The organism is Saccharopolyspora thermophila (assembly GCF_014646075.1).
GTDB lineage: Bacteria > Actinomycetota > Actinomycetes > Mycobacteriales > Pseudonocardiaceae > Saccharopolyspora > Saccharopolyspora thermophila.
In genome coordinates this window covers 1-42,579 of record NZ_BMMT01000026.1, presented here as the reverse complement: position 1 = coordinate 42,579, position 42,579 = coordinate 1, and the positions used below count along the sequence as shown (strand labels likewise).

Genomic DNA, 42,579 nt, shown 5'->3' with positions numbered 1-42,579 from the left:
AACCATCATCAAACAACTCTATCGCCGCCGCACGCTGCTCCGCGGTCAACGAACTACGCCCAGCCAAACCACCGCTCCCCGATGATCGGAACTGAATTCCACAGTCCAACCACCGGGGACCAGTTCAACCTGACTGGGTGGAAGGTGCCGTTCCCACCGGATCAGGGGTGGAAGTCGGCGGGCAGGGCCGCGGCCCAGTCGGCGGCCAGGTCACGCGTGGTCATGCCGGTCTCCTCGCGCAGGATGGCGTCCACTTCACCGGGGTCCCGGGTGAGCGCGACGCGGCGGTAGAGATGCACCAGGCGGGGTTCGCCGAGACGCTCGGCCAGGTGCCGGACCACCGACCAGGACTGCTGGTAGGCCAGGTCGAGGCGGCGGCCGCCCTGGTGGAAGTCGCCATCGTCGGGCAGGTCGTGCGGCGGGCCGTCCTCCCGCAGCCGCCGCACCAGCTCCGGGGCGATGTCGGGCGGTGCCACGCCGCTCTCGCGGTACCCGACGTAGTCGGCGAAGCCCTCCAGCATCCACCTCGGAGCGCCTTCGACGGTGTCCGCGCGGGCCGCGATGTGCGTGATCTCGTGCCGCAGCACCACGCCCAGCGCGGCATCGGAGAGCTGTTCGGCCGCCCTCGGAGTCAGCACCACGCGCGGCCCTTCCACACGCCGCGCGGCCGTGTCCACCCGGTCGGCCACCGCGACCGCCGCGATGCCCTCCACGGCGAACTCGGGGCCGACAAGGGCGCGCAGTTCCTCCGCGGTCTCCGCCAGCACTACGCCGACCCGCTGCGACCAACCGGTGCCCCACACCTCGGTCACGTCGGCGACCGCGGCCCCCAGCAGCCGGGCCACCCGCTCCACCGCGGCCGCCCGGTGGCCGATGACCAGGCCGGACGGGGGGCGCGCGACGTGGCACGGGCCGAAATCCCAGGGACCGCGCCAACCCCGCGACGAGCCGTTGCCGCGGTCGTCGGCGACGTACCACGAGCCGCCGCGGCGGGCGAAGACGTAGCCGAGCGGGCGTCGCGTCGGCACGCTGTCCACATTGGCCAGCGCGTATTGGAACCGAACCGGCGGAACCCATGTGTCGGTGGCGAGGCCGGGCTCCGCCGTGCTGTCCAGTTCGAAGGACAGCTGCGCGAACGGTATCGCCGCGAGGTTGCGGAACAGCGCGAGCTGGTGCTGCTGGAAGTCCGCGGGCGCGAGCGGGTCCACTGTGGCCGAGAACGCCGCTTCGTCCCTGCGGAGCACCGCATCGGCCCGCCGCTCCAGCAACGCCCGCACCGCTGATCCCGGGGCGAGCCCGGACCGCCCGGCCACGGGCGCCGGTGCCGCGGGCTGCGACTCGGGCAGGGAAACACCGCTCACCCCGACCAGCACCGCGGCGGCAGCCACCGCGGCAAGCCATCCGCGAAACTTCCCCGAGCCAGGCACAGGGCGCATGGTAAGCGGGATCACACGGACCGGTTCGAGCGCCCCCGGACGCGGCGGGGCTGGCACCCGCTGGTACCGGCCCCGCGCAACGGCTTTCGCTCAGTGCCTGGCTGCGGCTGTTCAGCCCACGATGCGGCGGATCGCCGTCACCGGGCCGATGTTGCGGTAGTTGGTCACCTTGACGACGTCACCCGTGGTCGGGGCGTGCACCGCCTTGCCGTTGCCGATGTACATGGCCACGTGGCTGACCGGGCTGTAGTAGAAGATCAGGTCGCCCGGCTTGAGCTGGCTGGCCGACACGGCGCGGCCCTGCGTGACCTGGGTCTTGGTGGAGCCGCCAATGGTCACCCCGGCCTGCTTGTAGGCCCAGTAGGTCAGACCCGAGCAGTCGAAGGTGGACGGGCCCTTGGCACCCCACACGTAGGCGGAGCCCTGCTTGCTCAGCGCGGCGTTGACCGCCGCGATCGCGGCGCCGGAACCAGCGACCGAGCCGACACCGGTCTCACCATCGGTGATCAGGGACGCGCGGTCGGCGTCGGTCAGCTCGGCGAGCCGCTCCTTGAGCCTGTCGATCTGCTCGTCGACCTCCCTGGACTTCTGTTCCAGTTCGGCGGCGATGCGGGCGGCGTCCGCCTCGGCCTGCGCGGCGCGGTTGCGGGCGTCCTGTGCGGTCCGCTCGGCGGTCTCGGCCTGCTCGGTGGCCGAGGCAAGCGCGCGGATCGCGTCGTTGTTGTCCTTGGCCAGCACTTCCAGCGCGGACGCACGGTCCAGGAAGTCATCCGGGGTTTCGCTCACCAGCAGGGCGGAGAGCTTGTTCAGCCGCGCACCCTGGTAGGAGGCGTGGGTGAGCTTGTCGACCTGGCCGCGGAACCGCTCTTCCTCGGCCCGGGCCTGATTGGCGACCTGTTCGGCCTGGAAGGCTTCCGCGTTGGCGCGGTCGAGTTCGGCCTTCTTGGCCTCGTGGTCGTCCTCTGCCTTCTTCTTTTCTTCGACGAGCTGCTCGGCCTGGTGCTGGAGCTCCCGCACCTGCTTGGCAGCGTCCGATGCGTTGTCGGGAAGTTGCGGGTCTGCGAGAGCCGGCCCGGAGGTCATGCCGACGACGGCTGCGACCGCCGTTGCGGCGAGGGCGCCTCGCAGAGAACGCTTCAGTCCGTGCGACGCCACGTCGCGCACTGCTCCTCACTGCTTCTCTGCCCGCCTACCGGTGCGGATGCCCCCGTATCCGTCCGGTTCGACTCCCCGACAAGCCGATTCGGCGGTGCCTCGCGCGCCGCCCTGTCTGGCAGCTGATCGCCACGAGGTCCCGGTTAGGTTACGAAAGGTGAGGCGCAAGGTCCAGAAGCGGGGCCAAAAATTTGTGCAACAGCGCACAAGACCTCTAACGGAGGAGAGTCCTTCGCTCACCGTGACTGCATATTCGGCCCCGTCTACCTGGAATTGTGATGATTGCCGTCACTCCGTGGGACGATCGAGGGGGGCGCGGTGAGCGACTATGAGATCGACCACGCACCCGCGGATCGGCGAGCGGTCGCTCGGTGTCGCCGAACGACTAGAACCGCCGCAGCCGGGCCAGCAGCAGCGCCGACGGCACCGCGTACGCGCCGCGCCGCCGCACCGAGGCCACCACCGCCCGATCCGAGGTGGCCACGACGACCTGCCGGCCCTTCGGCTCCGCGGAGACGAGGTCGCGGATCACGTCGTCGGCCTGCACCCCGGGTTCGCTGAACAGCACCCGCACCCCGCGCGGCCCCGTGCTGGGCACCGCCAGCACGTCGGCCCCGTCGAACACCACGGTGACCTCCGCACCGGTCCGCGCGGCGAGCGCGGCCAGCTGGTGCGAGAGCCGGTCGCGCTGGTCGGACAGCGGCAGTTCCGGGTAACCGGTCTTGGTCACGTTGTAGCCGTCGACGATCAGGTGCACCGCGGGCAACGCCAGCAACCGGTCCAGGGCGGCGATGTCCGGCACCTCGCCGGTGGCCCCGGAATGCGCCCGCACGCGCTGCACGACGTCCGCGGGCCGCGGCCCGGTCCCGCTCGCCCCGAGCTCGCGCCGCAGGCCGCCCACGGCGCCCTCCAACGTCTCCAGCAGCAGCGCCAGCCGTACCTCGTCGCCCTGCCGGGCTTCTCGGGCGGCCTGCCGCGCCACCTCGACCTCGGCGCTCGCGCGATCCGCGCGGCGGCGCTCCTCCTGCGCTCGCGCGCGCTCCCGATCGCGCTCCGCGGTGATCTCCGCCACCGCGGCGTCGCGCTCCGCGCGCACCACCTCCAGCTCGCTCCGCGCCTGCTCCGCGGCGTCCTTCGCTTCCTTCAACCGGACTCCCTGCTCGCGCAGGCGCTTGCGGAGCCGGTCGGCCTCGGCGCTGTTCTCGCCGCCGATGCGTTCGGCGGCCTGCTTCGCCTCGGTGAGTTCGGTGCGCAGCCGCTGCACCTCGGCCGCAAGGCGCTCGGCGCGGGCTGCCGCCGAGTCGCGCTCGCCGCGCAGCCGGCCCTGTTCGCTGCGGAACGCGATCAGTTCCGCGTAGTGGGGCGCGGTCGGCGAGCCCTGCAGCGCTGCGGCGGCGGCGACCACGAGGGGGTCGGGGTCGTCGAGGGACAGCGCTGCGGGCTGGTGGGTGCGGCACCAGTCGACGACCGCGGTACGGAACACCCCGGAGTCGCGAAGGGCCGCGAGGAGCGCGGACTGGCCGAGCTTGGCGCGCTTGGCCGGGGTGAAGCGGACCACCGGTCGCAGTTGCGCGGGGACGTCCGACGGGCGCATCTCGCCCAGGGCTCCGGCGGCCAGTTCGGCCAGCCGCTGCCGCAGTGGCCCGGCGAGTGCGTCCCAGTCGAGCACAACACCACCGGTCTGCTGTGCACTGTCCACAGCAGACTGGTCCGGGGTGGGGGCGTCGTCCGCCCCCGAGGTCGGTGGTGCCACCCTCATAGGCTAATGGCTGCGGCTGCGGTTCCCGCATCCACCGGCCCTGTCGGTAGCGGGACGTACGGTGATCACCGATGTCCGCGCACCCACAACTGTCCTTCGACGAGCTCGCCGGTACCGAGGAAGTCCCGCTGCACGAGGTCACGTTCGTGATCGTCGACCTGGAGACCACCGGCGGTGACCGCGCCCGGGACGCCGTCACCGAGATCGGCGCGGTGAAGGTCCGCGGCGGCGAGGTGCTCGGCGAGTTCGCCACCCTGGTCAACCCGGAGCGCGGCATCCCGCCCTCGATCGTGGCGATCACCGGCATCACCGAGGCGATGGTCGTCGACGCGCCGCGACTGGACAGCGTGCTTCCGGCGTTTCTGGAGTTCTGCCGCGGCAGCGTGCTGGTGGCGCACAACGCCCCGTTCGACATCGGGTTCCTGCGCGCCGGGTGCGAGCGGCTCGGCCTGCGGTGGCCCAAGCCGCAGGTGGTGGACACCGTGCGGCTGGCCCGGCGGGTGCTGACCCGCGACGAGACGCCCAACTACAAGCTGGGCACGCTGGCCCGCGTGCTCAACGCCCGCACCGAGCCGGTGCACCGCGCGCTGGACGACGCCCGGGCGACCGTGGACGTGCTGCACTCGCTGCTGGAGCGGGTCGGCTCGCTCGGGGTGCGGACCCTGGAGGACCTGCTCGAGCACCTGCCGGACGTCACGCCCCACCAGCGCCGCAAGCGCGGTCTCGCCGACGGCCTCCCCCACGCACCGGGCGTCTACCTGTTCCGCGGCCCCGGCGACGAGGTGCTGTACGTGGGGACGGCGACCGACCTGCGGCGGCGGGTCCGGCAGTACTTCACCGCCGGGGAGCGGCGCAGCCGGATCAAGGAGATGGTCGCCCTCGCGCACCGGGTGGACCACGTGACCTGCGCGCACCCGCTCGAGGCCGAGGTCCGCGAGCTGCGGCTGCTGTCCGCGCACCAGCCGCGCTACAACCGGCGCTCGAAGTTCCCGCAGCGCGCCTGGTGGATTGTGCTCACCGACGAGCCGTTCCCCAGGCTGTCGATCGTGCGCACCCCGAAGCAAGACGCCCTCGGGCCCTTCGTGTCGCGGCAGGCGGCGGCTGAAGCCGTGGAAGCGCTCCAGGCCGCCACCTCCGTGCGGCGCTGCACCGAACGGATCCCGGCCCGCGATCCCCGGGGCCGCCCGTGCGCCCTGTACGAGTTGGGGCGCTGCGGGGCGCCCTGCGCGGGACGGCAGAGCGTCGCCGAGTACGAGCCCGCGGTGGTCTCCATCCGGGAGGTCATCCAGGGCCGCAGCGACGCCGTCCTGGACCGCCTGCGGGGTGAGCTGGACCGCCTGTCGGACGCGCAGCGCTTCGAGGACGCCGCGGTGCACCGCGACCAGCTGGCGGCGCTGGTGCGCTCCCTGGACCGGGGGCAGCGGCTGGCGGCGTTGACCGCCGTCCCCGAACTCGTCGCCGCCCGACCGGACGGCCGCGGCGGCTGGCACCTGTCGGTGATCCGGCACGGCCGGCTCGCCGCCGCGGGCACCGCGCGTCGCGGTGTCCCACCGATGCCGGTGGTGGACCTGCTGCAGGCGTCGGCGGAGACGGTGCTGCCTGGCGCCGGGCCGCTGCACGGCACGACCGTCGACGAGGCGCGCGTCGTCTACCGCTGGCTGACCACGGGCGGCACCCGCCTGGTGCGCACCGCGGTGCCGTGGACCGAGCCGGCGGGGTGCGCGGGCTCGTGGCGCAACTGGCTGGACAAGGCGATCACGGGCCACACCCCCTACGCCGCCATCGACTGACCCGGCGCCCCCGCCCCAGCACGAAAGCCCCCGTGCCCACGCGCCGGGCCACCCGCGGATGGCTGAACAGGGATTTCCGAATTCAGGCAAACAAACCTGGAACTGGGCAAACTTGGGAATAAGGCGCGGTTGGCGGAACGAGGAAAGGGCACCTTCGACCGGGTGGTCGAAGGTGCCCTTCGCTCTGTGACTTCGGCTGGGCCGGGGTCCGGGTGCGGGCCCCGGGGGTTGCTCACTCGGTGGGCTGCTGCGGCTTGCCCGCGGTCAGCTCCTCGCGCTCCTGCAGCTCGCGGACCTCGTCCTCGCGGCGGGCCCGCTCCAGCGCCCGGCTCTCCTCCACCGGGTCCGGCCGCAGCAGGCTGCCCGGGACCGGGTGACCGGCCGCGCCCAGCTTGTTCATCTTCTTCGGCACCGGAGCGCCCTGGTAGGGCAGCGGCTCCGGGTGGCCGTGCTCGTCCACCGGACCCAGTGGCTGGTGGACCTCGATGAACTCACCGTGCGGCAGGCGCTTGATGATGCCGGTCTCGACACCGTGCTCCAGCACCTCCCGGTCGCTGCGCTGCAGGCCCAGGCACAGCCGGTACGTGAGGTAGTACGCCAGCGGCGGCAGCACCAGCAGGCCGATGCGGCCCGCCCACGTCATCGCGTTCAGCGAGATGTTGAACTGGAACGCGATGATGTCGTTGACACCCGAGATCATCAGCACGCCGAAGAACGTCAGCGCCATGACGCCCAGCGAGGTGCGGACCGGCACGTCACGCGGCCGCTGCAGCAGGTTGTGGTGCGCGTCGTCCTTGGTCAGCTTCCGCTCGATCGCCGGGTAGAAGATCGCGACCGTGAAGATCAGGCCCATGAACAGCACCGTCGGGAAGAACACCGCCGGGATGGTGAACGGCCCGAGGTAGACCTCCCAGGCGGGCCACAACCGGCTCGAACCGTCGGTCCAGATCATGTACCAGTCCGGCTGCGAGGCCGCCGAGATCTGCGAGGCGATGTACGGGCCGAGGTTCCAGATCGGGTTGATCTGGAAGACACCCGCCATGATCGCGCAGACGCCGACCACCATGGCGAAGAAGCCACCGGCCTTGACCGCGAACACCGGCATGATCCGCACGCCGACGACGTTGCCCTCGGTGCGCCGCACACCCGGGAACTGGGTGTGCTTCTGGTACCAGACCAGCGCCAGGTGCGCCGCGACCAGACCCAGGATCAGGCCCGGCAGCAGGAACACGTGGAACAGGTAGAACCGCGGGATCAGGTCGGTGCCGGGGAACTCCGAACCGAACAGGATCCAGTGGATCCAGGTGCCCACCACCGGGATCGACATCACGATGCCGGAGGCGATACGGACACCGGTGCCGGACAGCAGGTCGTCCGGCAGCGAGTAGCCGGTGAAGCCCTCGAACATGCCGAGGATGAACAGCGTGACGCCGATCATCCAGTTCGTCTCACGCGGCCGCCGGAACGCGCCGGTGAAGAAGATGCGCAGCATGTGCGCCACCATCGACGCCATGAACAGCAGCGCCGCCCAGTGGTGCAGCTGGCGGGCGAACAGACCGCCGCGGACCTCGAAGGAGATGTTCAGCGCGCTCTCGAACGCCCGCGACATCTCCACGCCGCGCAGGTTGGTGAACACGCCCTGGTACTCGACCTCCTGCATCGAGGGGTCGAAGAAGAACGCCAGGTAGGTGCCCGTGACCAGCAGCAGGATGAACGTGTAGAGCGCGATCTCGCCGAGCAGGAACGACCAGTGCGTCGGGAAGACCTTGTTCAGCTGCCGCCGCAGGCCGGGAGCCAGGCGGTACCGCGAGTCCAGCTCGTCGGCCGCCTGCGCGGCCTTGCGGTACAGCCTGCTCTCTCCCTTCGTGGGCGTGGTGATCGAACTCATGACTTACGCTCCCAGTACGCCGGACCGACGGGCTCGATGAAGTCGCCTTTCGCCACGAAGTAGCCGTCCTCGTCCACCGTGATCGGCAGCTGGGGCAGCGCACGGGTGGCCGGGCCGAACACCGGCTTGGCATAGGTGTTGACCACGTCGAACTGCGACTGGTGGCACGGGCAGAGCAGGCGCCCGGTCTGCTGCTCGAACAGCGAGGTCGGGCAGCCCAGGTGCGTGCAGATCTTCGAGTAGGCGTAGTAGTCGCCGTAGTTGAAGTCCTCCTGCCCCTTGCGCTTGATCGGCTTGCTGCCGGGGCGGAGCCGGATCAGCATGACCGGCGCGTCGCCCTTGCGCATCGAGGAGACGAGCTCGTGCTCGTTGTGCCGCATGGACTCCCGGAACGGGAAGACCGTCTCGAAGCCGCCGGCGTCGATGTCCTCCGGGCGCACCAGCGAGACCTCGTGCGGGTCGCCGGTGTCGCGGCGCAGGTAGGTCTTCTCGCCGGTCTCCGACAGCCAGCCGGTGTGCAGCAGGGACGCCTGTCCCTGCTCGGCCCACGGGTTGCGGACCAGGCCGCCGAGGGCGAAGACCCCGGCGCCGACGCCGAACGCCCCGATACCGAAACCGGCGGTGCGCTTGATCATCGACCGGCGGGCGATGCCGCTGCGCTCGCCCGCGTCGGCCAGCAGCGCGGCCGTGGTCTGCCGGTCCACCTCGCTGGAGCCGTGGCCGTCGTGACGCTGCTGCACGGCGACCTCGTGCGGGATGAACTTCTTCTGGTACTGCACCACGCCGATGCCCACGGCCAGGATCGCCAGGCCGAAGAAGAAACCGATCAGCGGGTTGTACAGCGAATAGATGAAGTGCGCGGTCGGGTCCGACGGTGGCTGGTAGCCCCACGGCCAGAAGACGAAGACCGCGATGAACGCCAGTGCCGACAGACCGGCGAGCGCGAACCAGGCGGCAACCGAGCGCTCCGCCCGGCGCTCCGCGCGGGTGCCCTTGACGGGCCAGTTGTCCCGGTACTCGACGAGTTCGACGTCGTCGAGGGCCAGGCCGAGCCGGACCTTCTCTTCACGGCTCATCTCGGCCAGTTCGGCCTCGGTGTAATCCTTCTTCTGCTCACTCATGCCCTGGCTCCGATCCACAGGGTGAGGCCGATCAGCGCGCCGAGCCCGACGACCCACGCGATCACCGTCTCCGGCCCCGGCCCGTAGCCGCCGAGGTCGTTACCACCGGGGTTGTTGTTCCCGTTGGTCACCGACTTGATGTAGGCGATGATGTCCTTCTTCTCCTCCGGCGTGAGCTGCCGGTCCGAGAACTTCGGCATGTTCTGCGGGCCGGTGAGCATCGCCTCGTAGATGTCCTGCTCGGTGGCCTGGTGCAGGTTCGGCGCGAACTTGCCGGAGGACATCGCGATGCCCCGGCCGGTGAAGTTGTGGCAGGACGCGCAGTTGAGCCGGTAGAGCTCACCACCGCGGGCGGGGTCATCGCCCTGCAGCGCCTTGCCGGTCTCCTTTGGCGACTCCGGGCCACCGCCGTAGGTCTGCACGTAGGCGGCCAGCGCGTCGATCTCCTCCGGGGAGAACTTCGGTGGCTTGCGCATCGCCTGCGCCTCCTGGCGCACCATCGGCATCCGGCCGGTGGAGACCTGGAAGTGCACAGCCGCCTCGCCGACGCCAACCAGGCTCGGCCCGCGGTCCTGGACGCCCTGCAGGTTGGCGCCGTGGCAGGTGATGCAGGCGTTGTTGTAGAGCTGCTCGCCCTGCCTCACCAAAGCCGGGTCCGCGGCGGCGTGCGCGGTCTGCGGCTCGGGAGTCACGACGGTGTACAGCCCACCGGCACCCACCAGCGCGATGCCCAGCGCCAGTACACCGGAGATCCGCCGCTTAAGCTTCGAGCCCGCGCGGTTCCGTTTCTTGTTGGTGGTCATGAGTGCGGCAACCCTTGCTGTCCGGTTGGGGGTGTTCGGTTTCGACCTCGCGTTGAGAAGCCGATCATCAATGCGACATGGCTCCAGCCATCAGGGGACGAGGTAGATGACGGCGAACAGGCCGATCCACACGATGTCCACGAAGTGCCAGTAGTACGACACCACGATGGCGGCGATCGCCTGTGCGGGCGTGAACTTGCTGAGCTTCGTCCGGATGATCAGGAAGACGAAGGCGATCAGCCCGCCGATGACGTGCAGCCCGTGGAAGCCGGTCGTCATGTAGAAGACGGTCCCGTAGGCCGACGACGCGATCGTGGTCGCGTGCTCGGTGATCAGCTGGTAGTACTCACCGGCCTGCCCGAGCACGAAGACCGTGCCCATGATCAGCGTGATCACGTACCACCGGCGGAGACCGAAGACGTCACCCCGCTCCGCCGCGAACACGCCCCACTGGCAGGTGAACGAGGACGCCACCAGGATGATCGTGAACGGGAGGGCGTACGGGAGGTTCAGGTGAGTGGGCGGTGGTGGCCACTCGCCCTCGTTCTGCGCCTTCACCGTGAAGAACATGGCGAAGAGCCCAGCGAAGAACATCAGCTCGCTGGCCAACCAAACGATGGTGCCCACGCTGACCATGTTCGGCCGGTTCAGCGAGTGCACGCGTTGACTGATTGAGGGCGCTGCCGTTGTCACGCGACGCATTATGTCTTGCACGTTTTCCCCTCGCGCCTTCGGGTCCGGAGGTCTGCCGCAGGGTGATCGGATTGCGACCCGGAGGTGACGCACCGTGAAAGGAATCCGCGCGCGCTGGACGGCACTGCGAGCCGCCCGGCGGGCCCGCCGCAAGCCTCTGATCAGCGCAGACGACCCCGACCTGCGAGTGGTGGCGATCGCCTACGACGAGACCGAGGCAGCCTCGGCCGCACTCGCCCGGGCAACCGACTGGTAACCCGATCTACCTGCGGTGTTGCGTCACCACCTGGCCCTGCCGGCGGGATCGGTACCGGACGCCCGCGCCCTGCTGGCCGCCGACGGCTGGGAGCTGCGGCCCGGCGGGCGGGGCACGGAGTGCGCGGCGCCGGAGCTGACCCCGCTGGTCGCTCTCCGTGTTCAGGAACTCGACGCGTTACATTGCTCACAGGAGAGCTCGCGGATGGCCGGGCTGGCCCAGCGGCACGGCGGTCAGTCCTTCGGCTGGGACGCACTGCAACCGGCGGCGCGGTAGATCACTTCGGCCGGGCGGCTACTGTTCGCCCCGGTCGGGTCGATAGCATGCGGGAATATTCGGCGGTACGTCCGCCGGCCCTGCGCCGACCAGCTAGGAGCTGTCGATGAGCACACAGACAACGAACGTCCTCGTGTTCAGCCATCGCCCCGAGGTCCGGGAGGCGATCATCACAGCGGTCGGGCACCGGCCCGCTCCCGACCTGGGACGGCTGCGCTACATCGAGGCCGGCACGGTGGCCGATGTGCTCAGCGAGGTCGACGCGGGCAACGCGGACCTGGTGATCCTGGACGGCGAGGCGCAGCCGACCGGCGGCATGGGCGTGTCCCGGCAGCTCAAGAACGAGATCGCGCAGTGCCCGCCGGTGATCGTCGCGGTGCGCCGCAAGGACGACCGGTGGCTGGCGACCTGGTCGCTGGCGGATGCCGTCCTCGTGCACCCGCTCGACCCGCTCGCGGCGGCCGAGACGGTGGCCGAGGTGCTGCGCACGCAGGGCAAGCCGGTACCGGCGTGAGGCGGCCTTCGCGGCCGGAACGACTCTGAAGGAAGATCGTGGGGACCATGGCGGGGAACTGGGCAGGACTGCTGAGCAGCCTGGTCGCGGGTGAGGACCTCTCCGCGGAGGACACCGCCTGGGCGATGGACCTGATCATGACGGGTGAGGCGACCCCGGCGCGGGTCGCGGCCTTCGTGGTCGCACTGCGCGCCAAGGGCGAAACGCCCGCCGAGGTCCGCGGCATGGCCGACGCGATGCTCAGGCACGCCCGGCCGCTGGAGATCACCCGACGCGCGGTGGACGTCGTCGGCACCGGCGGTGACCGCTCGGGCAGTGTGAACATTTCCACCATGGCCTCGATCGTGCTGGCCGCCTCCGGCATCACCGTGGTCAAGCACGGCAACCGCGCCGCGTCGTCGAAGTGCGGCACCGCGGACGTGCTGGAGGAGCTGGGGGTGGCCATCGACCTGCCGCCGGAGGGCGTGCGGCGTTGCGTCGACGAGGTCGGCATCGGCTTCTGCTTCGCGCCGGTGTTCCACCCGGCGATGAAGCACGCCGCCGGGCCGCGCCGCGAGATCGGCATCCCGACCGCGTTCAACGTGCTGGGGCCGCTGACCAATCCGGCCCGTCCGGCGGCCGGGCTGATCGGCTGCGCGGATGTGCGGATGGCGCCGGTAATGGCGGAGGTCTTCGCCGCGCGCGGTAACTCCGCGCTGCTGGTGCGCGGCGACGACGGCATGGACGAGATCACCACCACGGCGGGCAGCTCGGTGTGGGTGGTGCACGACGGAGCGGTCTGGGAGGAGCGGATCGATCCGCGGGAGTTCGGCATCGCCTACAGCCAGCCGGAGGACCTGCGGGGCGGCGACGCGACGGTGAACGCCAAGGTGGTCCACGAGCTGCTGGCGGGTGCCCCAGGTCCGGTGCGCGACGCCGTGCTGATCAACGCCGCGGGCGCGGTGGTCGCCTACGAAGGCCCCGGCGCGGACCTGAGCGCCCAGCTCGGCGCCGGCCTGGAGCGAGCGGCCCGCGCGATCGACTCGGGAGCCGCGGCGGAACTCCTGGACCGCTGGGCGACCCGCTCCACAGCCCTCCGCGCCGAACTCGGCGCCTGAGCCGGCTGTGCACTGGCCTGCTCCGGACGCAGACCCACCTGATCCCGTCAGGCAAGCGGTGTTAGCCGCTGAACCACCCGCGGGTTCTCAGACGCCGTCTCGCACGGAATGCGGTGATACGCGATGCCCGCGGTCCCGCGGCGAGACGGCGTCTGAGGCTCCGCCAAGCGGCCACCTGCGTAGCCCGGGATGAGACTCACTCCTCGAGGCCGATGGAGAAGGTGGCCTCGGTGTCCTTGCGGGAGTAGGAGCGAAAGGCGATGTGGGTGTCCGTGCCCAGGACGCCCGGCACCTTGTTGATGCGCCCAGGCACGATGTCGGCCAGGTCCTCGTGGCGGGAGACCCGCAGGATGGCGATGAGGTCGACGTCACCGGCGCAGGAGTACACCTCGTCCACACCGTCGAGGTCGGCGATCTCCTGGGCCGCCTCGGTGAGGCGGTCGGCGGTGGTCTGGATCAGCACGATCGCGGTGATCACGGTGGTGAACCTCCTGTTCAGCGGTGAACTGCGAAGATCCTAGAACGCCGCAGGCCCCCGGTCCGACCTGGACACGGGGGCCTGCGCGCGGCTGCTTGTCAGTGGTGGTTCGGACCGGTGTGGTACTCGAACACCAGCCCGGCGACCATGATCAGCACGAAGCCGACCGCGATCACGATCATCCACACGTGGAAGAACGCCACGGCGATTCCGGCGAAGGCGGCGGCGGCGGCCAGACCCACCGGCCAGTAACTGCCGGGGCTGAAGAAGCCCAGCTCGCCCGCACCGTCGCTGATCTCGGCGTCCGGGTTGTCCTCCGGCCGGGCCTCGATGCGCCGGGCCACGAAGGAGAAGTAGCTGCCGATGATCAGCGCCAGGCCGCCGACCAGGAGCAGCGCCACGGTGCCCACCGGCTCCTTGGCCCAGACCCCGTACACGATCGCGGACAGGAAGAAGAACAATGTGATGACGTTGAAGATCCTGGCTTCGACCTTCATGGAGTCCTCGCTCTCACGCCTCGCGCCCCGTCGAGGGCACCCCTACTTGGTTCCGCTCTGACCGGAGGGGGCTCCGCCGGTGCGGTCGGTGTTGAACGGAACGCCGGTCACCGCGTACGGAGTGCACAGCTCGCCGCAGTTCATCTCGCGCAGCGCCTCCGCGGCGGTGTACGGCTGGCCGGTCTGCGGGTTGATCTGCGTCCGCAGCTGCATGTACCGGTCGAACTTGTCCGGCGACAGCGCGCGGACCTCGAAGTTCATCATCGCGTGGTAGGTGCCGCACAGCTCGGCGCAGCGGCCCACGAACGCGCCCTCGCGATCGATGGTGTTCTGGAAGACGTTGTCCTGGTTGTTCTTCTCCGGGTGCGGGAAGGTGTCCCGCTTGAAGTGGAACTCCGGCACGAAGAACGAGTGGATGACGTCGGTGGAGCTCACGTGGTACTCGATGCGCCTGCCGGTGGGCAGGACCAGCAGCGGGATCTCGCTGCTGCTGCCGACGGTGCGAACCGGCTGGCCGTCCGGCGTCCGGTGCTCGGGGTAGTTGAACTCCCAGTTCCACTGGAACGAGACCACGTTGACCGTCTCGTCCGGCTTGGCCGGTTTGGCCAGCACGTAGTTCTGGTTCACCGCCGTGAAGTAGAACAGCACGACCACCAGCACGAACGGGATCGCCGTGTAGATCAGCTCCAGCGGCAGGTTGTACTGGAACTGGCGGGGCAGCTCGTCGGTCTTCTTGCGGTGGAACGCCACCGTCCAGAAGATCAACCCCCACACGATCACACCCACCGCGAGTGCCGCGATGACCGACCAGGTCCACAGCTGCCGCATCGACTCGGCCTGGGGGGTGACGCCCTGAGGCCAGCCGAACCGCAGGACCTCGTCGGTCGTGCAGCCCGTGGCCGCGACACCAACCAGGCCGATCAGCCCAGTGACTTTGACCAGCCGTGGCACTCGGGTCCCCTCCTTCAGGCCCACTGCGCGACGCCTCCTCGTGCAAAACTCACCGCTGCGGCCGGATGACCCGAGCACCGTCACGCGGACGGGGGACGGATCGGCCGCCGGAATCCTGGGCAGAGCCTAGCCCAGGTGTAGCGGCGATACTGCTCCGGGGGCGTCGATCGCCGTTCCACGTGATCTCGCGGGCCCCGCGCGTGCAGCAACCAGGCGGGCGGACGGCATACTGGGACAGCCTGGGGGGCTGAAGAACACCGCCGACTCGGAGAGGTGCACCAGACGCGTGTGCGGCCTGCTTGGACTCATCTGTCCCACTGAAGAGAACGCCGGTCACGCCGTGAACGCCGTGGCGAATGCGCTGCCGTGTCAACGACACCGCGGACCGGACGAGAGCGACACCTGGCAGGGCGGCGAGGTGGTCTTCGGCTTCAACCGGCTGTCGATCATCGACCTTGAGCACTCCCACCAGCCGTTGACCTGGGGCCCGCCGGAGTCGCCCTGGCGCTACACGATCACGTTCAACGGTGAGATCTACAACTACCTCGAGCTGCGCGCCGAGCTGATCGAGCGCTTCGGGGCCCGGTTCGGCACCGACGGCGACACCGAGGTCATCGTCGCCGCGTACCACTACCTGGGCACCTCGATGGTCGGTCGGCTGCGCGGCATGTTCGCGTTCCTGATCTGGGACAGCGAACGCCGGGTGCTGTTCGGGGCACGTGACCCGTTCGGCATCAAGCCGCTGTTCTACGCGGCCGGTCCGGGCGGAGTGGCGTTCGCCAGCGAGAAGAAGAGCCTGCTGAGTCTGGCCAACACGCTGCGCATCGCCGAGGAGCTGGACCACAAGGCGCTGCAGCACTACCTGGTGCTCCAGTACGTGCCGGAGCCGGAGACGCTGCACCGGCAGATCCGCCGCATCGAGTCGGGCACGTCGTTCACCGTGTCCCCGGGCGGTCAGCTGGTCACCGAGCGGTACTTCCAGCCGAACTTCAGCCCCCGCCCGGTCCGCACCGACGCGGACGCGCGGCGGCTGCACGACGAGATCGTGAACGTGATGCGCGACTCAGTGGCCAAGCACATGCGCGCGGACGTCACGGTCGGGGCGTTCCTGTCCGGCGGCATCGACTCCACGGCCATCGCGGCGCTGGCCAAGGAGCACAACCCGAACCTGATCACCTTCACCACCGGCTTCGAGCGGCAGGGCTACTCGGAGGTGGACGTGGCCGCCGAGTCGGCGGCGGCGATCGGGGTCAAGCACGTGGTCCGTACCGTCTCCGCCGAGGAGATGATGGAGACGCTGCCGCTGATCGTCTGGTACCTCGACGACCCGGTGGCCGACCCGGCGCTGGTGCCGCTGTGGTTCATCGCCCGGGAGGCCCGCCAGCACGTCAAGGTGGTGCTGTCCGGGGAGGGCGCGGACGAACTGTTCGGCGGCTACACGATCTACCGGGAGCCGCTGTCGCTGGCGCCGTTCGAGAAGGTGCCGGGGGCGCTGCGCAAGGCGATGGGCAAGGTGTCCAGCGCCATCCCGGAGGGCGTGCGCGGCAAGGACCTGCTGCGCCGCGGTGCACTGAGCCTGGAGGAGCGCTACTACGGCAACGCGCGGATCTTCCGCGACGACCAGCTGCGCAGCGTGATGCGCGGGTTCGACCCGGGGGTGTCGCACAAGGACGTCACGGCGGGCCCGTACCGGCAGTCGGTGGGCTGGGACCCGGTGACCCGCATGCAGCACGTGGACCTGTTCACCTGGTTGCGCGGCGACATCCTGGTCAAGGCCGACAAGATGACCATGGCCAACTCACTGGAGCTGCGGGTGCCGTTCCTGGACCCCGAGGTGTTCCGGGTGGCCAGCACCATCCCGCTGGAGCAGAAGATCACCCGCGAGACCACGAAGTACGCGCTGCGCCAGGCGATGTACCAGGTGGTGCCCGCGCACGTGCTCAACCGCCGCAAGCTGGGCTTCCCGGTGCCGATCAGGCACTGGCTGCGGGACGAGATGCACGACTGGGCGCGCAACATCATCCAGCAGTCGCAGACGGACCACCTGCTCGACCGCACGGCGATCCTGCAGCTGCTGGAGGAGCACCGCTCGGGCGTGCTGGACCACAGCCGCCGCCTGTGGGCACTGCTGGTGTTCATGCTCTGGCACGGCATCTTCATCGAGGGCCGGCTCTCCCCGGAGGTTCCCGAACCCCACTACCCGGTCCGCCTCTGACCCGCGGCGAAGGGCCCGGCCCGCCCCACGGCGAGCCGGGCCCTTCGCGTGTCGGCGCGCGGTCAGGCGCAGTGTTCGAAGGGGCTGGTGTAGGACTTGCTGCCGACCGAGCCTCCCCACTTCACGCAGGTCGCGCCCGCCGCCTGGCGGACCGGACCCGCGTAGTAGGTGAAGTTGCCCGTGTCGGTCACCCTCGTCTTGCCCTGCACCTCCAGGAACGCCGACGTCGGGGACGCCGTGCCCAGGGACGTGGCCTTCAGCGTGACCACGCAGTTGTACCGGTTCGACGAGTTGTAGAGCAGGTAGACCGTGCCCGCTCCGGACAGTCCCGCCGAGTCGATCACCTGGTAGCCCGAACCGCAGACCTCCGTCGGCGTGTACGGGTTACCACTGCAGTTGTTCTTGCTGGTGAACGGCGTCTTGCCGTAGTACGGGACCGCAACGCCATCGAGGACAGCCTTGACCACCGTGCCGTTGTGGCGCTGCTCGTAGTGCAGATGCGGGCCGGTGACCCCGCCGGTGGCGCCCGCGGTGCCGATCTTGGCGCCGCGGCTGACCTTCTGCCCCACCTTCACGGTCTGGGTGGACAGGTGGGCGTAGCGGGTCCGCCAGCCGCTACCGTGGTCGAGTTCGACCCAGCGGCCGTAGCTGGTGTTGCCCTCGTTCTCGACGCGCGTCACGGTGCCCGCCGCCGAGGCCAGCACCGGCATCCCGGTGATGCCGTCCTTCTGGAAGTCCACCGAGTTCGGCGGGTTGTGGCCGCTGAAGGTCGCGGCCGTGACGGTCACCCCGCACTTGAACGGGACCTGGAAGTTGGGCGCGGCCGAGGCGGGCGCCTGCCCAAGTCCGACCACGCCCAACGTGGCGAGCGCGAGCGCCGCCACACCGCTTCCGATCCGTCGCAGCATGAACCACCTCCTGTACCAGGGGGCTTCATGCGACCACGACCGAACCGTGAGTAATAGACCTGTTTAGACGATTCTTGGTTAATCTTTGTCGTCGATCGACAGCCACACCGTGGTGGCTCCCGGCAGCACGCCGTCCCAGCCGGCACCGGCGTCGCTGCGGCACAGCAGCTGCCCGGGCACGTCCAGCTCCACCGCCGAGTCTCCGAAGTTCGTGGCGCAGACGAAGCCCGCTCCGCGCCGGAACACCAGCACCCCCTCCGGGGCGTCCAACCACTCCAGACCGCCGTCGCCCAGCGCGGGATGCTGCCTGCGCAGGGCCAGAGCGTCGCGGTACGTGGACAGCACCGAGCCGGGGTCGGCCTCCTGTGCGGACACGGTCAGCCGCGCCCACTCCCCCGGCACCGGGAGCCAGCTGCCGGCCGGGCCGAACCCGAACGGCGGCCGCGCCCCGGACCACGGCAGCGGCACCCGGCATCCGTCGCGCCCGCGCTCGGTGCCCCCGGACCGCTCCCAGATCGGGTCCTGCCGCACACCGTCCGGCAGGTCCAGCACCTCGGGCAGGCCGAGCTCCTCGCCCTGGTAGACGTACACCGAACCGGGCAGGGCGAAGCTGAACAGCGCGGCCGCGCGGGCCCGCCGCAGGCCGAGCTCGCCGCCCCCGTAGCGGGTCACCGGGCGCTGCACGTCGTGGTTGCCGAGCACCCAGGTGGTCGTCGCGCCGACCTGCGCGGTGGTGGCCAGCGAGTCGTCCACCACGGCGCGGAATCCGGCCGCCGACCACCGGGCCTCCAGCAGCGCGAAGTTGAACGCCTGGTGCAGCTCGTCGGACCGGACGTAGCGGGCCAGCCGTTCGCTGGTGGACGCCCATGCCTCCGCCACGCCGATGCGCCCGCCCGGGTAGGAGTCGAACAGCTCGCGCCAGTCGCGGTAGATCTCGTGCACCTCGTCCTGGTCGAAATAGGGCAGCTCGCCCCTGCCGAGCAGGGAGATCTGCTTGTCGAGCCCGGTGTCCGGCAGCTCCGGGTGCTTGATCATGCCGTGCGCGACGTCGATCCGGAACCCGTCCACCCCGCGGTCCAGCCAGAACTTCAGCACCTTGCGGAAGTCCGCGCGCACCTGCGGGTTACGCCAGTTGAGGTCCGGCTGCTGCGGGGCGAACAGGTGCAGGTACCACTGGCCGTCGGGCACCCGGGTCCACGCCGGACCGCCGAAGACCGATTCCCAGTCGTTGGGCGGCAGTTCGCCCTCGGCCCCGCGGCCGTCCCGGAACAGGTACCGGTCGCGCGCCGCGCTGCCCGGTGCCGCGGCCAGCGCCTCGGCGAACCACGCGTGCTGGTCGGAGGTGTGGTTGGGCACCAGGTCCACCAGCACCCGCAGTCCGCGGGAGTGCGCCTCGGCGAGCAGCGCGTCGAAGTCCGCCAGCGTGCCGAACCGGGGGTCCACGTCGCAGTACTCGGCGACGTCGTAGCCGCCGTCGGCCATCGGTGACGGGTAGAACGGCGTCAGCCAGAGCGCGTCCACACCCAGCCGCTGCAGATGCAGCAGCCGCTCCCGCACCCCGGCCAGGTCACCGATCCCGTCGCCGTCGCTGTCGGCGAAGCTGCGGACGTAGATCTGGTACACGACGGCATCACGCCACCAGGCGGACATCTTCGCTCCTTCGCGGGCTCGGTTCCGCAGCGCCGTCAGGCGCCGGGTGCGGCGGTGGACTCGCGGACGATCAGGGTGGGCCGGAACATGCGGCTGAAGCGTGTGGCGGCGCCGGGCTTGTCCGGGTCGAGCTGCCGCGCGAGCTCGTCGACCGCGGCGGCGGCCATGTCGTGGATGGGCTGGGCCAGTGTGGTGAGCGCGGGCTGGCAGTAGGCGGCCAGTGGGATGTCGTCGAACCCGACCACCGAGAGGTCGTCCGGGGTGGCCAGGCCGCGCCGCCTGGCCTCGCGCATCGCGCCGAGCGCCATCACGTCCGACGAGCACAGCACCGCGGTGGGGCGGGGACCGTCGAGCAGTTCGCCCACCGCCTCGGCACCTCCCCTGGCGCCGAACGGTGCGTGCGCGACGAGTGCCGGTTCCGGTTCCACCCCGGCCTCCTCCAGGGCCGCCGCCCACCCGGCCCGCTTCAGCCGGGACGGAAGCGCCCGGGCCGGGCCGCTGACGAACCCGATCCGGCGGTGGCCCAGTTCCAGCAGGTGCCGGGTGGCGGTGTAGCCCGCCAGGTGTTCGTCGACGGTGATGTCCGGGACGTCCAGGGTCGGCGCGCCGCCGTTGACGAAAACCATGCGCACGCCCTCGGCGCGGAGCTTCTCGTAGTAGTTGCGGCTGCGGCGCTCGTCGTTGTCCGGGTTGGCGATCTCCGGGGACACGAAGATCATGCCCTCGACGCCGCGCGCCACGAGCATCTGGACGTGCTCCTTCTCGGTTATGGCGGCGCGTGTGTTGCACAGCAGCGTCGCGTACCCGGCCAGGGACGCGCGGCTCTCCAGCGCCTCGGCGAAGGCCGGGAAGACCGGGTTGGACAGCTCCGGCACCAGCAGGCCGATCACCCCGGTGCGCCGCAGCGCGCCGACGCCGCGCGCGGTGTGCGGCATCTGGTTGACGACCTCGAGGACCCGCTGGCGGGTCTCCTCCTTGATGCCCGGCCGACGGTTGAGCACTCGGCTCACCGTGGACACGCTCACCCCGGCCGCCCGGGCGATCTCGGCCAGACCAGCCACTTCCCGCTCCCGTCACACCGTTGCCAGCTCCTGTCGACATCCTGCACAGAACAGAAAGACTTTGCAATCACTTCCACCCAACCAGCTTCCGCGACGTTTCAATTAATCCCAAAGGACCTTGACTCGCATCACACCCGGGTATGCAATCAAACGCCAGCGGATAGCAAAATCTTGCAAGGAGGTCCGGTCATGAGACCCATGGCCACGGTCGGCGCCGCCCTGGGCCTGGTGGGTGCGCTCGCTCTCTCCGCCTGCGGCGATGCCGGCAACGCCAACCAGGTCGTCTACTGGGACACCAGCGACTCGGCGGAGAGCGCCGTGTTCCGGGAGATCGCGACCGAGTGCGGCCGCACCGGCGGATACGAGGTGCGCGTCGAGACGGTCGCCTTCGACCAGGCGTTGAACAACTACAAGACCGCCGCGCAGGGCGGCCGCGGGCCGGACGTGCTGCGCGCCGACGTCGGGTGGATCGCGCAGCTGGCGCAGGCCGGGCTCATCCAGGACCTCTCGGACACCCCGCTGGCCACCGACACCGGCGACTTCCTGCCCGCGCCGCTGGAGTCCACCCGGTACAAGGGCAGAACCTACGCCGTCCCGCAGGTCACCGACACCCTCGCGCTGTACTACAACAAGCGGCTGCTCGACCAGGCCAGGGTGGCCCCGCCCCGGACCTGGGACGACGTCAAGGCGATCGCGCCGAAGCTCGGCGGCGACCGCGCGCTGTTCATCAACAACGACGAGTACTACGCGCTGCCGTTCCTCTACACCCACGGCGGCGACCTGGTGGACACGAACTCGCGGATGATCACGGTGAACTCGCCCGAGGCCGTGCGCGGCATGCAGGTCGCCAAGGACCTGCTGGACGCGAACGCCGCCCGCACCGCCCTGGACCAGCCGAACTCCTACACCAGCATGAAGGCCGCGTTCACCTCCGGTGAGGTCGCGATGGTCATCGACGGTCCGTGGGCGGCCGCGGAATACCTCGAGTCCCCACAGTTCGCCGACCCGGCCAACCTGGGCATCGCGGCTGTTCCGGGCTCCGCGACGCCCGCGCCCGTGGGCGGCCACAACTACGTGATCCGGCAGGGCAGCCACGCCACCGAGGCGTCGACCAGGTTCATCCAGTGCATGAGCAGCACCGAGAACCAGGCCAGGATCGCCGAGCGGCTGGGCCTGCTGCCGACCCGCAGGTCCGCCTACGACGTGCCGTCGGTGGCACAGAACCCGGTGGTGGCGGCGTTCCGGCCGCTGGTGGCCAGCGCCCACAACCGGCCGTGGATTCCGGAGAACAACGAACTGCTGGAGCCACTGCAGACGTCCTACGCGGACATCCTGTCCGGACGCAAGGAGGCCAAGACCGCGCTGGACGACCTCGCCCGGACCTACAAGACGACGGTCCTGACCGACTACGCGCAACGCTGGGACTGATCGTTGATGCGGAACTTCCTGACGCGGCACTGGTTCGCCTACGCGATGGTGCTGCCGGTGGTGGTCGTGCTGGCGGTGCTGGTCGTGGTCCCGCTGGCGCAGGGCCTGTACTTCACCTTCACCGACATCAACGACACCACCATCGCCAACCCGGTGCTGGACCGGCCGACGCGCTACGAGTTCGTCGGCCTGGCCAACTACCTGAACGTGCTCTCCGGCGATCCGGCCTACGGGTCGTTCTGGTCCACGCTGGCCCGGACGCTGGTCTGGACGTTCGCGTGCGTGTTCTTCCACTACGTGATCGGGCTGGGGCTGGCGATGCTGCTCAACCGGCCGGTGCGCGGGCGCGGGCTGTACCGGGTGCTGCTGATCCTGCCGTGGGCGGTGCCGGTGTTCATCAGCGCCTTCGCCTGGCGGTACCTGTTCAACTCCGAGTACGGGCTGATCAACTGGGTGCTGGAGCTGGTGGGCCTGCCGCCGCAGGTGTGGTTGGGACAGTCGGATCTGGCGCTGGTGTCGGTGATCGTGGTCAACATCTGGCTCGGCGTGCCGTTCATGATGGTGGCGCTGCTCGGCGGCCTGCAGGCGATCCCGTCGGACCTCTACGAGGCGGCCGAGATGGACGGCGCCACACCGTGGCAGCGGTTCGTGCACGTGACGCTGCCCGGCTTGCGGGCGGTGTCGGGGACCGTGGTGCTGCTCGGGGTGATCTGGACGTTCAACATGTTCCCGGTGATCTATCTGGTCACCGAGAACAACCCGCACACCCGGATCCTGGTCACCTACGCCTTCGAGCGGTTCTTCTCCGGCGCCACCAGGGATTACGCGATCGCCTCAACCTACGGTGTGTTGATCCTGTCGGTGCTGCTGGTGTTCGCGGCGATCTACCGCCGCGCGATGCGCCGGCAGGGGGAGGTGCTGTGAGATGACCATCGAGGCGGCCTCGTTGCAGGCCACTCCCGCGGCGGCGAACCGGTCCCGGCGGAACCGCCGGTCCACCGCGGCCAGCCTCGGGCTGCACGCGGCGCTGATCGCGGCCTCGTTCGTCGCGATGTTCCCGGTGTTCTGGGTGCTGGTGGTGTCGTTCAGGCCGAACTCCAAGGCGATCGAGGCCACCCCGTCGCTGTTCAACGAGTCCACTCTGGACAACTACCGGGATGTGCTGTCCGGCGCGAAGGGCGCCTTCCTGAGCTGGTTCGGCAACTCCGTGCTCATCGCGGCGTTGACCACGGTGCTCGGGGTGGCGCTGGCGGCGACCACGGCCTACGCGGCCAGCCGCTTCCGGTTCCCGGGCCGGCACTGGCTGCTGCTGTCGTTTCTGGTCGTGCAGATGTTCCCGTTCGCGGTGCTGATCGTGCCGCTGTACAACATCCTGCTCGCACTGGGCCTGCAGGGCAGCGTGTTCGGACTGGTGCTGGTGTACTGCAGCACCGCGATCCCGTTCTGCACCCACATGCTCAAGGGCTACTTCGACGGCATCCCGGCCGACATCGACGAGGCCGGGCGGGTGGACGGGTTGTCACCGTTCGGGGTGTTCTGGCGGCTGGTGCTGCCGCTGGCCAAGCCGGGGCTCGCGGTGACCGCGTTCTATTCGTTCATCGTGGCGTGGAGTGAGGTCGCGTTCGCCTCGGCGTTCCTGTCGGCCGACGACCGGTCGAAAACGCTGGCGGTGGGCCTGCAGGTGTTCGTCCAGCAGAACCGGGCGGAGTGGGGCCACCTGGCGGCGGCCTCGGTCCTGGTGGCGATCCCGGCGGTGCTGGTCTTCTACCTGGTGCAGCGCTTCCTCGTCAGCGGCCTGTCCGCGGGCAGCGTGAAGGGCTGACCGAGGTGGGGCACCCGGCACCGGCGTTGCTCGGGTAGCCCCACTCGATCGGTCCCGTGTGGACGGCGGCGGTGGTGGCTACGCTGGCGAGGTGAACGCGTTCGAGCTCGGCGGCGTGCCGGTCATCCTGGACGGCGGCCTGGCCACCCAGTTGGAGGCACAGGGCAACGACCTCAGCGATGCGCTGTGGTCGGCGCGGCTGCTGGCCGACGCCCCGGAGGAGATCGTCGCGGCGCACGCCGCGTTCTACCGGGCGGGCGCGGAGATCGCCACGACCGCGAGCTACCAGGCGAGCTTCGCGGGTTTCGCGGAACGCGGCCTGTCCCGCGCCGACGCGGCGAAGCTGATGCGCCGCAGCGTGGAGCTGGCGCGGCTGGCCGGGGACGTCGAGCCCGGACGGCACCGCTGGGTCGCGGCGTCCGTCGGTCCGTACGGCGCGGTGCTCGCGGACGGCTCGGAGTACCGCGGCCGATACGGCCTGACCAAGCAGCAACTGCGCGACTTTCACCTGCCGCGGCTGGAGGTACTGGCCGAGGCGGGCCCGGACCTGCTCGCGCTGGAGACGGTGCCCGACGCCGACGAGGCCCAGGTTTTGGTGGAGGCGGTGGCGGAACTGGGCGTCCCGGCGTGGCTGTCGTTCACGATCAGTGGCGATCGGACGCGCGCCGGGCAACCGCTGGCGGAGGCGTTCGCGGTGGCGGCCGGCAGCGCCGAGATCATCGCCGTCGGCGTCAACTGCTCGGCTCCGGACGACGTGCTCGCGGCAGTCGAGATCGCCCGCGCGGCGACCGGGAAACCCGCGGTGGCCTACCCGAACAGCGGCGAGCAGTGGGACGCCGGACAGCGCCGCTGGCAGGGCCGGTCGCGGCTGTCGGCGGAGCAGGCGAAGCGGTGGCGGGACGCGGGCGCGCAGCTGATCGGCGGCTGCTGCCGGGTGCGACCCGAGGACATCTCGGCGGTGGCCGAGGCGCTGGCTGAGCCGAGCGACTGAAGCGCCGCTGCGCCGAACTCCGCAGCAAAGTTGGGGGCTTTGGCGCTGGTTGGTGGGTGGTGCGCGTTCCCCGCGACATACACCAGGCACTGTTCCTACACATTCTGTGCAGGATGCGCCGGAAAAGGAGGGCGCGAGGCCGCGGTGCCGCGGCCCTGTCGGACGGTCAGGAAAGCAGCGCGGCGACGTCGGCCGCCGCCTCGGCTCCGTAGGTGTCGGCGAAGCGCTGCCGCGCACCGCCGTGGTCCAGAGCCCACTCCTGGGTGCCGGTCACCTCCAGCACCAGCACCGCGACCAGCGAACCCAGCTGGGCGGAGCGTTCCAGGGACAACCCGGTCTGCACTCCGGCGAGGAAACCCGCGCGGAAACCGTCGCCCACGCCGGTCGGGTCAACCCGGCCGCGGGCGGGCACCGCGGGGATGTGCAGGCACGATCCGTCGCGGCAGACGACCTCCGCGCCCTCGGCGCCGAACGTGGTGACCCGGGTACCCACCACCCGCCGCACGTCCGGCTCCGACCACCCGGTCTTCCGCAGCAGCAGCCCCCACTCGTAGGCGTTGCAGAACAGCAACTCCGCACCCTCGACCACGCGCCGCACCTCCTGCCCGCCGAGCCGGGCGAGCTGCTGCGACGGGTCGCTGGCGAAGCGGTAGCCGCGCTGCCGGCACTCGTCGGCATGCCGCAGCATCGCCAACGGGTCGTTCGGGCTGATCAGCACCAGGTCGGCCCCGGTTGCGGCGACCACCGGCGCCAGCTCGATGTTGCGCGCCTCGGCCATCGCCCCGGCATAGAACGAGGCGATCTGGTTGAACTCCTCGTCCGTGGTGCACACGAACCGCGCGGTGTGCGCCACCTCCGAGACGTGCACCCCGGAGCAGTCCACCCCGTTGCGTTCCAACCAGGAGCGGTAGTCGGCGAAGTCGTCGCCCACCGCGCCGATCAGTACCGGCCGCTGCCCCAGCACGCCCAGCGCGAAGGCGATGTTGGCGGCCGCGCCGCCGCGCCGGACCACGAGGTCGTCGACCAGGAAGCTCAACGACACCTGCGCCAGGTTCTCGGCCACGAGCTGCTCGGCGAACCGGCCGGGGAAGTGCATCAGGTGGTCGGAGGCGATGCTGCCGGTGACGGCGACGGGCACGGCGACCTCCCAGCGCGAGGTGACCGGACGAACACCGAGCGTACCGCCACGGAACCGGTTCGGCCCCGCGGCGGACCGGCGGCGGACAATGGCCGTATGCGCGATGTGGAGATCCGGGACGACGCGATCCGACTGGGCCAGCTGCTGAAGCTGGCGGGCCTGGTCGAGCACGGGGCGGCGGCCAAGGCCGTGCTGGAGGACGGCCAGGTCCGGGTCAACGGCGCGGTGGAGACCCGCCGCGGCAAGCAGGTGACCGCCGGGGACGAGGTCACTGTCGGCGACGAGGTCCTGCGGGTCGTGACCGCGCGGCGCTGAGGAGCCAGACCGAGCCGACGTGGTGCTCGGCGCGATCCGCCCCCGGCTTCGACCAGTCGTTCGGCGACGACGACCCGCCCCTGCGCGACGGTGCCCCGCCGAGGCCGGCGCTTGCGCGGCGGCCCGAACCGTCCTGAACAGCGAGAAGGCCGGCACCCCGCGGGTGCCGGCCTTCGGCCAGATCGGTGCGCGCCTGATCAGTGGAACGAGTCGCCGCAGGCGCACGAACCGCCCGCGTTCGGGTTGTCGATCGTGAAACCCTGCTTCTCGATGGAGTCGACGAAGTCGATCACCGCGCCCTCCAGGTACGGGGCGCTCATCCGGTCGACGACCACACCGAGGCCACCGAAGTCCCGCCGCGCGTCGCCGTCGAGGGTGCGCTCGTCGAAGAAGAGCTGGTAGCGAAGACCCGCGCAGCCCCCCGGCTGGACGGCGATGCGCAGGTTCATGTCGTCGCGACCCTCCTGCTCCAGCAGGGCCTTGGCCTTCTTGGCCGCCGCGTCGGTCAACGTGACACCGTGGGCCGGCGCCTCGCTCTCGGTCGTGGTGTTCGGGGCGGTCATGGACTCTCCCTAGAGGTCTCGCTCGTCCGATTCCGGCGTGGGGTGCAACCCCACACGGACCCGGGCTATTCCCGCGGGCGGACCCGGGGACGGGTGGTTGTCTGCTCCAACCCATGGTGGCACAGTTGTCCGGCCAGCTGGTGTGACGTGGCGAGCGAGGTCCGATCCACCTGGTCTGGTGCAGGCGCGGGGCGTGGCGTCGAATACCCTGGAGGAGTGAGGTTCCTTCGCCGCAGCAGCGCTGAGCAGACCGCCACCGCGGAGTCCGAGACCGAAACTGCCCAGTCCACGGCGGAGCACGCGCCCGGCCGCACGCCCAAGAAGGGCCGGCCGACGCCGAAGCGGCGGGACGCCGAAGGTCGGCGGCGCGGTCCGGTGCCGCCCCCACCCCAGACCCAACGCGAGGCGATCAAGCGGGCCCGCGGCAACAAGGAGGAGCGCCGCCGGGCCGCCCGCGAGCGCCGCGAGCGGATGATGCAGGGCGACGACCGCTACCTGATGCCCCGCGACAAGGGTCCGGTGCGCGCCTACGTCCGCGACCTCGTCGACACCCGGCGGCACCTGATGGGCCTGTTCATGCCCCTGGTGCTGGTCGTGTTCGCCACCACCCTGGTGCAGAACCTGGTGGTGCAGCAGTACGCGACGCTGGTGTGCCTGGCGATGCTGATCATGATGGCCGTCGAGGGCACCCTGCTGGGTCGCTACGTCAACCGGCGGGTCCGCGCGAAGTTCCCGGATGCCAAGGACCGCCCGTTCTCCCTGGGCTGGTACGCCTTCACCCGGGCCATGCAGATCCGCAAGCTCCGGGTCCCCCGCCCCCGCTACACCCCGAAGGACATCGCCAAGGTCGGCTGACGGCGATCCCGGTCACACCGGGTCGTGCGGGATTGATCCGCCGCCTGCGGCTGCGGGTAGCGTCTGCGCGACGTCGTCTGCAGCAGCGGAGGTTCGGTGGTGGCATCGCGAACGCTGGTGCTCGGCGGTGCCCGGTCCGGCAAGTCCGCGCACGCCGAGGGCCTGGTGGCGGAGTCCGCGCGGGTCACCTACGTCGCCACCGCGCGGCAGGACCCCGCGGACCGCGAGTGGGCGCAGCGGATCGCCGCGCACGTCGCCCGTCGCCCCGCGCACTGGCGCACGGTCGAGGCCGCCGGTGACGACCTGCGGCGGGCGCTGGAGACCGCCGAACCCGGTGCGACCGTGCTGGTCGACGACGTCGCGACCTGGCTGACCGGGGTGCTCGACGACGCCGCGGCCTGGGAGCGGGATCCGGTCGCGCTCGACGCGGTCGCCGGGTGCTGCACGGCGCTGGTCGACGCGGTGGCGCGCTGCTCGGCGCGGTTGGTGCTGGTCTCCGCCGAGGTCGGCCTCGGAGTCGTCCCGGCCACCCGCTCTGGCAGATTGTTCCGCGACGAACTCGGCGCGCTCAACGCGCGGCTCGCCGACGCGTGCGACGAGGTCGTCCTGCTCGTCGCCGGGCAACCGCTCCGGCTGCGCTGACCCGACACGGAGGTTTTCCCTTGACCACGATCAGCTTCCCGGCGGTGCCCGCACCCGACGAGCAGGCCGGGCGGCAGGCGGTCGCCCGGCAGGAGCAGCTGACCAAGCCGGTCGGTTCCCTGGGTCGCCTGGAGGAGCTGGGGGTCTGGGTCGCCGCCCGGCAGGGCGTCTCCCCGCCGCGCCCGTTCGCCCGGCCGCGGGTGGTCGTGTTCGCCGGGGACCACGGCATCGCCGCGCACGGCGTGTCGGCCTACCCGCCCGAGGTCACCGCGCAGATGGTCGGGAACTTCCTCAGCGGCGGCGCGGCGGTGAACGTGCTGGCCGCCAACGCGGGCGCGACGATCCGCGTGGTGGACCTGGCCGTGAACGCCGACACCCCGCCGGTGGTCAGCGCGCGCAAGGTGCGCCGCGGGTCCGGGTCGATCGACCGGGAGGACGCCCTCACCCAGGCCGAGGTGGAGGCGGCGATCAGCGCCGGGCGCGCCATCGCCGACGAGGAGGTCGACTCCGGGGCCGATCTGCTGATCGCCGGTGACATGGGCATCGGCAACACCACCCCGGCGGCGGTGCTGATCGCGGCGCTGACCGGCACCGAACCGGTCGCGGTCGTGGGCCGCGGCACCGGCATCGACGACACCGCCTGGATGCGCAAGACCGCCGCGATCCGCGACGCGCTGCGCCGCGCCCGCACGGTGCTGAACGACCCGGTGGCGCTGCTGCGCACCTCCGCCGGGGCCGACATCGCCGGGCTGACCGGGTTCCTGGCGCAGGCGGCGGTGCGGCGCACCCCGGTGCTGCTGGACGGGGTCGTGGTGGGCGCGGCGGCGCTGGTGGCCGAGGAGCTCGCCCCCGGCGCGCGGCAGTGGTGGCTGGCCGGGCACCGCTCCGCCGAGCCGGGCGCGCCGCTGGTGCTGGACCACCTCGACCTCACCGCGATCCTCGACCTGGGCATGCGGTTGGGCGAGGGATCCGGCGCGTTGACGGCGCTGCCGGTGCTCACCGCCGCGGTGCGGGTGCTGGGTGAGATGGCCACCTTCGCCGAGGCCGGTGTCGCCGGGCCGACCGAGGCCGAGGCGAGCGGTCCGCGGCCGTGAGCCTGGACGGCCTGCGCCTGGCGGTGTCGTGGCTGAGCGTGCTGCCGGTGCCCGCGCGGCGCGTGGTGGACAGCACCTGTCGCCAGGCGATCTCGTTCGCCCCACTGGTCGGCGCCCTCATTGGCGGTATCGGCGCGCTCGTCCTGTGGGGGCTCACCGCCCTCGGTGCTCCCCCGCTGCTGGCGGGGCTGCTCGTGGTGGCGGTGCTGGTGCTGGTGACGCGCGGCATGCACGTGGACGGCCTGGCGGACACCGTGGACGGGCTGGGCTGCTACGGCCCGCCGGAACGCGCATTGGCCGTGATGCGCGACGGCGGTGCCGGGCCGTTCGCCGTGGTGGCGCTGGTGCTGGTGCTGGGCGTCCAGGCGGCCAGCCTCGCGGCGTTGACGCACGACCCGCTCGTGCTGGTGCTGGCGTGCGCGGTCGGCCGCGCGGGTTTCGTGCTGTGCTGCCGCGAGGGAGTTCCGGCGGCTCGTGCGGAAGGCATGGGCGCGCTGGTGGCGGGCAGTCAACCAACGTGGCTGGTGGCGGCGTGGTGGCTGGCGCTGTTCGCGGTCTCGTTCGCCGCCGGCTGGCCCGCCGCACTGTCGGTGCTGCTCGCCGCGGCGGCGCTGCTGGCGCTCACCCGGCACGTGCGGCGGCGCTTCGGCGGCATCACCGGCGACGTGCTCGGCGCGGCCTCGGAACTGGCCACCACCACTGTCCTGGCCACGGCCGCAGTCGCCGCCTGACCCCACCACCGGCCGGGCCCTGCACCGGGTGAAGGCCCTCATCCGCTCGCCAGGTGACACGAGAGGAGGGCACCTTCGACTCGGCCGCAGGTGGTGCCCCCGGTCCAGGACGTCAGCTGAGCTTCGTCATCCAGCCGTGGGTGTCGGCGACCGCGCCGTGCTGGATGCCCGTGAGGCGCTCGCGGAGCTTCATCGTCACCTCGCCTGGCTGGCCGTCGGCCACCGTGAACTCGCCGTCGCGGTGCCTGACGTGGCCCACCGGGGTGATCACCGCGGCCGTGCCGCAGGCGAAGACCTCGGTCAGCTCCCCGGACGCGGCCTTCTTCTCCCACTCCTCGACGGTGATCCGCCGCTCCTCCACCTGCATGCCGAGCTCCCGGCCCAGCTCCAGCAGCGACGAGCGCGTCACCCCCGGCAGCAGGCTGCCACTGAGCGCCGGGGTCACCAGGCGGGCGTCGGAACCCGAACCGAACACGAAGAACAGGTTCATCCCGCCCATCTCCTCGACCACGCGGCGCTCGCAGGCGTCCAGCCACACCACCTGGTCGCAGCCCTGCTCCACCGCCTGGGCCTGGGCGAGGAACGACGCCGCGTAGTTGCCCGCGAACTTCGCCGCACCGGTGCCACCCGGCGCCGCGCGCACGTACTCGTGGCTCAGCCACACGGTGACCGGCTTGACGCCGCTGGCGAAGTACGAACCGGCCGGGGAGGCGATCAGCGTGTACAGGTAGGCGTTGGACGGGTGGTTCACACCGAGGCCGACCTCGGTGGAGATCATGAACGGCCGCAGGTACAGCGAGCTCTCCTCGGCGTCCGGGACCCAGGCGCCGTCAACAGCGATCAGTTCGCGCAGCGACGCCAGGAACAGCTCCTCGGGCAGCTCCGCCATCGCGATCCGCTGCGCCGAGCGCCGGAAGCGCCGGGCGTTCTCCTCCGGGCGGAACGCCGCGATCGACCCGTCCGGCTGGCGGTACGCCTTGAGCCCTTCGAAGATCGCCTGCGCGTAGTGCAGCACGGACGTGGCCGGGTCCAGCTCCAGCGAGTGGTACGGCTCGACGCGGGCGTCGTGCCAACCGCGCTGCTCGGTCCACCGAATGGTCACCATGTGGTCGGTGAAGAACCGTCCGAACCCGGGATTCGCCAGTACCTCCGCGCGGCGCTCCGCGGAGGCCGGTTGCGGGTTGGGGGTCCGGGTGAAAGACAGCGCCTCAGTCATGCGCGTACCGTATCGCGCGCCTGAGAGCAGTGGAAACCGGATCTCCAGAACTTGGTCGTCCAAATATCCGGTGTCCGCCCACTCAGTGCTGAAGCACCACCACTGATCGTGACCGCGACACGCTCGGCCCGGGCTCTTGCCACCTATGATGTGACCATGACCAACGCCCACAACGCACCGGTCGGCCCCACCACACCGGCGCAGGACGCGCTCGCCGCGACCATGGCGGCGCTGATGCCGCTGGGCGGTGGGCTGCTGCTGATGCTCGGTTACGCGTGGCTCGGGATCTTCGGCCTGGTCCTGGGGGTGGCCGGTGCCGCCGGGTGGGCGTTCCACTGGCGGAACAAACACGGGGCGTTCTTCCCCAAGGACCTGCGCGGCGGCTCCGTCGGCGGATTCGGCGCGCTCGTCGCGATCATCGGCTTCCTGCTGTTCGTCTCGCTGTGACGCGTGAGTGACCGCCGTGCGGGCGACGACCACTCACGCATTCGTTCAGATCTGCAGCAGTCCCTCCGGGAGGGACGGCAGCGCCCACTTCGGATCCGGCCGGGCGTCGCAGTAGGAACCGTCGAACGGGAACCGGCCGGCCTCAGCCAGCCCGATCATGTGCTCGCCCTCGGCGCGCAACCGGTTCAGGTGCGCCCGGGTGAAGCGACCGGCCGCGATCGCGGTGGCCACCTCGTCCTCGTCCTTCCAGGACCAGGTGCCGTCCGGGAGGACCTCGACGTCGAGCACGCCGTCGACGCGCCGGACCCCGAGCGAATCCCGGCCCAGCGGCACCTCCAGGTTCACGTACCAGTTGCGGAAGGTGCCGTCCGGTTCGAAGAACCACCACACCGACGCCCAGCGGTGCTCGTACACCAGGCGCAGCGTCGAGGTACTGCGCCAGGTCGACCGTGCGGGCACCCGTGGACCGTTGAAGCGCTCGAACAGCGGCATCTGGCGCGGGGACCGGCCGTCCGGCGACGTGGTCGTCCGGATCGGAGTTCCGGCCAGCACCCAGCACAGCAGCTGGTCGCCGTCGTCCTCGACGACCCGTGCCGGGTGGACGTTGCCGAGGGAGCCGTCCAGCCGCCAGAAGCTGTAGAGCACTTCCTCGCCGGGCGCCCACTTCGGCAGATCGTGAGTGGATTTCAGGGATAGGTTGCCGACACTTGAGTTCCGCATGTCCCGCCTCATCTCCAGCGACGGGACACACCTCCCGTCGCCAAAGGACCGACTACAACGACAACAAGCGTCGCAAGCATCGCAGAAATCGGCATACTCATCGCAAGAACGACCGAAAGTCCCATGCCCAGGCAGGCACCTCGCATCGGCCAAGCAGGACCGTCGGACAGCAGCAGCCGAGCCCCGGCGTTGGCGAGCGCGTGGTGCACCAGCAGGCAGCAGGACGCAAAGGCCATGGCCGGGATCGGGTCGACCAGCAGCGCGACGGCCGCGGCCGCCACCCCGGCCACGAGGTCGAGCAGGTACGGCGTTCCGGCACCGCCGGTGCGCCCGAGCAGCTGCGGCAGGTCGCCGTCGCGCACCACGGCCAACGCGGTCGAGCGGAACGACTCCACCGCGGCAAGCAGCACCGGCAGCAGCGCCACGGCCGCACCCACGCCCACCAGCGGGGCGAGGTCGGCTGCCGCGGCAGCGCCGAGCACATCGCGAATCGGCGTCGGCGACAGCGCCAACCGGGACCAGCCGAGCTGGTGCACCAGCGCGGCATCGACCACCAGCAGCACGACCGCGACCACGACCAGCGCGGCGGCGGTTCCCCGCTTCACCACCGCCCAGCGGAAGCGCTCCTGCTCGTCGGCGGGCGCGGTCAGCCGCTCGAAACCGAGGAACGCGAAAAACAGCATCCCGGCCGCACCGGTGATCCCCACCGCGCTGTCCACGGGTGCCGCGCCGACGGGCATCGGCGGCACCGGGTCGATCGCGAAGCAGATGACCACGACCAGGCCGAGCACCACCAACGTCAACGCGATCCAGAGCCAGGCAGCCGCTCCCCTGATCCGCAGCCCGGCCGTCGCGGCGAGCACCACCAGCAGCACCGCCGCCGCAGCGACCTGGGAGGCGGCGGTGGGCAGGACGAAGTCGCCGAGGACACGGGCGATCGCGGCGAGCGCGGCGACCTGCCCGGCCAGGAACGCGCTGGCGCCGATGCGCGCCGGGAGAAGACCCATCCGCGCGCGCACGCAGGCATACGCCGCACCGGGCCCACGGTAGGCCGAGGACTGGAACGCGCTCGACGACGCCGCGCACACCGCGGCCAGCAAGGCGATCGCCGCACCGAGCACCGACCACGGCCCCGCCGCGGCCGCGGCCGGAGCCAGGCCCGTGAAGACACCGGCACCGAGCATCCCGCCCAACGCCAGCGGAACCGCACCAGCACCCAGCCGACTGCTCGGTTCAACCTGTCGGGCCACACGACCACCCTTGCAGAGGAACTTCCGGCCGGGCAGCCGCCTGTCGGCTGACGCACCGCGACCACCCGCCAGCGTAACGACGGCCCGGCGGAAATCCCGACGCGCCGACCGACGTCCTGGTCGGTTTCCCCTCCGCACGGCGTTCTAGAGTGCGAGGAGACTGCAGCTGACACGGCGGCCCCTACCGGGAGGATGACCACGTGACGACCCCGAAACTCGCCCTCACCGACACCGCGGTGACCAAGCTCGCCGTGGACACGCTCGTCGTCGGCACCGTTCAGGGCGCGGACGGCCTGGAACTGGCCCCGGGGGCCGAGCCGGTCGCCGCCGCCTACGACGGCGACCTGGTGCAGGTGCTCACCTCGCTGGGGGCGAGCGGCAAGGCCGAGGAGGTCGTCAAGCTCCCCGCCAGCGGGAAGCTGCGCGCGTGTGTCCTGCTGGCCGTCGGCCTGGGCAAGCCAGGCGACGGCGGCGCGGTCACCGCCGAGGCCGTGCGCCGCGCGTCCGGTGCCGCCGCGCGCGCCCTGACCGGTGTCGAGCACGCGGCGACCACGCTGTCCACGTCAGAGCTGTCGGCGGCCGTGCAGGGCACGGTGATGGGCGCCTACGGGTTCACCCGGTACAAGTCGAACTCCGGCGACGACCCGGTGGCCCAGGTGGACTTCGTGGTCGACGACGCCAAGGCGGACGGCGCCGCGCACGCCCTCAAGGGAGCCACCGCGATCGCCGAGGCGGTCAACACCGCCCGCGACTTCGTCAACACCGCGCCCAACGACCTGTACCCGGCCACCTTCGCCGAGCGCGCCGCCGAACTCGGCCGCGCCGCCGGGCTGGAGGTCGAGGTGCTCGACGAGCAGGCGCTGCGCAAGCAGGGCTTCGGCGGCATCCTCGGCGTCGGCGCCGGCTCCTCACGCCCGCCGCGGCTGGTGCGGATGCGGCACAAGGGCCCCAGGGCCGCCAAGAAGGTCGCGCTGGTCGGCAAGGGCATCACGTTCGACACCGGCGGCATCTCGCTCAAGCCGGGCCAGGGCATGGAGGAGATGACCTCCGACATGTCCGGTGCGGCCGCGGTGATCGCCACCATGGTGCTGGCCGCCCGGCTGAACTACCCGCTGGACATCACCGCCACCGTGCCGATGGCCGAGAACATGCCGTCGGGCACCGCCTACCGGCCCGGCGACGTGCTGACCATGTACGGCGGCAAGACCGTCGAGGTGCTCAACACCGACGCCGAGGGCCGGCTGATCCTGGTCGACGCCATCACCCGCGCCTGCGAGGACGAGCCCGACTATCTGATCGAGACCTCCACGCTGACCGGCGCCCAGGTGGTGGCGCTGGGCAAGCGCACCCCCGGTGTGATGGGCAGCGACGAGTTCCGGGACCGGGTGGCGCGGCTGTCGCAGGCCGTGGGCGAGGGAGGCTGGCCGATGCCGCTGCCCGAGGAGCTGCGCGGCGACCTGGACTCCAAGCTCGCCGACCTGGCCAACATCACCGGCCACCGCTGGGGCGGCATGCTCGCCGCGGGCGTGTTCCTCCAGGAGTTCGTGGCCGACGGCGTGCAGTGGGCGCACCTGGACATCGCGGGCCCGGCCTACAACAACAGCAGCCCGTGGGGCTACACCCCCAAGGGCGGCACCGGCGTCCCGGTCCGCACCCTGGCCGCCGTGCTGGCCGACATCGCCGACCGGGGTTGATGCGCCGATCAGGCGAGGCCGACCGGGCATGGTGAGCAGCGCCGCTCCGCCGCGGGGGCGTATTCGTGATCCGAACCGCAGGAGGATCACCAAACCTCCGCGGCGGAGTGCCACGATGGATTGATGACCGAACCGAAACCGGCCGCTCCCCGAGCGGCGCGGCACGACTACCAGGTCGACGTGGTGTGGACCGGCAACACCGGCCAGGGCACCAGTTCGTACCGCAGCTACAAGCGCACCCACGAGGTGCGAGCGGCGGGCAAGGACTCCATCAATGCCTCGGCGGACCCGGTGTTCCGCGGCGACGCCGACCGCTACAACCCGGAAGAACTGCTGGTCGCCTCGCTGTCGCAGTGCCACATGCTGTGGTTTCTGCACCTGGCCGCGGACTGCGGCGTGGTGGTCACCGGCTACCGCGACCACGCCCGCGGGGTGCTGTTGGAGAACGCCGACGGCACCGGCCAGTTCACGGAGGTCGTGCTGTCCCCGGAGGTCACGGTGGCCGACCGCGCCAGCGTCGACGTGGCCGAGGCGCTGCACGAACGCGCGCACGAGCTCTGCTACATCGCCCGGTCAGTGACCTTCCCGGTCACCTGCTCACCGACCACGCGGATCGCGAACTGAGGCGCCCTCAGCCATCGGCGGCGCGCCGGTCCCGCTCCCGCAGGATCCGCTGCCGGGCCTGGTAGTCGCGGTACCGCTGGGGGTAGCCGACCTTGGCGACCTCGTAGCACGGGATGCCAAGCTGGCGGGCCAGCCGGAACGCCGCCGCCGGGCCGTCCACCCGCCGCCGGGTCCACTCCCCGTCGTGCGCGATGAGCATCAACGTCGTCTCGGTGACGGTGGTCCGGGGCTCCAGGTAGCCCTCCACGCCGCGGTGTCGGCCCGCCCACTCCACGAGGTGCCGGACGTCGGCCGAACCGTCCCCGCGTCCCCGCCGCCGACGCCACCGATCGAACAGGCCCACCGCACTCGCCTCCCGTCACGGGGATGGAAACCGCAGCCGACCGCGATGATGCCACCACCCGCATGGGTTAGGTGTGAAGAACCGATCACCGGTCCACTGTTGATCCCCGCGAAGTGCAGCACAGATCACCCGGCCCACGTCGCGTCGTCCCATCGTGTGGTGACAAGATGGCTCCCAGGTGCCCGTGACCTCCGGGTCCGGCGGTGCCCACAGCGAGTCAACGATGCCTGTCGAGGAGTGCGAAGTGACCGACACGTCCGCCGATCTGGTCGTTCTCGGCGGCGGTTCGGGCGGCTACGCCTGCGCCTTCCGCGCGGCCGAGCTCGGCCTGTCCGTCGTCCTTATTGAAAAGGACAAGCTCGGTGGTACCTGCCTGCACCGAGGTTGCATCCCGACCAAGGCGCTGCTGCACGCCGCGGAGGTGGCCGACGCCGCCCGCGACGCCGACCAGTTCGGGGTGCGCGCCGCCCTCGACGGCATCGACATCGACGGCGTCAACAAGTACAAGGACGGCATCATCGCGGGCCTGTACAAGGGGCTGCAGGGCCTGGCGAAGGCGCACAAGGTAACCCTGGTGGAGGGCGCGGGCACCCTGGTCGACGCCAACACCGTCGAGGTCGACGGCACCCGCTACACCGGCAAGAACGTGGTGCTGGCCACCGGCTCGTACTCCAAGACCCTGCCCGGCCTGGAGCTCGGCGGCCGGATCATCACCAGCGAGCAGGCACTGAACCTCGACTTCGTCCCGAACAAGGTCGTCGTGCTCGGCGGCGGCGTGATCGGCGTGGAGTTCGCCAGCGTGTGGCGCTCCTTCGGCGCCGACGTGACCATCGTCGAGGCGCTGCCGCACCTGGTGCCCAACGAGGACGAGTTCATCTCCAAGCGGCTGGAGCGGGCGTTCCGCCGGCGCGGCATCACGTTCAAGACCGGCGTGAAGTTCACCGGCGCCCAGCAGACCGACGACGGCGTGTCGGTGAGCCTGGAGAACGGCGAGAGCTACGACGCCGACGTGCTGCTGGTGGCGGTGGGCCGCGGCCCGAACACCGCCGGGCACGGCTTCGAGGAGGCCGGCGTGCACCTGGAACGCGGGTTCGTCCGCACCGACGAGCGGCTGCGCACCAACCTGCCGGGCGTCTACGCCGTCGGCGACATCGTGCCGGGCCTGCAGCTGGCGCACCGCGGCTTCCAGCAGGGCATCTTCATCGCCGAGGACATCGCCGGGCTCAACCCGCAGCCCATCGACGAGGCGGGCATCCCGCGCGTCACCTACTGCCACCCCGAGGTCGCCTCCGTCGGCCTGACCGAGGCCGCGGCCAAGGAGCAGTACGGCTCGGTGGAGACCTTCACCTACGACCTGGCCGGCAACGGCAAGAGCCAGATCCTCAAGACCCAAGGCGCGGTCAAGCTGGTCCGCGTCACCGACGGCCCGGTGGTCGGCCTGCACCTGGTCGGCGACCGCGTCGGTGAACTCATCGGCGAGGCGCAGCTGATCTATAACTGGGAGGCACTGCCGGAGGACGTGGCCCCGCTGGTGCACGCCCACCCCACCCAGACCGAAGCCCTGGGCGAGGCCCACCTCGCCCTGGCCGGCAAGCCGCTGCACGTGCACGGCTGACGTCGGCGCACAGTCAGCCAGCACCCCGCCACACCACGAGGAGTCAGCAACAGATGGCCTTCTCCGTTCAGATGCCTGCCCTGGGCGAGAGCGTGACCGAGGGAACGATCACCCGGTGGCTCAAGCAGGAGGGCGAGACCGTCGAGGTCGACGAGCCCCTGCTGGAGGTCTCCACCGACAAGGTCGACACCGAGATCCCCTCGCCCGCCGCCGGTGTGCTCCAGCGCATCATCGCCCGGGAGGACGAGACCGTTGAGATCGGTGCCGAGCTCGCCGTGATCGGCGAGGCCGGTGAGGCAGCGGCGCCGGCCCCGTCCGCTCCCGCCGAGCAGCCCGCAGCGGAACCCGCGCCCGCGCAGCAGGAAGCCTCCCCGGCCGCCCCGTCCGGTGGCGCCGCCAAGGGCACCGACGTCACCATGCCCGCCCTGGGCGAGAGCGTCACCGAGGGCACCGTGACCCGGTGGCTGAAGCAGGTCGGCGACACCGTCGAGGTCGACGAGCCCCTGCTGGAGGTCTCCACCGACAAGGTCGACACCGAGATCCCCTCGCCGGTCGCCGGGACGCTGCTGGAGATCGCCGCCGGTGAGGACGAGACCGTCGAGGTCGGCGCGAAGCTGGCCGTGATCGGCGCTGCGGGCGCGGCCCCGGCCGCCGCTCCGCAACCGTCCGCCCCGGCTCCGGCCGCCCCGCCGGCTCCGGCTCCCACCGCCCCGGCCCCGGCCGAGCAGGCGGCACCGACCACCACGCCGTACGTCACGCCGCTGGTGCGCAAGCTGGCCAACGAGCACGGCATCGACCTGTCCACCATCAAGGGCAGCGGTGTCGGCGGCCGGATTCGCAAGCAGGACGTGCAGGCCGCGATCGACGCCAAGAAGGCCGCCGCGGCAGCTCCGGCCCCGGCTCCGGCCGCCGCTGCTGCTCCGGCGGCTGCCGCGCCCAGCGCTCCGGCCACCGTGGTGGAGCCGTCGGAGGAGGCCAAGGCGCTGCGCGGCACCACGCAGAAGATGTCGCGCCTGCGGCAGCTGCTGGCCCGCCGGATGGTGGAGTCGCTGCAGACGGCCGCGCAGCTGACCACGGTCATCGAGGTCGACGTCACCCGGATCGCCCGGCTGCGGGAGCGCGCCAGGGCGAACTTCGAGGCGTCGGAGGGCGTCAAGCTGACGTTCCTGCCGTTCTTCGCCAAGGCCGCCGCCGAGGCGCTGAAGCTGCACCCGAAGCTGAACGCGTCGATCGACGAGGAGAACAAGCAGGTCATCTACCACGGTGCCGAGCACCTGTCGATCGCGGTGGACACCGAGCGCGGCCTGGTCTCGCCGGTGATCCACAACGCTGGGGACCTCAACCTGGGCGGGCTGGCGCGCAAGATCGCCGACCTGGCCGCCCGCACCCGCAACAACAAGATCAAGCCCGACGAGCTGTCCGGTGGCACGTTCACCATCACCAACACCGGCAGCCGCGGTGCCCTGTTCGACACGCCGATCCTGAACCCGCCGCAGGTGGGCATGCTCGGCACGGGTGCGGTGGTGAAGCGTCCGGTCGTGGTCGCCGACGAGAACGGCGGTGACACGATCGCGATCCGCTCGATGGTGTACCTGGCGCTGTCCTACGACCACCGGCTGGTGGACGGCGCGGACGCGGCTCGCTTCCTGACCACGGTCAAGCAGCGGCTGGAGGAAGGCGCCTTCGAGGCCGACCTGGGTCTGTGACCGAGCGCTGAGGGCCCCTCCGACCACCCCGGCCGGAGGGGCCCTTCGCGTGCCGCGCCCCGAGCCCATTCCCAAGGCCGCGACCGGCCCCGCCACGGACGCCGGGACCCGGGTGGTGCTGCTGCGCACCGGCCCTCGGTGGGGCGGTCACCGGGTGCTGACCTTCGGGCGTCTGCCCTGGACAGCAGGCGTAGCCTGACCGCGTGAGTCGTGCCAACACTTCGTGCCGCGCATCCGCCGACCCCGTCGAGGTGCGCGACCTCGGAACCATCGATTACCTGTCCGCGTGGGACCTGCAGCGCGAGCTGGCCGGGGGACGCGCGGAGGGACAGAACCCGGACACCCTGCTGCTGCTGGAGCACCCGTCGGTGTACACGGCGGGCAAGCGCACCTCGCCGGAGGAGCGCCCGACGGACGGCACCCCGGTCATCGATGTGGACCGCGGCGGCAAGATCACCTGGCACGGCCCGGGGCAGATCGTCGGCTACCCGATCCTGAAGCTCGCCGAACCGATCGACGTGGTCGACTACGTGCGGCGCCTGGAGCAGGCGCTGATCTGGGTGTGTGACCAGTTCGGACTGGATGCGGGCCGGGTCGACGGACGCAGCGGGGTGTGGCTGCCCGCGGACGACACCCGGCCGGAGCGCAAGATCGCCGCGATCGGCATCCGGGTACAGCGCGGCGTCACGATGCACGGGCTGGAGCTGAACTGCAACGCCGACCTCAGGCACTTCGAGCGGATCGTGCCGTGCGGGATCAGCGACGCGGGCACCACGTCGCTGACCGCGGAGCTGGGCCGGGAGGTGACCGTGGCCGAGGCGATGCCGCTGGTCCGCAAGGGCGTGCTGGACGCGCTGGACGGGCGGCTGCCGGTGTCGGAGCGCAACATCCCGCGGCGCCAGCCGGCGGCGGCCGGGGTGACGTTGGCGTTGGACCCGAGCCTGCGCTGAGCGCCTGACAAACCGATCCCCACTCCTCTGGTATTCCGTAATTAGGGACTACCAGAGGGGCGGGAATCCTCGTCATCGACGACGGCCGCGGCCAGCACCTGCTGCACCGGCCGAACGCGGCCCAGCCGCTGGCCTCGGCCGTCAAGGTCGTGCACCTGGCGGCCTACGCGATCGCCGCTGCCGACGGGCTCCTGGACCCGCGGGAGCAGGTGCTGCTCGGCGACTGGGAGCGCTACTCCGTGCCGACCGACGGGGGCGCGCACGCCGCGTGCTTGAGCACCTGGGCATCCCCACCGACCACACCGGCCTGTACGCGGCGGACCCGGAGCGCCGCGTCACCTCAAGAGCCTGACAGCATGCGGCCTGGTGGAGCAGGACAAGCGCGGCTCCTACCGGCTCCGCCCGCAGGCGACGATCCGGCCCTGGTCCTGCTCACCGCCGCGTCCGACATCGCCGGCCAACTGCACCGCTGACCCAGCGCATCCGTCCACGTCGGAATCCCCGGCGCTGATGGTCGACGACCTGCGGGACTGCCCTGGAGGCGTGAGCTGCCGGGCGGGCCGCCCACGCCCGCTCACAGCTGCGGGGCGATCTCGCTGGCGACCAGGTCGAGGTGGTCGAGGTCGCCGAGGTCCAGCACCTGCAGGTAGAGCCGGGTGATGCCGGTGCGCTCGCGCCAGGTGCCGATCTTGTCGACCACTTCGGCCGGGGTCCCGGCCAGGCCGTTGGTGCGCAGTTCGCCGACCTCGCGGCCGATGGCGTCGGCGCGGCGGGCGATCTCCTCGTCGGTCCTGCCCACGCACAGCACCAGGGCTGCCGAACGCACGACCTCCGCGGGCTCGCGGCCGATCCGGGTGCATGCCTCGGCGACGCGCTCGAACTGCTCCGCGGCCGCCTCCAGGCTCGCGAACGGCAGGTTGAACTCGTCGGCGAAGCGCGCCGCCAGCTCCGGGGTGCGCTTCTTACCCAGCCCGCCGACCAGGACCGGCGGCCGCGGCCGCTGCACCGGTTTGGGCAGCGCGGGCGAGTCGGTGAGCTGGTAGTACCGGCCCTGGTAGGAGAAGCTCTCGCCGCGTGGGGTGTCCCAGAGACCGGTGATGATCTCGAGCTGCTCGGCGTAGCGGTCGAAGCGCTCCTTCAGCGGCGGGAACGGGATGCCGTAGGCGGTGTGCTCCTCCTCGTACCACCCGGTGCCAAGCCCGAACTCGACGCGGCCGCCGGACATCTGGTCGACCTGGGCGACCGCGATCGCCAGCGGGCCGGGCAGCCGGAAGGTGCCCGCGGTCATCAGCGTGCCCAACCGCAGCCGGGTGGTCTCGCGGGCCAGCCCGCCCAGCGTCACCCACGCGTCGGTCGGTCCGGGTTCACCGGTCCCCGAGCCCATCTTCAGGTAGTGGTCGGAGCGGAAGAACGCGTCGTAGCCGGTTTCCTCGGCCCGCTTGGCGACCCGCAGCAGATCGTCGTAGGTGGCGCCCTGCTGCGGTTCGGTGAAGATCCGGAGCTTGAACTGGTCGCTCATGATTGCCGAGGCTAACCGCGCCCCGGTGACATCGCCGCCGCCGATGTCCGGCCCACCGCACCCGAACCGTCCGCGAGCTCGCCGCCACGGCCGAGGAGTATGCCCGCTGTGATCGACGCGACTTCAGCACATCCCTACCACGAGTAGCTTTCGACTATGGCGAGGTGAACCGCAGCGACCACCCGCGGGTGAGCGGTCTCACCATTTCGGACCACCCGAGGGCAAGGCGTAGCCTGGGCGGCGTGACTGTGGCGCCGGAGGGTCGCAAGCTGTTGCGGTTGGAGGCCCGTAACAGCCAGACCCCGATCGAGAAGAAACCGTCCTGGATCAAGACCCGCGCGCGGATGGGACCGGAATACCAGCACCTG

The 42,579-nt window shown here is 71.0% G+C and carries 41 protein-coding genes and 1 pseudogene; 22 read left to right on the top strand and 20 right to left on the bottom strand.

The features are described 5' to 3' along the window. Positions 1-161: 161 nt before the first annotated feature. The 3 genes from IEY17_RS24320 to IEY17_RS24310 all read right to left on the bottom strand — a co-directional run bounded on the left by IEY17_RS24320 (position 162) and on the right by IEY17_RS24310 (position 4,350). On the bottom strand, positions 162-1,388 hold the full coding sequence (locus IEY17_RS24320) for a hypothetical protein (protein WP_229680570.1): 1,227 nt from the start codon (positions 1,386-1,388) through the stop codon (positions 162-164). A 159-nt stretch (positions 1,389-1,547) separates the two neighbouring features. After that, positions 1,548-2,600: a C40 family peptidase gene (locus IEY17_RS24315; RefSeq protein WP_422662583.1), complete on the bottom strand. Its 1,053-nt coding sequence runs from the start codon at positions 2,598-2,600 to the stop codon at positions 1,548-1,550. Positions 2,601-2,976: 376 nt separating this feature from the next. Continuing rightward, positions 2,977-4,350 carry an NYN domain-containing protein gene (locus IEY17_RS24310; protein ID WP_188991693.1) on the bottom strand — a complete coding sequence of 458 codons (1,374 nt, stop codon included), beginning with the start codon at positions 4,348-4,350 and terminating at the stop codon, positions 2,977-2,979. A gap of 71 nt (positions 4,351-4,421) precedes the next feature. Between IEY17_RS24310 and IEY17_RS24305 the strand changes: the two genes are divergently transcribed. Next, the gene (locus tag IEY17_RS24305; protein ID WP_188991691.1) at positions 4,422-6,140 is read left to right on the top strand and encodes a DEDD exonuclease domain-containing protein; all 1,719 of its coding nucleotides are present in this window, start codon (positions 4,422-4,424) and stop codon (positions 6,138-6,140) included. Positions 6,141-6,372: 232 nt separating this feature from the next. Here the strand turns inward: IEY17_RS24305 and qcrB are convergent, their stop codons facing one another. From qcrB to ctaE, 4 genes are all read right to left on the bottom strand, one after another. Further along, complete coding sequence (gene qcrB, locus IEY17_RS24300; RefSeq protein ID WP_188991689.1) at positions 6,373-8,028, bottom strand: cytochrome bc1 complex cytochrome b subunit; 1,656 nt, start codon at positions 8,026-8,028, stop codon at positions 6,373-6,375. Then, positions 8,025-9,149: a cytochrome bc1 complex Rieske iron-sulfur subunit gene (gene qcrA, locus IEY17_RS24295; RefSeq protein ID WP_188991687.1), complete on the bottom strand. Its 1,125-nt coding sequence runs from the start codon at positions 9,147-9,149 to the stop codon at positions 8,025-8,027. The genes qcrB and qcrA overlap by 4 nt, the downstream gene beginning before the upstream one ends. Continuing rightward, positions 9,146-9,952 (bottom strand): cytochrome bc1 complex diheme cytochrome c subunit, encoded by an 807-nt coding sequence (qcrC, locus tag IEY17_RS24290; RefSeq protein ID WP_188991685.1) that lies wholly within the window; start codon positions 9,950-9,952, stop codon positions 9,146-9,148. The genes qcrA and qcrC overlap by 4 nt, the downstream gene beginning before the upstream one ends. Before the next feature lie 90 nt (positions 9,953-10,042). Then, positions 10,043-10,654 (bottom strand): aa3-type cytochrome oxidase subunit III, encoded by a 612-nt coding sequence (gene ctaE, locus IEY17_RS24285; RefSeq protein ID WP_188991683.1) that lies wholly within the window; start codon positions 10,652-10,654, stop codon positions 10,043-10,045. An 85-nt stretch (positions 10,655-10,739) separates the two neighbouring features. On the opposite strand from ctaE, the gene IEY17_RS25975 reads away from it, so the two are divergent. The 4 genes from IEY17_RS25975 to trpD all read left to right on the top strand — a co-directional run bounded on the left by IEY17_RS25975 (position 10,740) and on the right by trpD (position 12,788). Further along, positions 10,740-10,901 (top strand): hypothetical protein, encoded by a 162-nt coding sequence (locus tag IEY17_RS25975; RefSeq protein ID WP_308424024.1) that lies wholly within the window; start codon positions 10,740-10,742, stop codon positions 10,899-10,901. A 15-nt stretch (positions 10,902-10,916) separates the two neighbouring features. Then, entirely contained in the window at positions 10,917-11,177 is a 261-nt protein-coding gene (locus IEY17_RS24280) for a hypothetical protein (protein WP_308424023.1), read from the top strand. Between the two features lie 106 nt (positions 11,178-11,283). Next, a complete protein-coding gene (locus tag IEY17_RS24275) occupies positions 11,284-11,691 on the top strand; it encodes a response regulator (protein ID WP_188991681.1) in 408 nt (135 codons plus the stop codon). Between the two features lie 47 nt (positions 11,692-11,738). After that, positions 11,739-12,788 (top strand): anthranilate phosphoribosyltransferase, encoded by a 1,050-nt coding sequence (gene trpD, locus IEY17_RS24270; protein WP_188991679.1) that lies wholly within the window; start codon positions 11,739-11,741, stop codon positions 12,786-12,788. Between the two features lie 196 nt (positions 12,789-12,984). Here trpD and IEY17_RS24265 read toward each other — a convergent pair whose 3' ends face one another. From IEY17_RS24265 to ctaC, 3 genes are all read right to left on the bottom strand, one after another. Then, a complete protein-coding gene (locus tag IEY17_RS24265) occupies positions 12,985-13,266 on the bottom strand; it encodes an Lrp/AsnC family transcriptional regulator (protein WP_188991677.1) in 282 nt (93 codons plus the stop codon). Between the two features lie 98 nt (positions 13,267-13,364). Further along, positions 13,365-13,763, bottom strand: a complete 399-nt coding sequence (locus IEY17_RS24260) for a cytochrome c oxidase subunit 4 (protein WP_188991675.1) — start codon at positions 13,761-13,763, stop codon at positions 13,365-13,367. A 42-nt stretch (positions 13,764-13,805) separates the two neighbouring features. After that, positions 13,806-14,738, bottom strand: a complete 933-nt coding sequence (gene ctaC, locus IEY17_RS24255; RefSeq protein ID WP_188991672.1) for an aa3-type cytochrome oxidase subunit II — start codon at positions 14,736-14,738, stop codon at positions 13,806-13,808. A gap of 262 nt (positions 14,739-15,000) precedes the next feature. On the opposite strand from ctaC, the gene asnB reads away from it, so the two are divergent. Then, positions 15,001-16,929: an asparagine synthase (glutamine-hydrolyzing) gene (gene asnB, locus IEY17_RS24250; RefSeq protein WP_188991670.1), complete on the top strand. Its 1,929-nt coding sequence runs from the start codon at positions 15,001-15,003 to the stop codon at positions 16,927-16,929. A 62-nt stretch (positions 16,930-16,991) separates the two neighbouring features. Here asnB and IEY17_RS24245 read toward each other — a convergent pair whose 3' ends face one another. From IEY17_RS24245 to IEY17_RS24235, 3 genes are all read right to left on the bottom strand, one after another. Further along, on the bottom strand, positions 16,992-17,837 hold the full coding sequence (locus tag IEY17_RS24245; protein ID WP_188991668.1) for a M23 family metallopeptidase: 846 nt from the start codon (positions 17,835-17,837) through the stop codon (positions 16,992-16,994). A 78-nt stretch (positions 17,838-17,915) separates the two neighbouring features. Then, complete coding sequence (locus IEY17_RS24240; protein ID WP_188991666.1) at positions 17,916-19,487, bottom strand: glycoside hydrolase family 13 protein; 1,572 nt, start codon at positions 19,485-19,487, stop codon at positions 17,916-17,918. A 35-nt stretch (positions 19,488-19,522) separates the two neighbouring features. Next, complete coding sequence (locus tag IEY17_RS24235; RefSeq protein ID WP_188991664.1) at positions 19,523-20,548, bottom strand: LacI family DNA-binding transcriptional regulator; 1,026 nt, start codon at positions 20,546-20,548, stop codon at positions 19,523-19,525. A gap of 189 nt (positions 20,549-20,737) precedes the next feature. Here IEY17_RS24235 and IEY17_RS24230 point away from each other — a divergent pair, with 189 nt between their 5' ends. The 4 genes from IEY17_RS24230 (at position 20,738) to mmuM (ending at position 24,789) form a co-directional block, all read left to right on the top strand. Further along, on the top strand, positions 20,738-21,976 hold the full coding sequence (locus tag IEY17_RS24230) for an extracellular solute-binding protein (RefSeq protein ID WP_188991662.1): 1,239 nt from the start codon (positions 20,738-20,740) through the stop codon (positions 21,974-21,976). A gap of 6 nt (positions 21,977-21,982) precedes the next feature. Then, on the top strand, positions 21,983-22,900 hold the full coding sequence (locus tag IEY17_RS24225) for a carbohydrate ABC transporter permease (RefSeq protein ID WP_188991660.1): 918 nt from the start codon (positions 21,983-21,985) through the stop codon (positions 22,898-22,900). Between the two features lies 1 nt (position 22,901). After that, a complete protein-coding gene (locus tag IEY17_RS24220; RefSeq protein WP_188991657.1) occupies positions 22,902-23,798 on the top strand; it encodes a sugar ABC transporter permease in 897 nt (298 codons plus the stop codon). Positions 23,799-23,889: 91 nt separating this feature from the next. Further along, on the top strand, positions 23,890-24,789 hold the full coding sequence (gene mmuM, locus IEY17_RS24215; protein WP_188991655.1) for a homocysteine S-methyltransferase: 900 nt from the start codon (positions 23,890-23,892) through the stop codon (positions 24,787-24,789). 166 nt (positions 24,790-24,955) lie between these two features. Here the strand turns inward: mmuM and IEY17_RS24210 are convergent, their stop codons facing one another. Beyond that, positions 24,956-25,885: a carbohydrate kinase family protein gene (locus IEY17_RS24210; RefSeq protein WP_188991699.1), complete on the bottom strand. Its 930-nt coding sequence runs from the start codon at positions 25,883-25,885 to the stop codon at positions 24,956-24,958. A 138-nt stretch (positions 25,886-26,023) separates the two neighbouring features. On the opposite strand from IEY17_RS24210, the gene IEY17_RS24205 reads away from it, so the two are divergent. Further along, positions 26,024-26,242, top strand: coding sequence for an RNA-binding S4 domain-containing protein (locus IEY17_RS24205; protein ID WP_188991653.1), 219 nt, complete (start codon positions 26,024-26,026; stop codon positions 26,240-26,242). A 197-nt stretch (positions 26,243-26,439) separates the two neighbouring features. Here the strand turns inward: IEY17_RS24205 and IEY17_RS24200 are convergent, their stop codons facing one another. After that, positions 26,440-26,805, bottom strand: coding sequence for a HesB/IscA family protein (locus IEY17_RS24200; RefSeq protein ID WP_188991651.1), 366 nt, complete (start codon positions 26,803-26,805; stop codon positions 26,440-26,442). A gap of 216 nt (positions 26,806-27,021) precedes the next feature. Between IEY17_RS24200 and IEY17_RS24195 the strand changes: the two genes are divergently transcribed. The 4 genes from IEY17_RS24195 (at position 27,022) to cobS (ending at position 30,127) form a co-directional block, all read left to right on the top strand. Then, positions 27,022-27,660 carry a DUF3043 domain-containing protein gene (locus tag IEY17_RS24195; RefSeq protein ID WP_188991649.1) on the top strand — a complete coding sequence of 213 codons (639 nt, stop codon included), beginning with the start codon at positions 27,022-27,024 and terminating at the stop codon, positions 27,658-27,660. A 99-nt stretch (positions 27,661-27,759) separates the two neighbouring features. Further along, on the top strand, positions 27,760-28,302 hold the full coding sequence (cobU, locus tag IEY17_RS24190) for a bifunctional adenosylcobinamide kinase/adenosylcobinamide-phosphate guanylyltransferase (protein WP_188991647.1): 543 nt from the start codon (positions 27,760-27,762) through the stop codon (positions 28,300-28,302). A gap of 20 nt (positions 28,303-28,322) precedes the next feature. Further along, complete coding sequence (cobT, locus tag IEY17_RS24185; RefSeq protein WP_188991645.1) at positions 28,323-29,396, top strand: nicotinate-nucleotide--dimethylbenzimidazole phosphoribosyltransferase; 1,074 nt, start codon at positions 28,323-28,325, stop codon at positions 29,394-29,396. Positions 29,397-29,398: 2 nt separating this feature from the next. Continuing rightward, the gene (cobS, locus tag IEY17_RS24180; RefSeq protein ID WP_188991697.1) at positions 29,399-30,127 is read left to right on the top strand and encodes an adenosylcobinamide-GDP ribazoletransferase; all 729 of its coding nucleotides are present in this window, start codon (positions 29,399-29,401) and stop codon (positions 30,125-30,127) included. A 112-nt stretch (positions 30,128-30,239) separates the two neighbouring features. Here cobS and IEY17_RS24175 read toward each other — a convergent pair whose 3' ends face one another. Beyond that, positions 30,240-31,343, bottom strand: coding sequence for a branched-chain amino acid aminotransferase (locus IEY17_RS24175; RefSeq protein ID WP_188991643.1), 1,104 nt, complete (start codon positions 31,341-31,343; stop codon positions 30,240-30,242). 156 nt (positions 31,344-31,499) lie between these two features. On the opposite strand from IEY17_RS24175, the gene IEY17_RS24170 reads away from it, so the two are divergent. Beyond that, complete coding sequence (locus IEY17_RS24170; protein WP_188991641.1) at positions 31,500-31,790, top strand: hypothetical protein; 291 nt, start codon at positions 31,500-31,502, stop codon at positions 31,788-31,790. Positions 31,791-31,835: 45 nt separating this feature from the next. Here IEY17_RS24170 and IEY17_RS24165 read toward each other — a convergent pair whose 3' ends face one another. Together IEY17_RS24165 and IEY17_RS24160 are read right to left on the bottom strand one after the other, a co-directional pair. Beyond that, the gene (locus IEY17_RS24165; protein ID WP_188991638.1) at positions 31,836-32,510 is read right to left on the bottom strand and encodes a ribonuclease FAU-1 family protein; all 675 of its coding nucleotides are present in this window, start codon (positions 32,508-32,510) and stop codon (positions 31,836-31,838) included. 8 nt (positions 32,511-32,518) lie between these two features. Next, positions 32,519-33,760 carry an APC family permease gene (locus tag IEY17_RS24160; RefSeq protein WP_188991636.1) on the bottom strand — a complete coding sequence of 414 codons (1,242 nt, stop codon included), beginning with the start codon at positions 33,758-33,760 and terminating at the stop codon, positions 32,519-32,521. Between the two features lie 200 nt (positions 33,761-33,960). Between IEY17_RS24160 and IEY17_RS24155 the strand changes: the two genes are divergently transcribed. Both IEY17_RS24155 and IEY17_RS24150 read left to right on the top strand, forming a co-directional pair. Next, positions 33,961-35,454, top strand: coding sequence for a leucyl aminopeptidase (locus tag IEY17_RS24155; protein ID WP_188991634.1), 1,494 nt, complete (start codon positions 33,961-33,963; stop codon positions 35,452-35,454). 123 nt (positions 35,455-35,577) lie between these two features. Further along, the gene (locus IEY17_RS24150) at positions 35,578-36,078 is read left to right on the top strand and encodes an OsmC family protein (RefSeq protein WP_188991632.1); all 501 of its coding nucleotides are present in this window, start codon (positions 35,578-35,580) and stop codon (positions 36,076-36,078) included. 7 nt (positions 36,079-36,085) lie between these two features. Here the strand turns inward: IEY17_RS24150 and IEY17_RS24145 are convergent, their stop codons facing one another. Further along, positions 36,086-36,421, bottom strand: a complete 336-nt coding sequence (locus IEY17_RS24145; RefSeq protein WP_188991630.1) for an oxidoreductase — start codon at positions 36,419-36,421, stop codon at positions 36,086-36,088. Between the two features lie 244 nt (positions 36,422-36,665). Here IEY17_RS24145 and lpdA point away from each other — a divergent pair, with 244 nt between their 5' ends. From lpdA to lipB, 3 genes are all read left to right on the top strand, one after another. Then, positions 36,666-38,036: a dihydrolipoyl dehydrogenase gene (gene lpdA, locus IEY17_RS24140; RefSeq protein ID WP_188991628.1), complete on the top strand. Its 1,371-nt coding sequence runs from the start codon at positions 36,666-36,668 to the stop codon at positions 38,034-38,036. Between the two features lie 53 nt (positions 38,037-38,089). After that, positions 38,090-39,742: a 2-oxoglutarate dehydrogenase, E2 component, dihydrolipoamide succinyltransferase gene (gene sucB / locus IEY17_RS24135; protein WP_188991626.1), complete on the top strand. Its 1,653-nt coding sequence runs from the start codon at positions 38,090-38,092 to the stop codon at positions 39,740-39,742. 203 nt (positions 39,743-39,945) lie between these two features. After that, positions 39,946-40,692, top strand: coding sequence for a lipoyl(octanoyl) transferase LipB (gene lipB, locus IEY17_RS24130; RefSeq protein WP_188991624.1), 747 nt, complete (start codon positions 39,946-39,948; stop codon positions 40,690-40,692). 574 nt (positions 40,693-41,266) lie between these two features. On the opposite strand, the gene IEY17_RS24125 is transcribed toward lipB, so the two are convergent. Beyond that, entirely contained in the window at positions 41,267-42,211 is a 945-nt protein-coding gene (locus IEY17_RS24125) for an LLM class F420-dependent oxidoreductase (RefSeq protein ID WP_188991622.1), read from the bottom strand. Positions 42,212-42,453: 242 nt separating this feature from the next. Here IEY17_RS24125 and IEY17_RS24120 point away from each other — a divergent pair. After that, a pseudogene (locus tag IEY17_RS24120) lies at positions 42,454-42,579 on the top strand (lipoyl synthase); the annotation flags it as partial.

Bases quoted from the DNA above. Each gene is read 5' to 3' on its own strand.
- IEY17_RS24175 (WP_188991643.1), bottom strand. From the start codon at position 31,343: ATGACTGAGGCGCTGTCTTTCACCCGGACCCCCAACCCGCAACCGGCC.
- IEY17_RS24205 (WP_188991653.1), top strand. From the start codon at position 26,024: ATGCGCGATGTGGAGATCCGGGACGACGCGATCCGACTGGGCCAGCTG.
- IEY17_RS24165 (WP_188991638.1), bottom strand. From the start codon at position 32,510: ATGCGGAACTCAAGTGTCGGCAACCTATCCCTGAAATCCACTCACGAT.
- sucB (WP_188991626.1), top strand. From the start codon at position 38,090: ATGGCCTTCTCCGTTCAGATGCCTGCCCTGGGCGAGAGCGTGACCGAG.
- IEY17_RS24225 (WP_188991660.1), top strand. From the start codon at position 21,983: ATGCGGAACTTCCTGACGCGGCACTGGTTCGCCTACGCGATGGTGCTG.
- IEY17_RS24305 (WP_188991691.1), top strand. From the start codon at position 4,422: ATGTCCGCGCACCCACAACTGTCCTTCGACGAGCTCGCCGGTACCGAG.
- IEY17_RS24210 (WP_188991699.1), bottom strand. From the start codon at position 25,885: ATGCACTTCCCCGGCCGGTTCGCCGAGCAGCTCGTGGCCGAGAACCTG.
- IEY17_RS24310 (WP_188991693.1), bottom strand. From the start codon at position 4,350: ATGAGGGTGGCACCACCGACCTCGGGGGCGGACGACGCCCCCACCCCG.
- qcrB (WP_188991689.1), bottom strand. From the start codon at position 8,028: ATGAGTTCGATCACCACGCCCACGAAGGGAGAGAGCAGGCTGTACCGC.
- qcrC (WP_188991685.1), bottom strand. From the start codon at position 9,952: ATGACCACCAACAAGAAACGGAACCGCGCGGGCTCGAAGCTTAAGCGG.
- IEY17_RS24275 (WP_188991681.1), top strand. From the start codon at position 11,284: ATGAGCACACAGACAACGAACGTCCTCGTGTTCAGCCATCGCCCCGAG.
- IEY17_RS24245 (WP_188991668.1), bottom strand. From the start codon at position 17,837: ATGCTGCGACGGATCGGAAGCGGTGTGGCGGCGCTCGCGCTCGCCACG.
- IEY17_RS24230 (WP_188991662.1), top strand. From the start codon at position 20,738: ATGAGACCCATGGCCACGGTCGGCGCCGCCCTGGGCCTGGTGGGTGCG.
- trpD (WP_188991679.1), top strand. From the start codon at position 11,739: ATGGCGGGGAACTGGGCAGGACTGCTGAGCAGCCTGGTCGCGGGTGAG.
- IEY17_RS24125 (WP_188991622.1), bottom strand. From the start codon at position 42,211: ATGAGCGACCAGTTCAAGCTCCGGATCTTCACCGAACCGCAGCAGGGC.
- IEY17_RS24220 (WP_188991657.1), top strand. From the start codon at position 22,902: ATGACCATCGAGGCGGCCTCGTTGCAGGCCACTCCCGCGGCGGCGAAC.
- IEY17_RS24170 (WP_188991641.1), top strand. From the start codon at position 31,500: ATGACCAACGCCCACAACGCACCGGTCGGCCCCACCACACCGGCGCAG.
- IEY17_RS24150 (WP_188991632.1), top strand. From the start codon at position 35,578: ATGACCGAACCGAAACCGGCCGCTCCCCGAGCGGCGCGGCACGACTAC.
- ctaE (WP_188991683.1), bottom strand. From the start codon at position 10,654: ATGCGTCGCGTGACAACGGCAGCGCCCTCAATCAGTCAACGCGTGCAC.
- qcrA (WP_188991687.1), bottom strand. From the start codon at position 9,149: ATGAGTGAGCAGAAGAAGGATTACACCGAGGCCGAACTGGCCGAGATG.
- IEY17_RS24260 (WP_188991675.1), bottom strand. From the start codon at position 13,763: ATGAAGGTCGAAGCCAGGATCTTCAACGTCATCACATTGTTCTTCTTC.
- IEY17_RS24240 (WP_188991666.1), bottom strand. From the start codon at position 19,487: ATGTCCGCCTGGTGGCGTGATGCCGTCGTGTACCAGATCTACGTCCGC.
- IEY17_RS24200 (WP_188991651.1), bottom strand. From the start codon at position 26,805: ATGACCGCCCCGAACACCACGACCGAGAGCGAGGCGCCGGCCCACGGT.